Origin of the sequence: Rhizobium sophoriradicis (assembly GCF_003939025.1) — a bacterium.
In the GTDB taxonomy this organism is placed as follows: Bacteria; Pseudomonadota; Alphaproteobacteria; order Rhizobiales; family Rhizobiaceae; genus Rhizobium; species Rhizobium sophoriradicis.
The window spans coordinates 229,951-286,246 of record NZ_RQIH01000004.1 but is presented as its reverse complement, the minus strand read 5'-3'; the positions used below and the strand labels follow the sequence as shown (position 1 = coordinate 286,246).

Below are 56,296 nucleotides of genomic sequence, written 5' to 3'. Positions count from 1 at the left end.
GAGGAAATCCTAGCTGTCATCGCCAAGCACGTCGAACTCGACCACGACAAGGTGCAGGTGACGATCGACCGCAACGAATATGTCTCGACCCTCGAGATCGACGTCGAAATCCCGCTGAACGCGGCCGTACAGGCGGCTTGAAGGTAACGACGCTGGTATTGACGGCCATCTGGCGCCAGGAGATCGCTGAGGGCAGCCCCTCATCCGGCTGCCGCCACCTTCTCCCCGCCCGCCGGGAGAAGGGGACAAGTCGCGATCTCCGTCTCTCTCCAGCCTCTCGCGTGGCACGTCCCCTCGCCCCGTTTACGGGCAGAGGGCTAGGGTGAGGGGCAGTCGCCGGTACAGCCCCATACGAACCTGACAGCCGTGGGTCAAACCCGGGCATGCCGAAAAAGCGTAGGTTGAGCCGCCATGAAAAACATGGCGGCTTTTTGCGTCGATCTGTCCGGCCGAAAGGCTCAGCGACCGCCCTCGATCTTGCGGTGGCGCTGGGCAATACCGCCCTTGCCATAGGGGTAATCCAGAGGCTGCGGAGCGCTGACCTCGTTGAGCCTGGTCATCTCTTCCTTGGAAAGCTCGAGCTTCATGGCCCCGAGATTGTCGGCCAGCTGTTCCGGCGTGCGGGCGCCGAGGATGACCGAGGTGACGGCTGGCTGCGCCGCCGTCCAGGCGAGCGCTACCTGCGCCATGCTCACGCCGCGCGCCCGGGCGATCTCCTCCACAGCGCCGATGATCGCCCAGGTGCGTTCCTGGGCATTGCGCGGCGCATAGGATTCGCCGCCGCGATTGGGGTTTTCGCCGAGGCGGGTGGCGCCGGTCGGCATCTCGTCGCGCTTATATTTGCCGGTCAGCCAGCCGCCGCCGAGCGGCGACCACGGCAACAGACCCATGCCGGCATCCTGGCAGGCCGCGACGATTTCGAGCTCAATGTCGCGCACCAGCAGATTATATTGCGGCTGCAGCGTCACCGGCCGCGTATACCCCCGCGCCTTGGCGATCTCCGATGCCTTGGCGATATGCCAACCGACATAGTTGGAAAAGCCGTAATAGCCGATCTTGCCTGACGAAACCGCATCGTCGAGGAAACGCAACGTCTCTTCGATCGGCGTCAACGCGTCCCAGGCATGCATCTGGTAGAGGTCGATCTGCTCGAGGCCGAGCCGGCGCAGCGAATCGTCGAGCGCCTGGCCGAGATGCCGCCGCGACAAGCCGATATCGTTGGGGCCGTTGCCCATCGGAAACCGGCCCTTGGTGGCGACGATCGCCTGGCGGGCCTCGGTCGGGCGCGCCTTCAGCCAGCGGCCGATGATCTCTTCCGACTTGCCGGCGCTGTAGACATCGGCGGTATCGATGAAATTACCGCCCCAGGCGAAATAATCGTCGAGCAGCTTGTGCGAAGCCGCTTCGTCGGCCTCCGCGCCGAAGGTCATGGTGCCCAGGCAATAGGCGGTGACGACGGCCCCGCTGGGACCGAGCTTGCGATAATCCATTTCTTCCTCCTCATGCGGATACCCGCAGCCGACGCGAAAAAATCGTCGGGGTAGAAGCCGGGGCTTCCGCAATCTAATGACAATATCGAGCTTGAGGCGGCCGCTGCCGCCGGATGACGTCTGGCGCCCTGGGCTCATCTGGCGCAGGGGCAGGCGCAGCATAACCAATCCCGCCCGTGCCACAAGTGGGAAAACATATTCCCGCCTGCCGCGCAGTTGGGATTGGTCATGCTTTTCTCGAGAACGAGGCGGCGATCCGATCGGCTGCGGCGACACCGGTGTCGTAGGCGCCGTGCGCCGTCGAGTAACGCGAGCGCGAACAGGCTTCGCCGGCAAAAAATATCCGCTCGTCATGCGGTGCTGCGAGCACAGCACGCAGATCGGAGGCGCCGGGCTCGGCATAGGAATAGGAGCCGCCGATATGGGGTGCAGCGGCCCAGGCCGAGATAGCCGCCAGCGACAATTCCTTGCGGATATCAGCGCCGAATTGCCCCGCCAGCTCATCGGCGGCGAAGGAAAAGGCAGCCTCGCCGCCCTCTCGCTCCAGATCGTGGGCGAGGTCACCGCCAAAATAGGCTTCGACAACAGGAGCGCCGAGTGGCCGGAGCTGATAGGTGCCGGTTGCACCGCGGCTGATGGAGCCGAGCATATGGGTGTCAGGCGGCAGCGCCTCCGGATGCGCAAGTCCGAGGAAGAGCTTGTCGGCGAGGCCGAGCGGCAAACGGGCGGCGGCCTGCGTTTTTTCAGGCAAGGGCGGGTCGAAGGCGATCTTTTCGGCCGCAAGCATATTTGTCGAAACGGTCACCAGCACGGCACGGGCGCTCAGCACCCCTTGGTTCGTCTCGATGCCAATCCGGCCGGCATGGCGATGATCGATACGGCTGACCTCGACGCCGAGCCTTGCCGGAACCGGCCTGCCATAGACCGAGATCAAGGTTCCGTAGCCCTGGCGCACCCGCCAGTCGGGACCAGGGCCTGGGTCATATCGGTTGTAGTCGACGACCGAAGACCGTTCCAGTTCGGCGCCGGTGATGTAAGTGCCGATTGCCCGGATCTGGCCGTTCCATTCATTTCCGGGCTCGAGCACAGCCGCCAGATCGGCATCATCGCCTTCATGGCTGTCGAGCCGTTCGAAAAAGGCGCCGATCGCCTCCTGCGCGGCCTGGGTCTCCGCGTCGTTCTGCTGCAGCCGCCGTCCGCCGCTCCAGGGCGCCGGTGTGCGGTCGACCGTCAAGCCGACCTCCTCGGCAATATCAGTCCAGGCATTGGTCCGCGCCCCGTGCAGCCAGCCGCAGCCGAGATCGAGCGCGACGTCGGCTGCTCCCGGCAGCCGGACCGTCCAGGCCCTGCCGCCGAGGCGGTCGCCGGCTTCCAGCAGGAGAATCGAAAGATCCAGACGGATGGCCTGCAAGCGCCGAGCGGCGGCAATGCCGGCAGCGCCACCGCCGATGATGACGACGTCTACGTCGGCGCCTTTGCCATTGTCACCGGACATGTCTTCTCCTTTGGATCCTCGCGCTCAGCTAAACTTTCATCCCGATAAAAGACAAGGGCTGGGGATAGCGCCCCGCGCGATGGATTAAACCGCGTCCACGTGACATACAGGTCCGATGAGCGTGCAGAGAGATTCGCAACTCGACATGTTTTCCAGGCCGTCGCCGGTGGTCACCAAGGCGCGCGCTCCGTCGCGCCGGCCACCGTCGCAGCCGGCCGCCCGTTCCGATGAAGACATGGCGCGCGCACTTGAAGAGAGCGGCAACTATCGCATCCTCAGGAAACTGACCGCCCGGCCGATTGCCTCGGTCAGGCGGCCGGAATTTTCGCGGCTCGGCGTCGTTCTCGACACGGAGACGACGGGCCTCAACCATCGCAGCGACGAGATCATCGAGATCGGCGCCGTCGCCTTTACCTTCGACGACGACGGCACCGTCGGCGATATCGTCGGCATCTATGGCGGCCTGCAGCAGCCGTCGCGGCCGATCCCGCCCGAGGTCACCCGGCTGACGGGGATCACTGATGCGATGGTCGAAGGACAAGTGATCGACATCAGGTCGCTCAGCGATCTGATCGAACCCGCCGATCTGATCATCGCCCACAATGCCGGTTTCGACCGGCCGTTCTGCGAGGCCTTCTCGCCGCTCTTCACCGGCAAGGCCTGGGCATGTTCGGTGTCTGAAATCGACTGGAGCGCGCGCGGCTTCGAGGGCACCAAGCTCGGTTACCTCGTCGGCCAGGCTGGTTATTTCCATGAGGGCCATCGCGCGGTGGACGATTGCCACGCGCTCCTGGAAATCCTCGACCGACAGCAAGGTGAGGGTGAAAGCCCCTTTGCCGAACTCTACCGGACGAGCCAGCGCTCGCGCATTCGTATCTTCGCCGAACACAGCCCGTTCGAAATGAAGGACCATCTGAAGGCGAGGGGCTATCGCTGGTCTGACGGAAGTGACGGCCGTCCGAAGTCCTGGTGGATCGAAGTCGGCGAAGACGATCTCGGCGACGAGCTTTCCTATCTGCGCTCGGAAATCTACAGATGGAGAGAGGCGGATCCGCCGACGGTGCGGCTGACTGCCTTCGACCGCTACAGATCCTGAGCCCCATCTGACGCGACAACCCATGCAGGCGTTGCATAGGTGCAGTGTTGCATTGGCGCTGCAACAACCGCCGGTCCCATATTATATACGGCTCATCGAAGCGAACGAAGCGCCAAGGACTGGCAGCTAGGCTTCGAAAGCCCACGGAAAGGGGATCATCATGAACGTAGCACGCTCTTTCAACAATTGGCGCAAGTACCGTCAGACGGTCGCTGAACTGGGCCGTATGACCACGCGCGAACTGGACGACCTCGGCATCGGCCGCGGCGAAATCCGCACTATCGCTCGTGCAGCCATCGGCCGATAACGGCCTGACAGACGACCAACTTCGAGCCTTGCCCAGCGCCTGCTTCTCCCGAGCGGGCGCTTAGCTTTTGCGGTGCCTGTAGCCATGAGCATTTCGCATAATGCATGGCTGCATTGCAAAGAAATGCCTATCAACTGGGCACAAAATAAGTATGATTATTTCCATCGAAGCGATGCATCTCCTCCCGCATCCCTTCGATATGCAGGCGCCCGTCCTCCTCCCAGGGTCGCCTGCGGGAACGACAGCACTCCTCCTCCCAGCTGTCGTTCGGTTCTTTTCGAAAAGCCTGCCGCACCTCCTCCCGCGGCAGGCTTTTTCGTTTTGGCCACCGAACCGGCCAAGCAATTTCTCCTGTCTGTTCTCACCTGTGCTTGAATGCTCTTGTGGCCCGCCTCTGCTCGGCCAAGCGCGGACAAAGCTGTTGACACCGAACTTGTCGTACAACTATGTAACCAGACGGATACCACCGCAGCGGAAAACCGTCTGATATGACCAGCTTTCCGCAATGGCGGTGCCGCCTGACGACAATGAAGCTGAAGGAAAATTGACATGCAGATCGACGTGAGGCACGCCTCCCACCCCGAGGCCGTGCGCGGTTACGACACCGAAACGCTGCGGCGTCACTTTCTGGTGGAAACCATCTTCGAAGGCGGCGAGATCCGGCTGACCTATTCGCATTACGACCGCATGGTCATCGGCGGAGCGACGCCGCTCGCCGATGGACTGGCGCTGACGGCGCCGACGGCGATCGGACAGGAAACCTTCCTTGCCGAGCGTGAGCTCGGCGCGCTCAACATCGGCGGCGCCGGCCGCATCATCGTCGACGGCACCAGCTACGACCTTGCCAAATATGATTGCCTCTATGCCGGCAAGGGCGCCAAGGACATCCGGTTCGAGAGCGCGGATGCCGCCAACCCGGCCAAGTTCTATCTGGTCTCGACGCCGGCCCATCAGACGCATCCGACCGTGCTGCTCACCCGCGAAAAGGCCCGTCACCTGACGCCGGGCGAAGCCGCGACGGCCAACAAGCGGTCGATCTACCAGTTCATCCACCCGGAGGTTTGCCAGTCCTGCCAGCTCACCCTCGGCTTCACCATGATCGAGCCGGGCAGCGTCTGGAACACCATGCCGGCCCATACGCATGACCGGCGCATGGAGGCCTATCTCTATTTCGATCTCGAAGCCGAGCAGCGCGTCTTCCACTTCATGGGCGAGCCGCAGCAGACCCGGCATATGCTCGTCGCCAACGAGCAGGCGGTCATCTCGCCGCCCTGGTCGATCCATTCCGGCGCCGGCACCAAGAACTACAGCTTCATCTGGGCGATGGCCGGCGACAATAAGAGCTTCACCGACATGGACCATATCGCCATTGCGGATCTGAGGTGAGCGCCGTGGCCAATCCCTTCGATCTTTCCGGCAAGACGGCCGTGGTCACCGGCGCCAATACCGGGATCGGCCAGGCCATCGCGGCGGCGCTCGCCGCGGCCGGCGCCTCGATCGTCGCCGTCGGGCGCTCCTCGATGGACGAAACCGAGGCATTGGTGAAGGAAGCGGGCAGCCGCTTCCACGTCATCAAGGCCGATCTCGGCACGATCGAACCGGTCAAGGGGGTCGTCACTGAAGCCATCCAGACCTTCGGCGGCCTCGACATCCTCGTCAACAATGCCGGCATCATCCGCCGCGCCGATGCGCTCGATTTCACCGAAGAAGACTGGGACGCGGTGATCGACGTCAACCTGAAGACGGCCTTCTTCCTGTCGCAGGCGGCCGGCCGCCACATGATCGACAAGGGCAGGGGCAAGATCATCAACATCGCCTCGCTGCTGTCCTTCCAGGGCGGCATCCGCATCCCCTCCTATACCGCCTCGAAAAGCGGCCTTGCCGGCCTGACCAAGCTGCTTGCCTGCGAATGGGCCGGCAAGGGCGTCAACGTCAACGCCATCGCGCCGGGTTACTTCGTCACCAACAATACGACGGCGCTGCGCGAGGATCCGGATCGCAATGCCGCCATCCTCGCCCGCATTCCGGCCGGGCGCTGGGGGAAGCCCGATGAACTCGGCGGTGCGGCCGTCTTCCTGGCATCGTCGGCATCCGACTATGTGCATGGGACGGTGCTGCCCGTCGATGGCGGCTGGCTGGCGCGGTGATCCGCGCCACCCAGTGACCGGGTGCTGCTGTGGCGCACGTCCTTTTGCCTTTCCAGCCGCCATGCGTTAGCAAAAGCAAATGATCGACGGCAGGATCGAGCCAGGATGACGGACAAGGACAACGCGCTCTTCACGACCATTCGCCAGCCGAACCTGCGCAGCGGCCTTGCCGATACGCTGATGGCGCAGATCGAATCCGGCGACCTGAAACCAGGCCAGCGCCTGCCGACCGAACAGGCGATCATGGCGGCGACCGGCGTCAGCCGGACAATCGTGCGCGAGGCGCTCGCCACGCTGCGCGCCAAAGGCCTGATCACCACGCATCAGGGCCTCGGCGCTTTCGTTTCGAACGATCCCAACCCGCGATCCTTCTCGATCATCCCCAACGACCTGCAGTCGATCGACGAGGTTCTGCGGGTGCTGGAACTGCGCATGGGGGTCGAATATGAAGCCGCCGGTCTTGCCGCGCTACGGCGCACGCCGGAGGACGTCGAACGCATGCAGGACCGCCTCGATGCCCTCGACAAGGCGCTGGAAAAGGGCGGATACGGCGCGCAGGAGGATTACGCCTTCCACCGGTCGATCCTGGTCGCGACGCAGAATTCCTACTACAGCCGCCTCTTCGACACGTTCGGCGATATTATGGTGCCGCGCCAATGGGCGCGCCTCGACAAGATGACGGCTTTCGAGCGCAAGCGCCACGCCGCCCGCATGCGCCGGGAACACCACGCCATCTTCGCGGCGATCCGCGACGGCAACGAAGCGGCCGCGCGCCGCGCGATCCGCAGCCACTTGTCGAAGAGTGCGGCGCGCTTCGAAGAGCTGCGCGACGCGACCAACTTATCCTGAATTCACATCTGCGGCTTCGGCTTCATCAACCGCCGCCAGGCGGCATGATCCGTCCTCAGATCGAGGGTGGCGTGCGCCGCCGGCAGAAGCGGTTTGCGCCGGCGCCGGCCGAAGCGCCGTTTGAAACCGAGGATATTTTCGACGAAGCTCCTGGTGTAGAGGCCCGGCCCGCTCGAATAGATGCGCCATCCGCCGTCGACGGCGATCTTGCCGGCCTTGACGCGCGCCCAATCATCCGCCGCCTGATAGCGGTCAGGGAAGGCCGCGTCGCTGCTGCTGAAATAGGTATTGCGCTGGCGCAGCGATGCTTGCGGCAAGGCCTTCGTGACGGCGATCGGATTGACGACGGCGATCGCCTCCCAGAGCGCGTCGGCCGCAGCGTCCAGGGCAAGCGTTTCGCAATAACGCAGATGCGCATGCACATACATCAGCCCGATCTCGCGGCCGAAGAAAGAGGAAGATTCGGCCCGGCGGAACAGCGTTTCAGGCCCGCCGGCGTAGGTCGCGGGCTTTTCCATCAGCCGCACGCCGTCGGGGAAAAGCAGATGCTCCTCGATCAGCTGCATGTGATGGCGCCTCTGTGCCGGCGTGAACAGCTTGCCGAGCATCGCCTGCGTCATCGCGATCAGCGAGAAGGAGAGGCCGGTGCGCGTGTCGCTCGGATGCAGCAGCAATTCGACGCTGTCATGGGCGGGATCGAAGATGCCGTAGCCGGCAACGACGCCGTCCCGCACGAGATGGCGATTGAAATCCCGGCGCATCGCCGTTGCGATCTTGCTCAGCGCCTTGGCCTTGCCCTTGTGACCGAGGCGGCGGCGGATCGCGGAATAGCGGACGATCTGCTCGTAGAGCAGGGCGACGGTCCAGCTGCTGACCATCCAGTCGCGCAGATGCGGATCGGCCGGCTGCAGCGAATCGTTCCAATCGCCCTCGCCATAACGGATCAGATGGGTTCCGGGGATGAAGCGTTCGCGGACGGTATCGAGCAGCTTTTCGACATGGACGGCGATGGTGTCGGCTTCCGGCGCCTTCTGCATGGTCTTTTCATCGCGCCAGGACACCTTCTCATCGAGAATGGCGAGATCGCCGGTCGCTTCGATATAGTCGCAGAGCGCCTTCAACGGCCAGACGATGATGTCGCCGTGACAGTCGCCCGCCCGGATGTTGGCGTAGGGCTCCAGCATGAACCATTGCGGCCAGTCGCCTTTTTCAAGGTACTGTTCGCTGAAGACGGTTTTCAGCACTTGCCTGGCTTCGCGGTCATGCTCATAGGCGAGCAGGAATTCGATCGGCCCCTGGCAGGCGTCGCGCGTGCCCCAGGCCGCACCCGTATATTGCTCCAGCCCATGCGGCACGCTCAGATGCACGATGGCGTCATGCGCCAGCCAGGGCAGGAGGGTCGCCTGGGCGGCAAGATCGGGCGACGCGCTGTCGATCCGCATGCCGCGCACGGCCTTGCGCCAGAATGTCGATGCCGGCGCGAGCATGGCTTCCTCGCTGATCCCGGCCTCATAACGCTGCGCCAGCCGCTCGGCGTCTTCAGCATCGGTCATCGAGCCGACGACGGCGAAGGAGAGGGCCTGCGTCGGCCGGGAGCGTAGCGCCACGAAAGCGCCGTTGCGTGCAAGGCCATCGGCATAGAGCAGCTCGTCGCCGCCGATCTCCTCGATGGCGTCGGGCGTCGAACTTACCAGCCAATAGACGGCATCGGGGTAACGCTCGCCCCAGAGCCAGGCCGGGTCGGGCCGGAAGGAGATGCGTTTGCGCGCGGGATCGAAATCAATCTGCCCGCCCGCGTCATATTCGCGCTCGCCGAGCACAACATGACCGAAGACCAGGAAACGGCACGGCTTGCCCTCGACGGAGAGGCTCCATTGCATCGCCGCATCCTCGCCGGAGGCGACGGCCGTCACGATGATCGTCTGCTCCGGGCATTGATAGATCCAGCGGCAGTCGCTCAAACCCATCTCGAAGGCCGACGGCACCGCCAGAAGCTGCCAGCCGGCGCCGAGATCGGCCATGATGCGCAGTCCGCTGGCGCGCGTCAGATTGTAGGGATCACGCGAGACTGAAAAGAGCTTGTGGAAGGACGTGTTGCCGATCGTCAGCTGCGCGGCGAATATCCCCTGCATCCAGCAGGTGGCGGCGAGCGTGGCATCGTCAAGCAGTATGTTCTGGCCGCTTCGGACGATCGCGCCGTGGCGGCGCGCGATGACAAGTTCCTTGTCCCGCAGCACGACATGGCGGTTAAGAGCACCGTCCGGCACGAAAAACGAAAGCAGTTTTCCGTGGCCGCGCTCTTCCAGGCTTCGCTCGGGATAGAGCCGGGTGATGGCCTTTTTGTCGAGTGTCTCGACTTCCAGCAAGGGAGCGTCCTGGAGCAGGCTGCGAACCGGTGCCGCCGCCTCCAGATGAGCGGCCGTCTCGTCCGGCAGCGCGATGCCGTCGAGCCGCGAAAGGTCGGCGTCGCTCGATGCATCGGGATGATCGGCGGCGAACAGGGCAAAGAAACTCGCCGTCGCGCCATCCGGTGTGACCGACAGCGATCTCGATTGAACGGCGGGGCAGGCGGTCTCCTGCTGCCGCCGTTCGCTGGGCAGCCGGGTGCCGAAAGGGCCGACCAGCAGGTCCTCGAGCCGATCTTTTGCCTGCACGAGCTGGATCGCATCGGTGGCATAGGCGACAGCCCCGTCGAGGCAGCCTTGCGCCAGCCACGGATTGCGGCCGCCGGATTGTTTGAGATTTTGCCGGTTCATCACCACGAAGCCAATGGCCGGGTGATCAGCAATGTGATGATCGACATATTGCGAGGCATAGGACTCGCTGTTCATCAGAAAGCCGCGATCGCCGAGGCCGACATCCTGGATCAGCACCACATCCGCCGGCAGAGTTCCCTCTTTCAGATGCCGGATCGAGGCGCGCCAGAACCATGCCGTTTCGGAGGGGTGAAGCGCGAGGCGGACGTCGTAGGCAATATCGCCTGTCTTGCCGCTCCAGGAGAAGCTCGTCGCATCATAGGCGAAACTGCCATCGGCACGGGGGCCGACGATCTCGACGACATCGGGGCGGGCACCGCCGACGCGCAGGTAAAGGCGGCCAATGCCGCCTGACAGCGGCGAGCCCTGGATCTGGTTGATCTGCACCGCCCCCTTCTCGTCGGCATAGTCGATGGCAAACAGCGTCCCGTTCGGCAGCGCCGATATCGACAGCCCGGAACCGTTGCTGATCGCAAAGAGGCCAAGCTCTTCGCGTCGTGGCATTTGCAAGCTGCGCGTCCGGTTGGGGGCCATGGAGATCTCGTCGATGAGTGCCAGAGGGGAATCAGAGGATGGCGCAAAAAGAGTGAGAGAAATCTTACCGGTGATCGGCAGATCGACAAGGGATCGTGAAATGGCGGCTCCATGCCGAAATGCGACCGAGCCTGGCCGGAAGGCCAGGCTCGGGGTTCGATCAGCGAATGTGGTCCGGGCGTTCTATGCGCCGGGCCCCCTTTGCATCGACCAGGATTAGCCGCGGAACAGCGACATGATGTTCTGGGACGACGAATTCGCAATCGACAGCGACTGGATCGCCAGCTGCTGCTGTGTCTGCAAGGCCGACAGCTTGCTCGATTCCTCCTCCATGTCGGCATCGACCAGGCGGCCGACGCCGGAGTCGATCGAATCCGAAAGCGCACTGACGAAGTCTTCCTGCAGTTCGATGCGCGTCGAGATCGAACCCAATTGCGCACCGGCCGAGGTCATCGCCGACAGCGCCGATTCGATGGTCGACAGCGCCGACTGGATCTGACCGGTGGTAAAGTCGGTAATGTCGAGCGAGTAGACGGAATCGCCGTTTGCATCCGCCGTTCCGAGAATACCCGAGGAGGTTTCGATCGACCCGCTGCTCATGCCGAACAGCACATTGCCGGCGGAGCTGGTGTCCAATGCATATTCCGTCATCTTGACGGACACGGCGCCGGAGCCGTCGCGAACGAAGGACGAGACAACGCTTTTCGTGCCGCTCTCGCCGGCGACCCAGTTCTCGCCCGAGAAGGATGCCGACTGGGCAATGCTCATCAGCTGCTCCTGCAGCTGGCTGATTTCTTCCTGGACCTTTGATTTGTCGACACCGTCTTCGGTCGCCGCCACCAGCTTGGCTTTGATCTCGTCGACGACGTCGATGGCGCTTTCCATTGCCGTGTAAGCGGTATCGACCTTTGCCGCACCGAGGCCAAGCGCGTCGGAGACGGCCGAAAGGGCCTTGTTATCGGAGCGCATCGTGGTGGCGATGGACCAGTAGGCAGCATTGTCGGATGCGGTGTCGACGCGATAACCGGTCGAAACGCTGTTCTGGGTCGATTCGAGGTTAGAGTTGATGCTGCGCAGCGTCTGGAGGGCAGCCATCGCGGAATTGTTCGTATTGATGCTCGTCATTGGAAATTCGCCTGGTTCGGAAGTTGGATGGGTTGCATCCCGGGAACATCCGGGCCGTGGCGAGCAGCCTCATGCTTATCGACCCGTATGGGGCGATCAATTCGCCATCGTTGGATCAATTATTGTACTTAAAGGTACCTTAATGGTTAACGCACGGCGGCCAGCCGAAATTTTTTCCCGAAATGCACCTCGGCCAAAAGGATTATCCGCGATCGGCGGCCGGCATTGGCCCTGGGGTCGGCCGCAGAAATTCCGCATCGGCGATTGACGCCCCGGCGAAAAACCGACTATCAATATTAAATCAATTTGATTGACTTCAACGCCATGCCGATCCCGGCGCTGTGCCGGAACGCTCGAAAACCTGGTTTTCCCCTCAAGGAAGAGTGATGATGTCGACACCGCGACCGAATACCCTGCGGCTTGAAACCCTCTGGAACCCGCCTGCCGACGGCAAGGAATTTTCCTACGTCCTGCGCCTCAAGAACCTCGGCAGCGAACCGCTTTCGAGTTTTTCCCTCTGCGTCAGCGGCCCGGGCCGTGTCGATCCCGCCGGGCGCGTCGAAGGCGCGACCGTTTCGCAACGGCTTTCGAATTTCACCGAATTCCAGCCGCCGGCCGGTTTCGTGCTCGGCGCCGGCGAGACCTGGACGATCTCCGTCTATGCGCTGAGCTGGCAGTTCCGACACTGGACGGACGGCGCGACTAGCGCCTATCTGGCGCTTTCGGATGGCAGCACCATCGTGCTGGGTGTCGAGCCGACGCGCTCATCGGTCAGCAATGCAGCGCTGAAGCGCGGCGCCGAGATCTATCCCGTTCCCGCCAACGCGCCCGTTCAGATTTCGGTCATCCCCTGGCCGAACCACGTCGCGGTCGCCTCGCGCCGGCCGCTGCCGGCCGGCTTTGCCCCGCTGGCGCAGAGCGGCGAAGGGGAGGCGGCGGCGCAAAGCTTCACGACGCTGGTCGACCATCTCTTCGCCGTCGAGGGCATTGTCCGAAGCGCGGCGGAAGGCGCGGTCCCGGTCATGCTGAAGGATGCCGCCGGCTTCGGCCCCGAAGCCTATCGGCTGAGCTTCGACGACGAGACCCTGACGGTCGAGGCGAGCAGCCGCACCGGCTTCCTCTATGGTCTGGTGACACTCGGCCAAATCTGGCGCGGCGCCAGGCTGCATCCCGGCGTCTTCCAGTTTCCTGGAGCCGGCGAGATCGTCGACGAGCCGGCGATGGGCTGGCGCGGCCTGCATCTCGATGTCGCCCGCCAGTTTTACGGCGCCGCCGAGGTCAAGAAGCTGCTGGCGGTGCTTGCCTGGAACAAGCTCAACCGCTTCCACTGGCACCTTTCCGACGACGAGGCCTGGCGCGTCGAGATCGACGCCTATCCCGCCCTGACCGAGATCGGCGCCTGGCGCGGCCACGGTCTTGCCGTGCCGCCGCTGCTGGGGTCGAGCCCGGCCCGAACCGGCGGCTACTACACCAAATCCGTCATCCGAGAGATCGTCGCCCATGCGAAGAGCTTCGGCATCGAGATCGTGCCCGAGATCGATATGCCCGGCCATTGCTACGCCATGCAGCAGGCGATCCCGGAGCTGCGCGATCCGGCCGAGAAAGGCAGCTACTACTCGGTCCAGGGCTTTCCCGACAATTGCATCAATCCGGCCCGCGAGCAGACCTACGAGATCGTCGAGACCATCCTTTCCGAACTGATCGAGCTCTTCCCGTTCAAGGTCATCCATCTCGGCGCCGACGAGGTGCCGCTCGGGGCGTGGTCCGGTTCGCCGGCAGCACTCGATCGCCTGCGCGCCGTCGCCGGCGACGCGGTCGCCGATGCGCATGCCAAGCGACTGAATGTCGTGACCAATACCCATGGCGCCGACGATATTCACGGTTCGGGCGCAGCGATCCTGCAGGCGGAGTTCCTGGAGCGCGTGCAGCGTTTCCTGGCAAGCAAGGGCTGCATCACCGGCGGCTGGGAAGAAGCGGCACACGGCGATGTCATCGACAAGGAGAAGAGCTATCTCTGCAGCTGGCGCAATGTCGAGGTCTCGGCCGAACTCGCCGAACGCGGCTATCAGATGGTCGTCTGCCCCGGCCAGGTCTACTACCTCGACATGGCGCTGAGGCCCGATTGGGACGAGCCGGGCGCCAGCTGGGCGGGGAATTCGGACGCGGAAAAGCTCTATAAGTTCGATCCGGTGGGCGGCTGGACGGCGGCGCAGAAACAGCAGCTGCTCGGCATCCAGGCCTGCATATGGTCGGAACCGATGACCGACCGCGCCGTCTTCGACCGCCTCGTCTTCCCGCGTATCTCGGGGCTTGCCGAAACCGGCTGGACGAAGCCGCCGGCCAAATCCTGGGAGCGCTTCAAGGCGCTCGCAGGGCTGATGCCGCTGCTTTACGGGCTGCAACAGTCGTAAGGCATGTCTCGCAAAAGTGTGCAGCGGTTTTGCGATAAAGACATGCGTAAAAGCAAAGACCTAAAGCGTGACAAGCGAATCTGAAAGATCGCGACACGCTTTAGCGCCGGCCTTCACTGCCGCTGCCGGTAGGCAGAGGGTGTGACGCCAGTGCCCAGCTTGAAGGCCCGCGTCAGGTGGCTCTGGCTGCTGAAGCCGCAGGCCGAAGCGATCTGCGCGATCGGCTCCATGCCCGATAACATCGATTTGGCGCGCTCGACACGACGGTGCGCCACCCAGCCATGCGGCGACACGCCAAAGCTTGCCCGGAACATCCGCTGAAAATGAAAGGCGCTGAGCTGGCCGATATCAGCCAGATCCTGCAAGCGGATCGTCTCGCCGAGATGGGCCTCGATATAATCCAGAGTTCGGCGCCGCACATGCGGCGCGAGCCCGCCGCTGATCGCGCGGGCACGCATGCCTCCATAGCGCGGATCGACGAAGAGGTCGTGGATCGCCTGCGTCATCGCTTCTTCGGCCAGCAGATGGCCGCCCGCCAACATCGCTTCCGTCATCTGCCGAAGCCTCCGCGCCAAGGCGGGCGCATCGGCGAAGGTCACTTCGGCAAGAGCCATGAACCGCGCATCGCGGTCAAAGGTCTCGGCAAACATCCGGCGCATCTGATCGTCGGGAACATACAGATGGACGAATTCGAAGAAGTCGGTGATCTCCCATTCGGACGAGTGCCCCTGCGGCATGATGCACAGCACACCAGGACGGCCGCGCGCGTCGGGGCCGCCATCCAGCCGACGCGTTCCGGCGCCGCCGCTCAAATAAAGACTGAACGTATGACCGTCCGGCCGCTCGTAGCGCATCCGGTCATGCGCATTGCTCCAGATGGCAGCCGATCGCCCGAAACCGAGATCGATCGACTGTGACATCCGCGCCTTGGGAGAGGCGGACAAAAACCTGAATACCGAGAGGCGGCTATCTTTCACCAATTCTTTCCCACAGCTGGCCACGCCTTCAGAACAATACGAAGAGACGCCTGATATGGCGAGAGGGAAGTCCGGGCACATCGATTTCATAGCAAGAATCTGCAAGAGACCTGCTCACGATTTGCCTATTCGTGGAGAAAACGAGGATTACTCCATGGCAAACGCCGTTCTTTTCATCGCGACCGTTCTCATATGGGGGACGACCTGGATCGCCATAGCGATGCAGGTCGGTCCGATGCCGGTCCTGGTCTCGGTCTTTTACCGATTTGCGCTGGCAGCCGTGATCCTCGTTGCCATCCTGGCCGTCATGCGGAGGCTCAAGCTCCCTGCCTTGCGCGATCAACCCTTCATCCTTGCGCAGGCGCTCTGCCTGTTCAGCCTCAATTTCATCTGTTTCTACAATGCCGCCGCCTCGATTCCCTCAGGGCTGATCTCGGTGATCTTCTCGCTCGCGACGATCTACAATGCCGTCAATGCGCGCCTCTTCTTCGGCGACCGCATTACCGGCCGCACGCTGCTCGCCGCGGCGCTCGGCGCCACCGGCCTTCTCCTGCTGTTCGGAGAGGAGGTCGTCGTCGATTTCGATATGGGCACGTTGAAAGGGATCGGGCTCGCAGCGCTCGGCACGCTGTTCTTCTCGCTCGGCAACATGGCATCGCGCCGCAACAGCGCGGCCGGCATCTCACCGCTGACCGCCAATGCCTGGGGCATGACCTATGGCACGATCGTCCTCCTCGTGCTGATTGCCGTGACGCAGACGCCGATCGTGGCGCCATCAGGCATCACCTATCTTGCCGCGCTGCTCTATCTCTCGGCGATCGGATCGGTGATCGGTTTCACCACCTACCTGATGCTGGTGTCGCGCATCGGCTCCTCACGGGCTGCCTATGCGACCGTGCTGTTCCCGATCGTCGCCCTGTCGCTGTCGACGGTCTTCGAGGGCTACCACTGGAGCGGTCTCGGCCTGATCGGCCTGGCGCTGACGCTTCTCGGCAACGTGATCATCTTTGCGCGCCCTCTCAAGAGGGCTGCCCCTCATCCGGCTGCCGCCACCTTCTCCCCGCCCGCGGGGAGAAGGGAAGATGCCGCAACCCCTCCGTCCCTCGCCAACCTCTCGCAGGGCACGTCCCCTCTCCCCGTCATAACGGGGAGAGGGCTAGGGTGAGGGGCATATCCCGTGGCCGTTGACCTACTCTCTAAGCTAACGGGAAATCGTCAAAATATCGGCCAACCTTTTTAGCCGACCGGCTTCTGCAGCACGTCGAAGCGCGGATTTGTTTCGGAAAAGATCGGCAGGGCGGCGGCGCCGAGGATGGCGGTGTCCTTGCCGGTCATGCCGATCATCACGCGGGGCACCGTCCGCTGCCGGGCGGGGTCGATCGGATCGTGCAGCGGCTCCAGCCGTTCGGCAAGCCGGCGCATCAGCGAGGTCGTCAGGCTGCCGCCGAGCACGATGGTCTGAGGATCGAAGGCAAGTTCGAGGAAATCGACGGTCTGCCGCAGCGGCTGGACGGCCTGATCGAGCCAGGCGTCCAGACCCTCGCCGCCCTTGGCGATCAGCGCATCGAGATCGTCTGAAGACATTTCCCCGGCATTGGCAATGCCCATGAATTCATAGGCAACCGACGCCGAGATATAGCGATCCAGGCAGCCGCGTTTGCCGCAGCTGCAGAGCCTGCCATGCGGCTCGACGATGACGTGACCGATCTCGCCGGCATTGTTGCGGCTGCCCTTGTAGAGATGGCCGTCGAGAAACATGCCGGCGCCGATACCGCCGCCGCCGGCCAGAAACAGGTAGACGAAGCTGGCGAGGCCGCGGGCGACGCCGTGAAGCCGCTCGCCGATCGCAGCCGCCGTCGCATCGTTCTCGACCAGCACCGGCACGTTGAGCCGCTGTTTCAGCTCGTGGCCGACGGGAAACCCCTGCCAGCCGGGCAGGCTCTGCGGGCTCAAAGAGGTGGTGCCGCCCTCGGCATAGCGGCCGGGCAGAGCGATGCCGACGCCGAGCAGCCGCTCCTGATCGAAGGCGGAGGCCTGTTTGAGATGCTCGACGATCGACTGGAGGACCGGCATCGCCCGCTGCGGATCGGGGTGTTCGATCTGGCGTTCGACGCGCGCACAGACGGCGCCGGCAAGATCGGTCAGCACGCCGCTCGCCCGCTGGCGGCCAAGTTCGAGGCCGATCGAATAGGCGCCGGCCGGATTGATGGAATAAGGAATGATCGGCTGGCCGCGCGCCAGCTTCTGCGCCTCGGCGGCGACAAGCAGATGCGACCTCTCCAGCTCCTCGACAATGTTCGACACGGTCTGCGGCGTCAGCGCCGTCATCCGGGCGATTGCCGCCCGCGACAGGGAGCCATGCGTGCGGATCAACTCGATCACCACCCGCCGATTGTGAGACTTGGCCTGCTCGAGATTCGTGCCGGAGATCGCCTTCATGTCGCCTTCAGAGGATATGCCTCACCACCCTTGTCACAAGACGGGTAGGGATGAAAGCCACATTCTTCCTTCGGCCTATTGAACCTCGGTGTCAGCAGGGGCAACGGCAGGGCGGCGCTGCAGCAGGCCGAGGAGGGCGATCCCCGACAATCCGGTGACGGCGCTGAGAACGGCCGTTCCGGAATAACCGGTAGCCCAAGTGCCGGCGGCGAAGACCAGCGCGCCGATGCCAGCACTCGCAAAGATATTGACCGAGATCAGGGCGCTGCCGAGCCCCGGCCGATCGGCAATGAGATCCTGCAGATAGGTGATCGGAATGCTGATGATCGCCGCCGCACCTATGCCGGCGATCAGGGTCAGTGCATAGAGGTGCCATGGCGCAGAGGCAAAGCCGAGCAGGCTGAGGAACAGCGCATAGATGATGGTGCCGGCGGCAAGCGCCGTCATCTGCCCGGTCTTCCGCGCGATCCGCGACCAGACGATGATGAAGATCACCTCCAGAAGCGCGACGATGCCGACCAGAATGCCGACATCGCTGAGCCGGCCATGCCCCGCGCCGGTGGCGATCAGCGGCAGAAGGGCGTCGTTCAGATGCAGCGTGCTGGTGATCAGCGCCACGCCTGCGATATGCGCCGAAATCCGCGGCGATACCACCTGCCGCAGGGCGCCGAGATAGGTGAGATGATGAACCGCCGCCATTTCCGTTCCGACCCGCTTCGGCAAAGCGAAGAGGATGATGCCCTGGCATAGAAGGCACGAGATGGCGGCGAAGAGATAGGCCGGCAGCATGCTCGACGCACCCGAGAGGACAAGGCCGGTGATGCCGGGGATCAGCACCCAGGAGAGCGAGATCATCGCGCGCACGCCTGAATTGGCCGTCACCATGTCGCTGCGGCTCATGCCCTGCATCGCCGCGCGCGCATTGGCAAACAGCAGCGAGTTCAGTGCCCCGTAGATCGGCAGCGGCAGCAGCGCGCTGACGACGAAGGTGGCCGCACTCGGAAACGCATAGACCATGCCGTAGCCGACAATGCCGAAGAGACAGGCGCCGATCATCGCCGAACGGTATTCGCCGAGCCGGTCGGCGAGATTGCCGAGCAGAACGCTGATTACCACATTCACCGCCGCCGAGGCGAAGGCGAGGAAGGAATAGAGCCCGTCGCTCAGGCCCAGTTCGCGAATGCCGACGATCGACCGATAGGGCGCCGTCATCGCCCCCGCCATGCCGAAGGTGAAAATGGCGATCATGCTGGCGCGGATCGCCGGATTGCGGAAGACGTCGGGAAAGAGGCGGCTCATCGGGTCATCAATCAAAAGGGAAATCGGCAGGCGCGGCCGCGGCGGGCAGTCTCAAAAGTCAGGTCATGCAATCATTTCGGCTCAGAAATCGGCGCGCCTGATATCAGTAATGTTCCGATTGCGAGAAGGTCCGCGCCAGTTCGGCCTGCCCTGCCGTCAGCCCGCAATCGACAGGCAGGCAGACGCCCGTAATGGCGGCGGCGAGCGGGCCGGCAAGGAAGCCTACGGCATTGGCGACATCACGGGGATCGACGACGCGCTGCAGCGGATACCAGCGGCGCGCCTGCTCGAAGACGTTGGGATTGGCGGCGGCGCGCGCCTCCCAGGCCTGGGTCTTCACCGTGCCGGGCGCCACGGCATTCGAGCGGATGCCGAACTTGCCGTATTCCACCGCCACCAGCCGGGTGAAATGCAGAAGCCCGGCCTTGGCGGCGCTATAGGCCGGATGCCCGAACACGTTCATGCCGTTGACCGAGGCGATGTTGACGACGGAGCCTTTGGAAGCCTTCAGCATCGGTTCGAAGGCGCGGAAACACAGGAAGGCGGCCTCGAGATTGAGCGCATTGTCGGCCCGCCAGATCTCCGGCGTCGTGTCGTGCAGGCTGGTGGCGCGGGCCGCACCGGCATTGTTGACGAGGGTTCGCACCACGCCGATATCAGCCGCGCGTTTTGCCAGTTCTGATATGCTCCTCTCGCTGGTCACATCGCAGCCGACGGCGACGAAGCGATCCTCCGGCCCGAGCCTCGAGGCGACGGCGGCCGCAGCCGCGGCATCGATGTCGGCGAGCAGCACGACGTCATGATCATCGGCAAGCCGGACGGCGATCGCAGCACCTATATCACCCGCCGCACCTGTAACGATCGCTGCCGATTGGGTCATCTTCCCGCACTCCCGCTCATGGTTCAATCTCCAAGCAGTTGCCGGTCGTCGCCATCGCGGTGGATGACGAGCTGCTGCTTGATGCGCCGAAGCGTGGTCGTCGCCTTCGGTTGAACGGCATAGGCGACCAGGCTCGAGAGGATGTCGACGGTGGCGATGTAGGCGATGCGCGTCGAGGTCGGACGATAGATATTGTTGCCCTCGGGAAGGTCGATCGGCACGACGATTTCCGCCGCCTTGGCAACCGGGCTTTCCGCCTGGGTCAGCGCGATCGTCTTCACCTTGGTGTCTCTGGCAAGCTCGAAGGCCCGCACCAGCTCCATATTCCGCCCCGAGAAGGACGAGCCGATCAGCACATCGCCCGGCCGGGCCGCCGCCGCCATCATCAGCTGCATGCTGTGGTCGGAACTGGCGGTGATACGAAGCCCGAGACGGAAGAGGCGGTTCTGCAGCTCGTCGGCGATCATCGACGAATTGCCGCCCGAGCCGAAGGCATAGATCATATCGGCCTTGGCGATATGGGCAACGGCCGCTTCGATCGCCGCCAGATCGAGCGAGCGGTGCAGCAGAAACAGCGCGTTCTGCGCCTTGGTGATGATATCCTGGGCGACATCGGCCGGTTCGGTGCTCTTCGATTCCGGTTTCAGATAGCGCACGCCGATATGGGCGGTGCGGGCGAGCTGCACCTTGAAATCGGAAAAGCTTTCGCAGCCGAGCCGCCGGCAGAAGCGGGTGACGGTCGGCGGCGAAACCTCGGCCCGTTCGGCGAGCTCGATGATCGAGGCATTCACAGCAAACTCGAAATCGTTGACGATGATTTCCGCGATGCGGTTTTCCGAAGGAGAAAGCCGGCTCTTATCTTCCTGCAATGTCGAAAAGATATCCAAACCGACTCCCACCGATTTTTCGCTATGCGTCCTTCTTCTTATAGGCCACGCAGTCGATCTCAACCTTGCAATCGACCATCATCGACGATTGCACACAGGCGCGTGCCGGCGGATGTTCGCCGAAATACTCCTGGTAGATCTTGTTGAAGGTCCAGAAGTCGCGCGGATCGTCGAGCCAGACGCCGACGCGCACGACATGCTCGACCCCGTAGCCGGCCTCCTCGAGAATCTCCAGCACATTGGCGATCGTCTTGTGGGTCTGGGCGATGATGTTGCCGTCGATGATTTCGCCGTCTTCCATCGCAACCTGGCCGGAAACATAGAGCCATCCATCGGCCTCGACCGCACGCGCGAATGGCAGCGTCTTGCCGCCGGCGCCCGTTTGAACCGTGCCATAGCGCTTGATGGGCATGCTGAAGTCCTTGCAAATTATTTTCTTGATACGTTGACAAATGACCATAGAAAGCAGAATTTGACCAGTGAAAAACGCGATTTATGAAAAGAATTTCAATCCGGGGCGAACATGCGCGATCCTTTTCAGAACCCTTTCCCCACCGACGCTACCCGGCACGCCATTTGGGAAATGCTCGTTTCCCGCGATATCGATGCATTTCTCGCCGCCGACTGGTCGATGGTCGAGGATGATTTCGTCGAAGAGGGCTTCATCGGCATAGACGGCCGCAAGGAGGTGAACCCCGACAACTGGCGGCTCGCCTTTCCCTCGCTCTCGGCCTACCGCGAGGAGTGGCTGAGGCAGGCGAGAGATTTCGCCGGGCAGAGCTTCGCGGAAGATCCGCGCACGGCGATTTTCACCACCACGACGCTTGAAGATATCGAGATCGAAGGCGACACGGCGCTGGTCCGCAAGAAATTCGACGGCGGCATTACCAAGGCCGACGGCACCCGCGATGTCCTGCAATGGCAGACGCTCTATTATTGCCGGCTGCACGAGGGCCGCTGGAAAATCTCAGGTTTCACCGGCTACCTGCCGAACCCGATGCGGTGAGGCGGGGCCTGCAACAGAAGGCCACTTTCTTGCGCATATTCACGGCAGCACTGGCGACCGAGACCAACACCTTCTCCCCGATCTGCGTCGATCGTCGCGCATTCGAAGCCTCGCTCTATGCCCCGCCCGGCCAGCATCCCGAAACGCCGACGCTCTGCACCGCGCCGATCACCGTCGGCCGGCGCGTGACCAGAGAAAAGGGTTGGGAGCTGATCGAGGGCACAGCCACCTGGGCCGATCCCGCAGGCCTCGTCAACCGGACGACCTATGAGGAACTGCGCGACGAAATTCTCGGCCAGCTGCGCGCGGCCATGCCTGTTGATGCCGTCGTCATGGGCCTGCACGGCGCCATGGTCGCAGCCGGACACGAGGATACGGAAGGCGACCTTCTCCAGCGCATGCGCGAGATCGTCGGGCCTGACGTCCTCATCTGCGCCGAACTCGATCCGCACAGCCATCTGACCGCCAAACGCGTCGCCGCGCTTGATTTCGCCGTCTATTTCAAGGAATTCCCGCATACTGATTTCGTCGACCGCGCCGAGGATCTCTGGCGTATCGCCGTCGACACGCTCGAAGGCCGGGTCACGCCTGTCATGTCGGTGTTCGACTGCCGGATGATCGACGTCTTCCCGACCTCGCGCGAGCCGATGCGCTCCTTCGTCGACAAGATCATGCGGATCGAGAAGGATGACCCCGAGATCCTGTCGATTTCGGTGATCCACGGCTTCATGGTCGGCGACGTTCCCGAAATGGGAACGAAGCTGCTTGTCGTCACCGACAACAGGCCGGAGAAGGGCGCCGCCCTGGCGCGCGATCTCGGACTCGAACTCTTTTCCAAACGCGGCACCTTCATGGTCCCGCAGATCGACGAAAAGGACGCGGTGTCCCGCGCCATGGCCGCGACCGCATGGCCTGTGGTGATCGCCGACGTCTGGGACAATCCGGGAGGCGGCACGGCCGGCGATGCGACCGTTGTTCTCGCCGAGCTGATGGCCCGCGGCGTCAGGAGTGCTGCTATCGGCACCATCTGGGATCCGATGGCGGTGCAGATCTGTTTTGCGGCGGGCGAGGGGGCGGAAATCCCGCTGCGCTTCGGCGCCAAATCGGCGCCTGGCACCGGCAATCCGATCGACGGCACGGTCAAGGTCGTCAGGCTGGTGAAAAATGCCGAGATGCAGTTCGGCGAGAGCCTCGCTCCCTTCGGCGACGCCGCCCATATCGTGCTCGACGGCATCGACATCATTCTCAATTCGACGCGCGCCCAGAGCTTCGATCCGAGCCTGTTTTCGGTGATGGGCATCGATCCGACGAAGCAGAAGATCCTGGTGATCAAATCCACCAATCATTTCTTCGCCTCGTTTTCGAAGATCGCCGCCGAAATCCTTTACTGCTCCGCCGGAACGCCCTATCCCAATAATCCGGCGACGACACCGTATCGGCGGGCGCCGAAGACGATATGGCCGATCGTGGCCGATCCACACGGGTTAAAACGCGGAGCCGCCTGATGCCTGATCGCAGCTTTGCCGTCGTCGCCAAGGCAGGAGACCGGATCGCCGATCTCTCGACGCCGCGCCCCGTGATCGACGAAGACCGGCTGGCTGCCAACATCGCCCGCGTTCAATCCTATATGGATGAGCACGGGCTGAACTTCCGCCCGCATATCAAGACCCACAAGATCCCGGCGCTGGCTGTCGCCCAAGTCGCCGCCGGCGCCAAGGGCATCAACTGCCAGAAGGTCACGGAGGCGGAAGTCTTCGCCGAAGCCGGCTTCAACGACATCCTCATCACCTTCAACATCCTGGGACAGCAGAAACTCGAACGCCTCGCCAGGCTGAACGAGCGCATTTCCGCCCTCAAGGTCGTCGCCGACAGCGAACAGACGGTCGACGGGTTGGCGGCCCATTTTTCCGGCCACAAGCCGCTGACCGTGCTGGTCGAATGCGACACCGGCGGCGGCCGCTGCGGCGTGCAGACATCCGACGAGGCGGCATCACTCGCCAGGCGCATCGCCGCTGCCGACGGCCTCAGCTTCGGCGGCATCGTCACCTATCCCAAACCACAATCGGCCGCCGCCGTCGAAGCCTTCATCACCGAGACGCTGGACCGCCTGCAAGCAGATGGCATAAGCTGCCCGATCGTCAGCAATGGCGGAACGCCGAGCCTGTTCGAGGCGCATCTCGTTCCCTCGGCCACCGAACACCGCGCCGGCACCTATATCTACAACGACCGCCAGATGGTGCGTATGGGCCATTGCACTGAGAACGATTGCGCCATGCACGTGCTGGCAACCGTCGTCTCCCGCCCCACCGCCGACCGCGCCGTCATCGATGCCGGCTCGAAGGCGCTGACCTCGGACCTTCAGGGCTTCAGCGATTACGGCCTGATCGTCGGCTATCCCCAGGCGCGGATCACCAGCCTCTCGGAAGAACACGGCATCATCGATCTTTCTTCCTGCACCGGCCCCCGCCCGCAGATCGGCGAAAAACTCTTCATCATCCCGAACCACACCTGCGTCGTCTCCAACCTCTTCGACACGATGGTGTTTCATCGCGGTGGCGTTGTGACCCGCGTCGAAGAGGTCGCCGCGCGCGGCCTCGTCTGGTAGGGCCGGCTCCGGCGGTGCCGAACGCCGTTGCGGTTGTTTGATTGACGGTTTAGCCGTTGCTGTTTTCACCGATTGCGAGAGAATTCGACAGCTGGCGGTAGGCGTCGATCTGCTGCTGCAGGAGGGCAATCCTCTGCTCGGCAACCTGGATGGCGTCAGCACCCGCGATGAAACGTCGTGGGAGTTCGTCCTGGGCCGAGAGCGTGATCAGGGCACGTGCGAGCTTGGCGGGATCGCCGCCTTGCTTGCCATTCTGTCCTTTATAGAAAGCAATTTGCTGGCTTCGGCGTTCGGCATAATCGTCGATCGCCGGCGCCGCATAATTGGTGGATGCCTCCGTGAGCAGCTCCGTTCGGAAAAAGCCGGGGTTGACGATCATCGTCTGGACGCCGAGCGGGCTGACTTCGGCATGCAGAGCGTCCATCCAGCCCTCAAGGGCAAACTTGGAAGCCGAGTAGGCGGAGCTAAACTCGAAGCCCATAAATCCGGCCGATGAGGAGATGGAAATCACCTTGCCAGAACGCTGCTTGCGCATGGCCGGCAGAAAGGCGCGGGTCACGTTCATGGGGCCACCAAGGCTGGTGCTGAGCTGCAACTCCATCTGTTCGGGAGACAACTCCTCAAAATACCCCGCATAAAAGCTCGCCGCGTTGTTGACCAACACGTCGATCCGTCCGAACCGCTTGAACGTCGCCTGTACAGCGGCTTCCGCATCGACCACGCTGGTCACATCGAGCTTAACGACAAGCAGGAGTTCGGAAACACCCACGGCCTTCGTCACCTTCTCTGGATCGCGCCCGGTGGCGACCACCCGGTGACCCGCCGCCAGTGCCGCCTTTGCAATGTCCAGGCCCAGACCACGGCCTGCGCCGGTGATGAACCAGACGTCGTTACGCATCTCGGTACTCCCTTTTGTTGTTTGTTATCCATCCATGGCCGCTTGTGCGGCCGACGGAAAGGCGCCTCATATCGCCTGAACGGCGGGCAAGCGCTTCGCCGATCAGGAGGAAGCCCCGGTTATCGCTGCAACCCGATTGGTGTTGGTCATGGCTATATCGTTCCTTTTACTGCTCTGTCTGGCCTGATACCGATCCGGAATGCCGGACCGCCCGACTGCAGAAGCGGCGGCGCCTGGTGCACAGCCCCCGGGATGGAACCGATAGACTTCAAGCCCACCGGCTCCTCAGCTCGTTACCGAAGGGGCGACATGCCGCTTCCGCCCTTGGAGCTCGTTCCAAGCTTGGCGCCGGTATCGATCATCGCAAGCATCGGCGGACTCAGCCGCGCGCCCTGGACCTTGATCTGAGCGAAACCATCATCGATCTCCTTGATGTCGGCAGCACTCAACTGGACCTGAAGCGCGTCCATGTTCTGATCCATCTGGTCCTGCGTCGTTGGTCCGGGGATAGGAACGATCCACGGCTGGCGGGCGAGCAGCCAAGCGAGGGCGACCTGTCCGGGCGCAGCCTGATGACGCGCGCCTACCCGCTGCAGCAGTTCGACCACGGGCCAGTTGGCGCGGCGCGCCTCTGGCGTGAAGCGGGGCAGGTTGGCCCTAAGATCGGCAGGGCCATGGACCGTCATCGGGGTCACGGTACCGGTCAGATACCCCATCCCGAGCGGGCTCCACGGCACGAAGCCGATGCCCAGTTCCTCGCAGGTGGCGAGAACCTCCATCTCCGGATCACGTGTCCAGACGGAGTATTCATTCTGCACCGCTGTGACCGGCTGTACCTTATGCGCTCGGCGAATGGTCGCCTCGCCCGCAGCCGAGAGGCCGAAGTGCCGGACCTTGCCTTCGCGGATCAGATCCTGCACGGTACCGGCCACGTCCTCGATCGGCACCCTGGGATCAACGCGATGCTGGTACTGAAGATCAATGTAGTCGGTCTTCAGCCGGCGAAGCTGTTGCTCGGTGACCCGCTTGATATGGTCGGGGCGGCTGTTGACGCCGCGAACCTGACCTTCCGGCGTGATGTCAAATCCGAACTTGGTGGCGATAACGACTTGATCACGGATCGGCGACAGTGCTTCGCCGGTGATTTCCTCGCCCAGGAACGGTCCATAGACTTCTGCGACGTCGAAGAACGTCACGCCCCGCTCGTAAGCCGCGCGGATGATCCGGACCGCTTCCTGCCTGTTGGTGGGCGGGCCGTACATGCCGGCAAAGTTCTGGCAACCCATGCCGAGGGCGGAAACTTCCAGTGAACCGAGTTTGCGGCGCTGCACGCCTGCTGGTTTTGCCCCTGTTGCAGCGGCTGCCGTCGCCGCCGATTGGGCTCTGGCGGCGGTCAGCGGCAGCATAGAGACTGCGGCAATGCCGAGGCCTGCGGCAAATAATTTCCGACGGTCCGGCATTGCGGGAGCATCGGCTTCAAGTCCGTGGTCAGTGTGCTGTTTCATGGGTCTGCACCTCCGGTAGGGTTGCAACATGCCTCGGCGCAGCGCTGAGCCGCTACGCCTCCGAGAACTGGCGGGAGATTACGCTGGTCTAAAATTTCCAAAAATGGCAGTCTGGTTGATGCGCCATTAACCAGGAGTTCATAATGGATAAGGATCAGCTCGATGGTCTGCTGGCCTTCGCCCTTGTCGCCGAGAAGCGGAATTTCTCGGCGGCAGCCGAAGCACTGAGGATCTCTCCGCCGGCCATCAGCAAGACGATCCGGCAGTTGGAGGCGCGTCTGGGCGTCACCCTGCTGACAAGAACCACGCGAGCGACGAGCCTGACGGAAGCCGGGGAGAAGTTGCTGGAACAGGCAGGGCCGGCGCTGGAAACGATCCTGGCCGCGATGAGCGACGCGGGAAATGCCGCCGACAAACCCGCAGGTCGTTTACGGTTGAATGTCCCGCAGACGGTTTACCCGAATTTCCTCAAGCCCGCGGTCGCGAGCTTCATCAAGAAATACCCCGATGTGACGGTGGAAATCTTCTTCGAAAACGCTGCCACCAACATCTTCGAGAGGGGCTTCGATGCCGGGATCCGCGTCTCCGACATCCTGGCAAAAGACGTGGTGGCCGTTAAACTCTTCGGTCCCGTTCGCTGGGTTGTTGCCGGCGCACCCTCCTACTTCGCGGAACATGGGCGCCCGGAGCATCCGAAAGAGCTGCTGGGGCATCCGTGCATCTGTGCGGGTGCCGGCAGCCGCGTCTACGACCGGTGGGAATTCGAGAGCGACGGAAAGGAGTTCGAGGTCCAGGTGAAGGGGCCGCTGATCTTGAATGATGTGCTGCAGGCAATCGACGCGGCTGTCGCGGGCCTGGGCGTGGTGTATAGTCCCGAAGAGGCGATCAGCGACAAGCTGAGGAGCGGCAAGCTCGAAGTGATCCTCGGCCGGTTCACCGGGACCAGCTCGGGAGTCTATCTCTACTATCCGCAGCGCTCCCAGGTTCATCCCAAGCTGCGGGCTTTCATTGATCACGTCAAACGTTTCGACCTTTCAAATTCCTAACGCTTGCTTGATGGATTGCGGTTCGCCGTGAATTCAGTGTACCGAGGCAATAAGCCTCGGTACACTGAACGCTCCACGCACTCCTTGCGCAGCCATGGCCGCAGTTACAGCATCTGGCCACCCGAAATATCGAAGCAGGTGCCGTTCGCCCAGCCCATGTCGTCGGAGAGGATTGCGGCGACAGCGCTGCCGATATCGTCCGGCAGACCGACGCGGCCGAGCGCGATACCCTGCGCGACGAAGGTGTTGACAGCCTCGTTATCGCGCACCGCGCCGCCGCCAAAATCGGTGGCGATCGCGCCGGGGGCGATAGCATTCACCCGGATCCTGCGCTCCCCCAGTTCGACGGCCATGAAGCGCGTCAGGACCTCGGTCGCCGCCTTCATTGCCGCATAGACGCTGTAGCCGGGCAGGGTGAATCGGACGAAGCCGGAGGAGACATTGAGGATACGGCCGCCATCCTGGATCAGCGGCAAAAGCTTCTGGGTGAGGAAGATCGGACCGCGCAGATGCGTCGTCACCAGGGCGTCGAACTGTTCTTCGGTCGTCTCCGCGAAATTGGCGAAGATGCCGACGCCGGCATTATTGACGAGATAGTCGAACTGCTGACGGCCAAAGGTGTCGCCCAGCGCCGTGACCACTGCTTCGACAAAGAGCGGAAAGCTCGACGTGTCGGTCACATCAAGCGGTATCATGACGGCCTTGCCGCCCTTTGCTTCGATTTCATTCTTCAACGCATCGGCTTCGGCCGCGCCGGTGCGGTAGGTGCCGATGATGCCGACGCCACGGTCGGCGAGGTGGAGCGCCATCGCGCGGCCGAGACCACGGCTGGCGCCGGTGATGAGAGCGATTCTGTCAGTCATGTTCTGCCTTTGAGAGAGATTGTTCGGCGAACGGCAAATTGCTCACGATGAGCGCTGCCTGCCTCCTGCAAGGTAGCGACAAGCCGTCACCCAAACCCGCCTGATCGGATCAACATCTTGCCCAATTGTCTCAACCGGCTTGCCCGATGCCAAAGGTGCTGACATAGTCCCGGAATGACCGAAGTCTTCGAACAGCATCTCGAGATCGCCTTACGCCACGCCAAGCCTGATACGCTGCTCACGCCGATCCCGCGCGTCGAGCTGCTGGTCGGCGATCGCCCGACCGGTGAGACGCCTTGCCTTTATCGGTCGATGGTCTGCTTCATTCTTCAGGGCTCCAAACGGGTCGCCTTCAACGACAGCGTTCTGAGCTACGACAGCTCGCAATATCTGATAAGCGCCCTCGATCTGCCGCTGATGGGCCAGGTGTTGGACGCCGGCCAGCATCGCCCTTATGTCGCCGTCTCATTGACACTCGATCCCGCCTTGCTGGCAGAACTGGCCGCTGCCATGCCGCCCAAGCGGGAAACCGATGGCGAGCAGCTCGGTCTGTCGATCAATCCGATGACGGTCGAGCTTCGTGATGCGCTGCTCCGGTTGCTTTCGCTGCTGGACAAGCCCGCCGACATTCCAGTTATCGCGCCGATGGTTGAGCGGGAATTGCTTTATCGTCTCCTCCAAGGCCCGCAGGGGCGCCTTCTCCGCCAGATCGCGCAGCCCGAGGGGCCGCTGACCCGCATCCGACGCGCCATTGCATGGATCAGGGACAATCACGACCAGCCATTGCGGATTGATGCCGTGTGCGAGGCGAGCGGCATGAGCCGAGCGAGCCTGCACCGGCACTTTTCGGCGATCACCGGCTTCAGCCCGCTCCAATACCAGAAGCAACTTCGCCTGCAGGAGGCCCGCCGGCTGCTGCTCGGAGGCGATTATAACGCCTCGGCCGTCGCTTTCGCGGTCGGCTATGAGAGTGCATCCCAATTCAGCCGCGAATACCTCCGGCAATTCGGCGCGCCGCCTGCCCGCAATATCCGCCAGATGCGGAAACAAATCGACGCCGCATCGGCCAACTGAGCGCGTTGAAACGGCGCCGCCGTCGAAGCCTTCATAGCTGAGACGCTGGACCGCCTGCAAGCGGATGGCATAACCTGCCGATCGTCAGCAACAGCGGAACGCCGAGCCTGTTCGAGGCGCATCTCGTCGCATCGGCCCCGAACACCGCACCGGCACCCATATCCATAACAACCGCCAGATGGTGGGTATGGGCCATTGCACCGAGGACGACTGCGCCATGTACGTGCTCGCAACCGTCGTCTACCGCCCGACCGCCGACCGCGCCGTCATCGATGCCGACTCGAAGGCCCTGACCTCGGACCTCCAGGGCTTCAGCGATTACGGCCTGATCGTCAACTATCCCTAGGCGCGGATCACCAGCCTCTCGGAAGAACACGGGGTGATCGACCTCTCAAACTGCACCGGCCCCCGGCCGCAGATCGGCGAGAAGCTCTTCATCATTCCCAACCACACCTGCGTCGTCTCCAACCGGTTCGACACGATGTTTTTCACCGCGGTGGGGTCGTGGCCCGCGTCGAGGACGTCGCGGCCCGCGGGCTGGTCTGGTAGGGGGCGGTGGTTGAGAGCGAGATAGCCCTTATCATCGAGAGCCGGAGTTATCGGTGAATTGCTTGCGATCTCGGTGTCAGTAAGAACGAAATAATTCCCGTGGACCGAAGAACACTACTAAATACCGGTTATTCCGGAGTAGATCGGCAGCCATAGCTCCATTATCTCTCTGATAAATCCACTGAGATTACCTCTACAACCTTGTTACCAGACAGCGTAGCGGAGACAGCGACGGCTTTCAATTTAACCTGTTCGATCAGCCCCAGGAAATTGACTGTCTTACCCGCTACCCTCTTTGCAAAGGCTTTCCGCAGAACTGCCCCAGTCTTCGGATGGATGACCTTTACCCGCGGATTGGCTCCATTCGCTAAAAGATAAAAGCCAGTATGGGAACCATTTTCGAACATGTACTGGTCTGCGAGCTGAGTCTGTATCTTGTCGATAAGGGTGTCACCAGTCCAATGAGCCTCGTCGGCCATTTTGATTTCTACAGAGATTAGCCCAAGCTCCGGATTCCGTGAGTGAATCCTCAGATCTGGCCGGTTCTCGACCGCGACTTCCTGCTCACGGATGACCTCGTAATGCTGCGCTCCAATTTCGCGCATTCTGCCCGATAGCCAGTTTCGAATATCGTCTTCTGTGCCTCGGCCGCTCCTGAAGAGAAAGCCCTCGTCGTCATCGAAATGATGCAACTTCTCTAGGAGCGCCGTTAGATGGCGCTTTACCAATGCTCGGAATTCCTCGATCGACGTCGGTGCCTTAGAGAATGAATTCAGGAAGGCGATCGCGACGCTGGCCGGTAGCACGTCACGACGAACGGATGTTCTGACCAGCTTGTCCCTTTGGTACAGGAACGTGTCGCGATGCTGAATCAAACCGGGGTCGACTGCGAGTGCATCGAGCGATGCCAATGCTTGATCAGATCCGAGAGCTGTCAGAGTATTCAAGAAATATGAGCGCTTTGACTTTGCTTTGTCCGCAATGTCGGGTGAATAGACATCTTCGTGTATGGGATCATTGGCCGGAGGCCAGACAACGTAAGTTGCTTTTACCAGAGTGCGCAGCACCTCGGCATCGGTGGCCAGATTGTCACGCTCTGCGTCGCGCTCCTCCGCCCTGGAAAACGTAGGCATTTCCCGCCCTATAAATCTCAAGAAAAGCGCTTTGCTCGAAGGACTCCAGTGATCACCAAACGCCGTCGTCCACGCAATCCAGGCTGAGGCCGGCTCCACGCAGAAGAGTGCGTCGAGCCATATCCACGCGTCCGACATCCTGAAGCTTAACACGGCCGCGGTGAAGTTTTGCCGCAGGAATGGTGTCAAGATCATTGAGCTTATCGTAGAAGCGCGGGCGACGAGGCTCACGGCAATCTCAAGATCGTGCCTATTTCTTGGCAACCCATAGGTACGCAAGAGTTGGAACAGCGGCGCGACAATCAGTTCACGGATATCACTGCTGGAGTAAGCGATCCTGCTGAATCCGTCTGACGCGGACTCCTTGTCGTCGCCACCCCATATGTCTTCTTCAAGAATGCCGGTCGCGACGCCCGTGAAAAGCTGGGGCTTCAGAAGGGCAAGCGGAAACAACCAGTCTGGAAAACCGTTCAAGTTAGCAAAGCCGTACCGAAAAGCTCGTTCGACAAGTTGATCAGGAAGTTGCGCTAGCGCTTCTGGGGTTTCGAGTGCGAGACCTGTTAGCCCGACCAATGCCCCGTAAGTATCGCGGTCGGCATAGGAAATGTCATTGTCCCTCCAGTAGCGCTTGAAGCCCGCAGCGAAAACTTTGGCGACCCACTCTCCGTGGCGAGCACTCATGCCGTCAATAACGCTTCCCCCGAGGTCGTTGGGGCTTTTACGAACGGCCCATATAAGCATACCCTTCTCCAGACCATTCGACAGCCGTCGCCACCGCCGCAGGAGAACGAGCGTGTTGTAGACCCTCCAAAAGCCGCTGGAGATTGTATCGATCTGTGAACGTGCCCACCGGCGTATCGTATATCGGTGACTGTGCCGGAATCGGTTCGAGAACCGCCAGAGCGGAGCTAATCTCCCATACGCTCGTTTGAGATCACGCCCCCCGTACCGGCGAGCATATCGTCTCAAGATCTGTCGTGCCTCGTCGCGCTCGGATTGAGACCAAATTTGATCCGCCAGTTGGCGCGCGCACGTAAATGGCAGCTCCCTTTCCCTGCCAGCTGGGCGATCCGCCATGAGATCGGCAAGCCTGCGAACATCTTCGGCCGTGAATATCTCGTAGCCATCACCGCTTCTTTCCAATTTTAACGGATCTATTGCCTGATGGGCAATCCAGTATTCGTTCTTCTCATTTTGCGAGAAAAGCGCTATCCGCATCGTAATCAGATCATGTTTGAGATCCGGCAGAGCTCTCAACGTGCGCGCGAGTGCCGGGAACCCGGTTTCCCGCAGGGAATAGTCCGGGTTTCTGGCGATCGAAAAGGCAAATTCCAGCGCCTCCAGAAGGAGGACTCGGGGAATTCCGGCGATGTCCTCTACTAGGAGGGTATTGATGCAATGACATATTGCTTGTCCAAGAACTTTAAAGCGGGGGATGCGTACCGGCATCATGTCGCGGTTGGAGTCGCGCCCGCCTTTGGCGAACCGGAGGAAGATCCGCAGCCAATAGTCAATCTCCTGAACGGTTAGGCGCGCAATAAACTCTTCCAGGTAGTGGGATGTTGCAGAGGAGTAATTTCTGGCTTCACGACGGAAGCGATTGGTCAGCACGATCCCATCCAAGATAGGTACGCCCGCCGGTATAGTGTAAGATAAGGCACTGGCGACAAACAGATTCCACGAAGGGGCGCTGCGCGTATCCTCATGCTCGGGTGCATCAGCCAGAAGAGCTGCATCCATCACGGCCTGGGCGAAAGTCGCGTCGTTAAGGTCAGCCAGGGCAAAGCATGCTTCCGCTCTCACCCGAAACGCTTCGCCCTGATCGCAAGCGATCGTCCCTAGCTCGGGAACCAACGTCGACATCCCGCCAAATCGGATCATCTCGATCAGCAACTCCCGAACCTCCGGGGAAGCCGCGATCGCAAGCTGCTCTCGTATGGCTGTGGCCAGGTCCGGCGTGACAAAATCACGAACATCCTGGTTTAAAAACCACTCACCCCGGTAAGTTCGATCTTCATATGCGGCGACATGTGATCGGATAGCCTGCGACTTCTCCTCCACCGTCAACGCGGTCGGATCACCCGTCTCGATCAGAAGGGTAGGGCGAAGCTCCGTCACCCGCCTTCGCGCGATCCGATCGAGCGCGGCAAGCCATCCAAAGACGTGTTCAGTGGATTGAGGAATTTCGATGTGGCCAAATCCGTAGGCCAAAAGAGGCTTCACGACATCGAGTGAACCTGCATCTCGACTGATCGCGTCACGGAAGTGACATGCTGCAAGATAGTCGCGCAACTCATTGTGGGCAAAGCGGACGCGGCCAGAAACAGAAGGCTGAAAGATGCCATAGGAGAGGAGTTGGCGCACTTCGACCACGGACCAGCGTTCTGTGTCCGTAGATAGCGCGGATAGTGCGTTGATCGCGTGCGGTGCCGACGCATCTGTTGTGAAGTCCTGAATATCGGTGAGAAGTGAAACGGCAGCAAGCTTTTCACATGCGCGTCGCCCTAGAAGGGGGTCAAGGTTTGATCGGCGCTCCTGGCCATTTTCTGTGCGCAGACGAAATCCCACGATGTCGTCATAGACTCGCAGTCTTGAACGGAAGATGCTCGTCGGCTCACGGCCAGTGTCGATGGCTTCCTGCCAAAGGTCGATCAGGAGTTGCGCGTCGAGCGGTTGGGAGACCAGATTGGCCGCCTTCGCTCTATCGATTGCCCCGACAAACTCTGCAGCATCGATGTTCCTGCTTGCGGCGATCGCCTTAACATCATCGGCTCGAAGAGGCAGCAAGCGGAAGGTCTTAACCTCGATCGGACGGCCTTCGGCGGCGGGCGGTCTAAGGCCTTTGATGACAGCTTTGATGGCTTGGAGGTCGCTGTCGCCTTGCCATTCGCTGGCTCTTGATGTGATGACGACCTTCAGTTCCTTGCCGGCTTTGCCTACGGAAGCTGAGAGCTTAGTCAATGCGTCAGCAAGTGCATTGGTGTTGCGCGCGTCCGGCAAACGGGCTTCATCCAATGCATCCAGCAAGGCGACTGCGGGGCCTCCTCGACTCTTCCACTTCGCGTACGCCGAGGCGGCCGCTTCGTCAGAATGCGAAAAGGACTGTTCCGCCGGCAGTCGAAGAAGTGCCTCGATTCGAAGCACGAAAGCAGGAGTTCCCGACGCGCGAAGCTGCTTTGCAAGCTCCAGAAGCTCCCGCGTTTTTCCGGCGCCTGCAGAGCCAAGTACGATAGCACAATCCAGCTCTGTAAGCTCGGCCCAGGAACATCCTTCATCCCGCGACTTTAGGTTTGCCATAGTCATGGCGCTGCTAAGTTCGCTCGGATGCACAGTGCTGATCTCCGCAAGGCGTCGATCAAGTTTGACGTATTTGTAATCAACCAAGGCATGCCCCTCAACCGCCGCCCTTTTTGAGCCTAGAATAGCGGTCGCCGGTTGAAAATGGCGACGTTTACACGCATCCGACTTTTGCACTATTCATTCAGCACTACGTCCTATGTCATGATCGGCAGTTTTCCCGGCACGGCAATTCGCCTAAAGTCGCAGCACACGCAGCGTCGGCCTGAGGTCTCCACGACCTGCTGCGACTAGGCACGGCCAATGAAAAAAGATGGGGACACCATCTGCCGCTGTATAATTTGCATGGTTGGCACAAAAGCGTGACAAGGCTTCTACGACTAAAACGAGGCGTGCAGCCTTACTACAGAGAATCCGCGCTCAGCAGGAGACTGTTCAACGAACTTGTATAGTGAAAACAGCCCGGACTTCGGCGGGCGGGCAACCGCAATTGCTTAGCACATCATTTCGCCCCTAGCATAACGAACCGCCTGTACAAAAACAGCCGCTTCAAGCCGCCGTCGGGTTGATCGCATTCATATCGATCTCCGTCAGTTCCACGCGCCGCTCGAAGGCAATGCCCGCCTCATCGAAGAGATGGCAATCGGCTGCATTGATGCCGGTTGCTACAGGTGCATCGGGGCGGATGCCGACGCTGCCGGGGAGCATGGCGCAGAAATTCTCGGCCTCGCCGTTGAGTGAGGCATAGGCGACCGTATTGGCGCCGAGGCGTTCGATGACGGTCGGGGTGACGGTAAAGACGATGTCGCCGCCGTTGAGCTGGATATGCTCCGGGCGAACGCCGAGCGTCATGGTCTTGCCGGCCATGCCGTCGCGCGGGGTCACCGGCAGAACGGCGGCCTGGCCGAGATAATCGACTTCGACGCCGGCGGCGCTGACGCTCTTGCAGGTAACCGGCAGGAAATTCATCTTCGGATTGCCGATGAAGCCGGCGACGAACTGGTTGGCGGGCTTGTGATAAAGCTCCAGCGGCGCGCCGGTCTGGGAGATATTGCCGGCGTCGAGCACGACGATGCGGTCGGCCATGGTCATGGCTTCGACCTGGTCGTGCGTCACATAGATCATCGTCGCCTTCAGCTGCCGGTGCAGCTTGGCAAGCTCGATGCGCATGTCGGCGCGCAGCGCCACGTCGAGAACGTCGCGGCCTGCGGCCTCATCAGCTAGGAGCCGGCCTGGTTGAGCGAAACCACCTGATCGCGGCGGAGCCGCCGCGGAGGCGGTCATAGCGATTCTACCCTCGCAGCCGCAGCCGACCTCAGTTCTGCAAGGCCCAGTCCGCGGTCTGCCAGCGCATCTGCCCGCGGTCGGCGACGACACGGCCGAGCCCTGGGAAGGGCATGTGCGTGGCGGCGATGAGGGTGCCCTCGGAAGCGGCGCGAGGAAAGAACCGGTCGCGCATCGCCTTTGCCGCGGCAGGATCCTGCTCGAACAGGAAGAACACATCGGTCGCCCCAGGATGAACGACGGGAAAGATCATGTCCGAAACCATGATGAGGCTCTGTCCGCCATCCTCGACCCGCACGCCGATATGGCCGGGTGTGTGGCCGGTCAGGTCGACGATCGAGACGCCCGGCACGATTTCTCGCTCTCCGTCGATCGCCTGAAGTCTGGGGTAGAGGCGCACGACCTCGTCGGCCATCTTGAAACTGGTCTGCAGATAATCGGGCGCGCCGTTGCGCTTGGCCGGATCGATCCAATGGGCGACGTCGCGCCGATCTATATAGAGTTCCGCATTGGGATAGTTGTTCTTGCCTCCGAGAATCAGCCCGCCCATGTGGTCCTGATGCATATGCGTCACGATCACCGCGTCAATTTGGTCTCGCTGCAAGCCGAGCGCGGCGAGCGCCTGCGGCAAACGGCCGGTTTGCCCGATCGAGCCTGCCGCACCGGCGTCGATGAGGATGCGGCGTTCGCCATCCTCGACGAGATACTGGTTGAAGAGGAACCGCACCCCGCTGGCGCGAGCGGTGAACTGCGCGACTGCCGCCTGTTCAACCTCCGCCGCGGTGCGCCCGGGAAAATAATTGTAGGGCATATCCGCATAGCCATCCGTCAACGCCGTTACCGTGAAACGACCGATGCGGATCTGCGCGAGCGGCGTAACACTGACCGGCGCTTTACCGGTATCCTGTGTCGCGGCAAGCGCAGACGAGCCTTCAATCATTCCTCCGCCGAGGAGGCTTCCCCCGAGGAGGCCGAGAGGGAGAGCGCTTGCAAAGGCACGACGCGAAAGTTTGGGCATGACGTCCTTCCTGATCATTTGGAATATGGGGAACCGGGCAGCGCCCTTGAACGAAGGTGAAGCTATGACATCCACAAACAGTAGGGTATCCTGCCATTTTGGGAACTTTCCTCCCAGATTGCGGAAGGAATTGGATGGACCGTTTTGACGCGATGACGGTGCTGCTGGCGGTGGTCGACGCCGGCAGCCTTTCTGCCGGGGCGCGGCGACTGCATGCACCGCTTGCCACCGTCAGCCGTAAGGTCGCCGATCTTGAAAGGCATCTCGGCGTGCCCTTGGTGCTGCGCACTCGCCGGGGCCTCTCGCTGACCGAGGAGGGGCGCGCCTTCGTCGCCGCCTCGCGGCGTATCCTTGATGAGCTGGATGCGGCGGAGCGGCAGGCGAGCGGCGACCATGGCGCGCTGCGTGGTGGGCTCCATGTGACCGCACCTGTTGCTTTCGGCGAACGTCATCTGCTGCCAATCGCGCTGGAATTCTTGAAGGAGCAACCCATAATCAATCTGCGCCTGACGCTGGTTGATCGGCAGATCAATCTGGCGGACGAGCAGGTTGATGTGGCTCTTAGAATTGGCCACCTGACGGACAGTGCACTGATCGCAACGCGCGTCGGCAGTGTCCGCCGGGTGATCTGCGCCAGCCCCGACTATCTCGCGCGCCGAGGCGTCCCGCGGCAGCCGGAAGAGCTTGTCGGACATGACGGTATCAGCTTCCAGGGCTTTGCGACCGCGCCGGAATGGCGCTATCGCCGGGACGGTCCAGCCTTCAGCATCGAGCCGCGCCCCAAACTCGCTGTCAACACGACGGAGGCGGCCGTTCAGGCTGCACTCGCAGGAATCGGCATTATCCGCGTCCTATCTTACCAGATTTCCGATCAGCTGCGCTCCGGCGCTCTGCAGGAATTACTGACGGAGTTCGCGCCGGAACCGCTGCCGGTGAACGTGATGCATGGGCCAGCCGATCCCCTGTCGCAGAAGGTGCGCTGCTTCCTCGACTGGATCGTGCCGCGCCTGCGCGCGCAGATGGCGTACTAGAGCACCCGTCGCGTCGACGTCGTAGAGAACTGATCGAGCGGCGCAATGCAGCCATACGACCGAAGTCCGCAGCCGGCGGCGTCCTGGCCGTGGAAGCGCCACGCGAGTCAATTCGGCCAGGCCGATCCGCCGGCGCCGAACGAGCCGTTCGGACCGCCGCCGGGTTGATCACGTCCATATCGGTCAGTTGCACGCGTCGCTGGCGATGCCCTGCAGCAGCAAATGGATTATTAAATCGAGCGGCTGTCATATGCCCAATGCATCAGAGCCTGGCGCTGACGCGGCCGGCACCAGCAATCTCCAGGCTCGCAGGCTCGGCGAAGCTGAGCGACATGACGGCGAATGGCTTTCCAACGGGCGATCTGTCGCTCGTCCTCGCCGGGCATGCGGCGACCTTGGTAATAGCGGCAGTACCACTGGAACCAGCCACGCGGATCGTCGGGGTGTATCCATCCCTTGGCCCGCCAGACGCTGAGCGGTTGGCTGGCGTCGACACCGAAGCAATTCAGCGACGGATCTTTTCGCAGCGACGACAGACGGGCCTCTGCAAACCAACTTTCCGGGAATTCGTCGCGACAATCCGTTATGTACTTGCCGCCGAACACGCCAAGCGCAAGCATCTCGGCGGGTGTCAGCTCCGGCCGGAAATCGGGATGAAACTTGCTGCCGATTGGCGCAGCGAGAGCGTATCGGTAGCCTTGCTGCATCCGATCATTCACGACGATCCACCGCACCTTCATCGGGCGCCCTCCGATAGTGGTTTCGAGCGGTTGCGCCGCCAGATCGAGAGGTTCAGTGCCGCTGCAAAACTCACCCACATAAGGTAAGGAACAAGCAACAAGGCAGCCGCCGCATTCGCCGGGTAAAACAGGATGATTGTCGCCAGAATCGCACCCCAAAGCAGCATGATCTCCGCCGCGGCTAGCCCGGGTCGGTGAAGTCCAAAAAAGAGCGGCGACCACGCAGCATTGAGCAGAAGTTGGACTGCATAGACGCCGAGCGGGAGTGCTGCGCCAGTAACGCCTGCCTCTCGCCATAGGAGCCAGCCCGACAATCCGATCGATGCATAAAGAGCCGTCCAGACCGGGGCGAACAGCCAATCCGGCGGGCGCCAATCCGGCTTGTCGAGCTGCTTGTACCAGTCGCCTGGCCGGAACATCACACCGGTAGCCGCCGCGGCAAAGCTCGCGACCTGGAAGGCGACCAGCACAAGGAGGGAATGCATGTCCATCCGCCAAAAAATGGAGGGAACCGCCCACGCTGTAAGCGGGTCCCTCCGAACATCCTATCGGTTCTGGCGAGCGGCAAACTCGCCGGAGCCCATTGCAGAAGACAGGGGTATGACCTGCCAGGCCGCCGATAGCCCCACCAGGATGTAAACAATCCGGGCGAGAGCCGAGCCAGCCCCGAAGATGGCGGCCACAAGGTCAAAGCCAAATAGCCCGACCAGACCCCAGTTCAGCCCGCCTACGACTAGGAGGGTGAGCGTGACAATGTTGATGATCTTCATGGTTGTTCTCCAGATCGAGGACGCGGTCAGCCTTCCGGCGGCATGATCACCTTGTCGATGACATGGATGACGCCGTTCGAGGCAGCAATGTCGGCAGAGGTGACGGCGGCGTCATTGACCTTGACTGTGGAGCCATCGACGTCGATGTCGATCATTTTGCCATTGACCGACTTCGCTTCATCGATACCGGCCACGTCCTTAGCCATGACCTTCCCCGCGACCACATGGTAAGTGAGTATCTCGGTGAGCTTTTGCTTGTTCTCCGGCTTCAACAGGCTTTCGACGGTACCGGCCGGCAACTTGGCGAAGGCTTCATCGGTCGGAGCAAAGACCGTGAACGGACCTGCTCCTTTGAGAGTGGTGACCAGGCCTGCCGCTTCGAGCGCGGTCGCCAACGTCTTGAATTTACCTGCCTCCACGGCAGTATTGACAACATCCTTCTCCGCGGCGACTGCGCTGAAGCTGCTGCCGAACACCATCGCTGCAGCGAACAAAAGGCTCTTCATTTTCATGTCATTCTCCTCTCGATGACGGGTGCCCATTGCACCTCACCATTTTCATTTGGAGAACATCGGTTTTATTGCCACTCAAATTTTCGTGAGGACAAATACAATTATCTTGTGGTGAAAATTGTCGCCGTGTTAGTTTCCCGAAACGAAAAGGAGTTTACGACGTGCTTTCCGACACGCTCTCCAACGAGCTTCAGCGCTACGCGATCGGCCCTCGTATCAAGGCACTGCGCCTGAGAAAGAAGCTGGGGCTGGTGCAACTGGCGGGGCATACAGGGCTCTCGCCTGCGATGCTTTCGAAGATCGAGCGCGGGCAGATGTTTCCTACGTTGCCGACGCTGCTTCGCATCGCCATGGTTTTTGGGGTCGGCCTCGATCACTTCTTCAAAGCCGACAAGGAGGAGCCGCTCATCGCGGTCGTTCGAAAGGAGCAGCGTCTCAAACTTCCAAGCCCGCCGGGCGAAAAGCGCCCTGCCTTTTTCTTCGAAAGCCTGGACTATCCCGCTGCTGACCGCCGCATGGAGGCGTTCTACGCCGAGTTCCCGATCGATTCGCCACCCTCGGAGCCGCATCAACATGGCAGTGCTGAGTTCATCTACGTGCTCAGCGGTCGGCTTGTCGTCAATGTGGACGGCAAGGAGACGGCGCTGGATGCCGGCGACGCCATCTATTTTGACTCAAGCGTTCCGCACAGTTACCGCCGGGAAGGGGAGGTAATTTCCAGCGCTCTTGTTGTGATTTCTCCTTAGGCGGCCGTTGGCTGCGTACTCCCGGAAATCCCATTCATGGGCCGCATTGGGTGGAGGATGTCTGGATCGAGGTCGGGCTAATCAACGGCCGAGATGAGAGAGCATTGCAGCCATCCTCGCGAATGTCCGCGCCAGACAGCAGCGATGATCGACGGGATGTCTCGAACAGAGCCAGCTCATGCCGCCGTCGGATTGATCACGTTCATATCGATTTCCGTCAGCTCCACACGGCGCTCAAACGCAATGCCCGTCTCGTCGAAAAGATGGCAGTCGGCGGCATTGATGCCGGTGGCAACCGGCGTGTCGGGGCGGATGCCGACGCTGCCGGGCAGCATGGCGCAGAAGTTCTCGGCCTCGCCGTTGAGCGAGGCGTAAGCCACCGTATTGGCGCCGAGGCGCTCGATCACGGTCGGGGTGACGGTGAAGACGATATCGCCGCCGTTGAGCTGGATGTGCTCCGGGCGGATGCCGAGCGTCAGGGTCTTGCCGGCCATGCCGTCGCGCGGGGTCACCGGCAGGACGGCGGTCTGGCCGAGATAATCGACTTCGACGCCGGCGGCGCTGACGCTCTTGCAGGTGACGGGCAGGAAATTCATTTTCGGGTTGCCGATGAAGCCGGCGACGAACTGGTTGGCGGGCTTGTGGTAAAGCTCCAGCGGCGCGCCGGTCTGCGAGATATTGCCGGCGTCGAGCACGACGATGCGGTCGGCCATCGTCATGGCTTCGACCTGGTCGTGCGTCACATAGATCATCGTCGCCTTCAACTGCCGGTGCAGCTTGGCCAGCTCGATGCGCATGTCGGCGCGCAGCGCCGCGTCGAGATTGGAGAGCGGCTCGTCGAACAGGAAGATCTTCGGTTCGCGCACGATGGCGCGGCCGATCGCGACGCGCTGGCGCTGGCCGCCGGAGAGCATGCCGGGCTTCTGCTGCAGCCGCTGGTCGAGATGCAGGATGCGGGCGGCGTTTTCCACCTTGGCCTTGAGCTTTGCCTCTTCCATCTTCTCGACGCGCAGCGGGAAGGCGATGTTCTCGAATACCGTCATGTGCGGATAGAGCGCGTAGGACTGGAACACCATGGCGATGCCGCGCTTGACCGGCGGCAGGTCGTTGACCCTGACGCCATTGATGACGATGTCGCCCGCGGTCGTTGCATCGAGGCCGGCGATCATCCGCAGCAGGGTGGATTTTCCGCAGCCGGACGGGCCGACGAAGACGACGAACTCGCCGTTCTTCACCTCGAGCTGCACGCCCTTCAGAACTTCGTAGTCGCCGTAGAATTTCTGAACATTGTTGAGAAGGAGCTGTCCCAAAAATCTGTCTCCGCCGGCGGCCTTCGTCGCACATTCGATAGAGGGGAGGGGCCGCGGCTTGTGCCGCGACCCCGGGGAGATTCAGGAGTGCTTACTTGAAGGCTTCGATTTCGCCGGCAGCCTTCTTCAGCGCTGCCTCCGGTTCGGCCTTGCCTGTCACCACCGACTGGATCATCTCGATCATCGAGTTCTGGAAGCCCTTATAGTCGGTGAAAAGCGGCTCGGGACCACCATAGCTGATGCCCTCGATGAGCGGCTTCCAGTAGGGATCCTTGGCGACGAATTCGTCGACCTTTGCCGAGGGGCGTAGCGGCGTGAGGCCGGCGCCGCCCTGCAATTCGTACTCCGACTGCACATCCGGCGAGGTGATGAACTTGGCGAACTCGGTCGCCTTGTCCTCGACGCCCGAACCCTTGAAGATCGCCAGGCTGTCGGTGATCAGAAGCGTGCCCGGGCCCTTGGCGTTGGGGCCGAGCGGCAGGGTGGTGATACCCCAGCTGATCTGCGTCTTCTTCAGGCGGTCTGCCGCGCCGGAGCCTGCCTGGATCATCGCGACCTTGCCGTCGAGGAAGATGGCGCGGACTTCGTTCTGCTCATAGGCCGTCGGGCCTTCTTCGGAGTAGGGGACGATGTCCTTATAGGCCTTCAGCGCGGCGAGAACCTCGGGGCTGTCGAGGGTGACCTTGCCGTCGGCATCGATCACGCTGCCATTGTTGGTGTAAACCCAATGCATGAACTGGTGCATCGTGTTGTCGAAGGTCTTGGCGACGAGGCCGAAGCCGGGAATGCCGGTTTTTTCCTTGATGGTCTTTGCCATCTCGATCTCTTCGGCCCAGGTCTTCGGCGGCTTCTCGGGGTCGAGGCCGGCCTGCTTGAAGAGGTCCTTGTTCCAGTAGAGCGCCTTGGTGGAGAAGGCGATCGGAACACCCCACTGGTTGCCCTCGAAGGTCACCGTGTCGACGATATGGGGGTAATAGGCCTTCTTCTCGTCTTCGGTCATCGGCACTGGAACGATGAGATCGTTCTGGGCGAACTCCTTCAGCGTGCGCGAGCCGACATAGGCCATGGCAACCGGGGTGCCGGCGGCGGCAAGCGTCGTTGCCTTGTCCTGGCACTGCGCCCAGCCGACGACTTCGGGCGCGATCTTCCAGCCGGCGTTCTTTTCTTCCCATTGCTTGATGTATTTGGTGTGGACCGGGTCGATCGTATCGCCGCAATAGATCCAGCTGATTTCCTTGTCGGCTGCCTGGGCAGTGACCGCGGTCAGTGCCGTCGAACCGAGCAAGGCGAGGGCCATAAGGCCTGTCTTGATTGTTATACTCACGTCGTGACTCCCGTTCTTGGTTAGCTGTTCACTCGTTTTTGCTCTTATTGTTTCACCGCACCGGCGGTCAGCCCGCCGACGAGGTAACGCTGAAGGAAGAAGATGACGACCATCGCCGGCGCGATGCCGACGAAGGAAGCCGCCATCAGTTCGTTCCAGATGACCTCCTGCTTGCCGAAGTAAGCAAAGAGCCCCACCGGCAAGGGCATGTATTCGGTCTTCGAGTTGAAGGTCAGCGCGAAGATGAATTGCTGGGCGTAAGCGCCGATGAAGGTGGTGATGGCGACGACGATAATCCCCGGCATCGCAATGGGCAGGATGACGCGGCGAAGCGTGTAGAAGTGGCTGGCGCCATCCATATAGGCCGCTTCGTTGAGTTCCTGCGGGATACGGATCATGTAGGTGCGCAGCAGCCAGATCGCCGACGGGATGAGGAAGGCGACACCCGGCACGATCATGGCGAGATAGGTGTTGAGCACGCCCATGCTGCGCATCAGCCGGAAGAGCGGGATCAGAAGCACGGCGCCGGAGAACATGTTCACCGTCAGAAAGGCGCCGAGCAGGATGCCCATGCCCTTGAATTCGAACCTGGCGAAGGCATAGGCCGCCGGAATGACCAGGCAGAGCACGATCAGCGTGACGATGATCGAGATGAAGAAGGAGTTGAAAATATAGCGCGCGAAACCCGGCACGCTGATCCACATCGTCCGGTAAGCTTCGAAGGAGCCGTTCTCCGGCCAGAAGCGGTAGGGCGAGGAGAAGAGCTGGCTAAGCGGCTTCAGCGACACCATGAAGCCTTCGAAGAAAGGCGCCAGCACGAAAAACAGGAACAGCGCGATGCCGCAATAGATCAGGATGATCTCCCACCAGCGGTAACGGTCGATCATGGCAGCACTGCTCATGCGCGCTTCTCCGGGTTGAGGTGGCGGGTGACGCGGAAATAGGCGAAGCAGAAGAGCGACAGGAAGATGCAGATCAGCACCGCGCGCGCCGCACCCTCACCGTACTTCTTCGAGCCGATCGCGGTGTGGTAGGTATCGATGATCATCGTCGTCGTTTCGCCGCTCGGGCCGCCCTGCGTCAGGATCCAGATAATGTCGAAGGAGTTGAAGGTGGCGATCAGCGACAGCATCGACATGGTGATGATGGCGGGAACCATCAGCGGCAGGGTGATACGGCGGAAGCGGTACCAGCGGCCGGCGCCGTCGGTCCAGGCGGCCTCGTAGAGATCCTTCGGAATGGATTGGATCGCCGCCAGGAAGTAGATCGTCACCAACGGCACGCCGATCCACACGTCGGTGACGATCGTCGCCCAGAAGGCGGTGCTGCCATAGGCAAGGAAGGCGACCGGGCCGTCGACGAGGCCGAAACGCTGCAACAGGCCTGAGATCATCCCGAACTGGCCATTATACATCCAGCCCCACATGAAGATGCCGATGGCCATCGGCACGATCCATGGCGGCATGGTCAAAAGCCGGAACAAAGAGCGGCCGGGTACGGCGGCATTCAGCATGCAGGCACCGAAGGTGCCGATCACCATTTTCAGGGCGACCGAGAAGAAGGTCCAGATGAAGGTGCGGAGGATGACCTCGGCAAATGTGGCGTTGAAGATCTTCTCGTAATTGACCCAGCCGACCCAATTGGTGGTCTTTCGCAGCGACGCGTCGGTGAAGGAGAGAATGAACGTATCGACGAGGGGATAGGCGACGATGGCGAGAACATAGAGAACGGCCGGAAGAAGGAGGATCCAGGCGAAGATGAAGGCGCTTCTTTGGACACTCATCTTGCCGCCTTCCTCAAGCCGCTCTTGCGTGAAGGGCCTCGTCGAATCGGTCCCAGATGGGACGCAGGTCGACGACCGTTTTCTTCATCCTCGCTTCGTCCATCGCCAGCGCCAGGATGCCGGCTTCGAGCGCGTTCAGCGTGGACACCGGCAGTTCGAGCCCGGTGCGCACGCTTTCGAGCAGATCGCTCGCCATCTGCTCGTCGGCGCCGTAATGCTGCGAGAGCTCGGTGGCGGCATATTTGTTTTCGACGATCTTGTTGCCGGTCAGCTGCTCGTGCACGTCGAGATAGCCGCGGACGAAATCGCCTTCGGCCATGCCGCGCGAGCCCATAATGGCGAAGCGGCGGAACTGGTCGGGCACGTTGAGATTGGTGTGGAAGTTCATGCCGACGCCATTTTCATATTCGACGATCGCCACCTGGTAATCGATGATGTCGGCGTCGCTGTCGAACACCTTGTCGGAGCCCATCCAGCCGCTCGGCTTGCGATGGAAAAGCTCGAGGTCGTTGATGCCCTCGCGGGCCGGGTCGTTGGCTGGAATGAAGCTCTTGCGGCCGCCGAAACTGGCGACCCGCTCCGGCCTTGCGCCGACGACACCATTATAAAGGTCGAGGTCGTGGCAGCATTTTTCCAGCATGAAACTGCCGGAATAGCGCTCGTAGCGGCGCCAGTCGCGCATGAAGAAGGCGCCGTGATAGGGCTCGATATGTTCGGAAGCCTCGATCGAGACGATCTGGCCGAGCTTGCCCTCGGCCTGGATGGTGCGCAGGTCCTTGTAAAGCGGGGAGTAACGCAGAACCAGGCCGACCATCAGCCGCTCATGGCCGAACTTCGCCATCAGGTGGGCAAGCTCGATGCTTTCGGCGATCGTCGTGACGATCGGCTTTTCGCAGAAGACCTTGAGACCGGCCTGCAGCCCCAGCCTGATATGATCGAGATGCATATGGTTGGGAGAGCCGATCATCAGCAGATCGAGCTTTTCGGAGGAGATGAGCTCTTCCGGCGAAGCATAGGCCTTGCCGGCCGAAATGCCCTTTTCCGTCAAACCGGGAAGGCCGGCGGGATCCGGATCAACATAGCCGACCATGTCGAAGCTGCTATCGATCGCTTTGAAGACATAGCCGAGATAGCCGAGCCGGAATCCGAGCCCGATGATTCCCACTTTCATGCCGATCAGGTTCCCGATTAAGTAATTTATTTTCTTTAAGTTGGGACAAAAATCCGGAGGCGTCAATAGAAAACGGGCATCGCGCCGCGAGCATGAAATTGATTTTCATAATCGGCAGCCGGCTTTCGATCAGCGCGGTCAACGGCAGGGATGCGGAGGCGCCGAATGGAACAGGTGCATCGTAGGAGCCCAGGCGCAGAAGAAAGGGCATGATTGCAACTGACGGCAATTGTGCCGGCAAGCTCACGCGAAACTCGCGAAATGTTGAAACGAGCCGAGAGCTTACCTGTGTAGGATGCTGTGAGAACCCGCGGCCAGGAGGAGCCATCATGACCCGCATGACAGCCAAGGATTTCCCACAGGAACTGCTCGAACTCTACGATTATTACGCGCACGGGAAGATCACCAAGCGCGAGTTTCTCGACCGGGCCGGCAAATTCGCCGTCGGGGGCGTGACCGCGGCCGCCATTCTGGCGTCGCTGAGCCCGAATTATGCGCTGGCGACCCAGGTCGAGGCAACCGATCCGGATATATCAGCCGAATACATCACCTATCCCTCGCCGAAAGGAAACGGCGATGTCCGCGGCTATCTCGTCCGCCCCAAAAACGCCACCGGCAAAGTCGCCGCCGTGGTGGTCGTGCACGAGAACCGGGGCCTGAACCCCTATATCGAGGATGTGGCGCGGCGGGTGGCGAAGGCCGGCTTCATTGCGCTGGCGCCCGACGGCCTCACCTCGGTCGGCGGCTACCCCGGCAATGACGAAAAGGGGCGCGAGCTTCAGCAGAAGGTTGATCCGGAAAAGCTGATGAACGACTTCTTCGCGGCGGTCGAGTTTCTGATGAAGAATGATCTCACCACCGGCAAGGTCGGCATCGTCGGCTTCTGCTACGGCGGCGGCGTCGCCAACGCCGCAGCGGTCGCCTATCCCGAGCTTGCCGCCGCCGTGCCGTTCTACGGCAGGCAGCCGCGCGCCGAGGACGTGCCGAAGATCAAGGCGCCGCTGCTTCTTCACTATGCCGGGCTGGACAAGGGCATCAACGAAGGCTGGCCGGCCTATGAAGCGGCGCTGAAATCAGCCGGAAAAACCTACGAGGCCCATATCTACCCCGACGTCAATCACGGCTTCCACAATGATAGCACGCCGCGCTACGACGAAGCGGCCGCCAAGCTCGCCTGGCAGCGGACAGTCGACTGGTTTACCAAATACCTTGCTTGAGCATGCAGCGACCTGACGCGGCGGGGAGAAGACATCCCCCGCCGGGCTGCACCAGCCCGGCAAATGTCGTGTCCGGCTATTGCGGACGCTCGACCTTGCGCCGTCCCCGGCTGACCACCATTCCGCCGATGATGAGAAGAATTCCGCCGGCATTCGCCCAGAAGGACCCAGGCACGGCGCTGATATAATCGAACGCCACCCCCGTTACCATCTGCCCGCCGATGATCAGCAGAGCCGAATTGACCGCACCGATCCGCGCAATCGCCCAGCTGCCGGCCGCCACGAAGACAACGCCGAGCGGACCGCCGAGATAGGCATACCAGGGCGCCTCGGCAGCACCGGCAGGAAGCAGGCCACCGACGAAGAGCCCAAGCCCGGTGAGGACGGCAAAGCCGACGGCGTGATTCCAGAAGGAAGCGATCAGCGGCGTCGTCGAGATGCTCAATCGTCCATTGAGCTGACGGCTGAGGCCGACGAGCACGCCGCCGAGGCAAGCAAGCAGAATGAAGAGCGTCACGCCGCACCTCGCCCGAACAAGATGATCAGTGCCGCCCCCGCAACGGCGAGGCCGAGCGCAGCAATGTCGCGTCTGTCGGGATGGCGCTTGGGCAGGCCGAACAGTCCCCAGCTGTCGGCCGCGACGCTGAACACGACCTGGCCTGCGAGCCCGAGCGCCAGGGTGCCGGACAGCCCGAGAGGCGAGTTGACCGTCATCGAAGTCAGCATGACGGTTGCCGCGCCGGAAATGCCGCCAAAATAGGCCCATATAGGCGCGCGCAGGCTCTGTTGCGGCTTTGGCCTACGCCGCCGGTGGACCAGCAGGAGAAGAATGACGGCGGCGACGATGCCGGTGCCGTGCGCGGTCCAGGAGGAAAACAGCGGATTGCCATAGCGTGCCAGCTCACCATTGAGGTGCACCATGAAGGTGAGGAGCCCGCCCGTGGCGAAAGCGCCGGCAAAATAGATCGGATGCGGAGTTCGGGCGGCGTCGATGGTCATGGGAGATCCCGTCAGCGAATCGATTACGGCGGATGTTTTCAGATTGCCACTAAGGCCATTCATCGGCATCGTCAGCAAGACGATTGCCACCACCTGCCTGTTGGCCCCCGCGGCGCACCTGTTCGATTGATGGCAGCAGGCGTTCTCACGCATCTTCCCAGCTGAGAGTAGGTGTCGTCACAGCCTTGCAGGCATGGAGGACGCGATGCTGCTTAAGGGCGAACGGACATTCGTGGTGCGGGATGCGGGAGGCTTCGTCGCGCATGTCAACATGCCGGGATGGATGCAGCCGAAACCGAGCGATCACGGCCACGGCCCTCTCGCCATGGTCGTCGAATCCATCCTTGCCCCCGGCCGCCTGATCGCCATGCATGAGCATCGCGACGACGAGATCGTCTCCTGGGTGCCCGAAGGCGTCATGCGCCACGACGACAAGGCCACCGGCCGGCTGGTCGTCGACCGCGATCATCTGATGGTGATGAATGCCGGAACCGGCTTCTGGCATTCCGAGGAGACGCTGGTCTCCGACCCGCCGCTGCGCATGCTGCAGATCCTCATCCGTCCGCGAGCGGCCGGCCTCGCGCCGAAAATTCAACACGGCCCGATCTCCGCGGCCACGGCGAATGTCTGGCGACATCTGGTGAGCCCGGAAGGGGAGGGCGCGCCGTTTTATGTCCGCAGCGCCGTCGACATCTTCGACATCCGGCTGGACGCGGGCGCACGGGCGGAATTCCCGCGCAAGCAAGGCAGGGATCTCTACTTCTACGTCTTCAGCGGCGCCGTCGTCGCCGACGGGCAGCTTTTTGCCGAAGGCGAGCAGGGCCTGCATCAATCCTATGACAGGCTCGAAGCAGAGGCGAAGAGCGCAAGCATCCTGGTCGCCTTTCTGCTCGACCCGAACGCGCCGACCGCCAGGCAGGGGACCGTCGGCGACCACAGGAAGATACCGCCTGCGATCATCATTCGCGCCTTTCTGAAATGGAGGAGATTTCGCCAGATATGGCGGCGTTCTTGATAGCGGCGCCCTTCTTCAAAATACGCGAGCAAGCCGCAAAATTTGTTCATTACCGCAAGTCGCTTCCGCTTTCGCCAATTGTGCGGTAGCCTGTAGGTTCGTTCACATCGGGCGAAGTTTTTCGCTGCGACCCAGAGACGCCGAGGGCGGACGACGTTGCGACCGTCCAGAGTTTTCGCAACAGTTCCGTCAGCCGTGATACGGCTAAAATGCGATGTGAGCGGAACAAGCATGCCTGCAATTGGGTTTCGAACCTTAGCGTTCAAAAGGAGGAGCATTATGCCCACGGTTGCTGCGACACCCATCACGCCGCCCGACCAGCACGTCGTCACCGCACGCGAGGCCATTGAACCGCTGTATGAGAAGCTCGAACTTCAAACGGAATCGCTGGTTCTCTCCGCAGCACTGGAGGCCGGATGGTCTCCTGATGAGGCAACGAAGGCACTGGCTGCGCTCAGGCTGCAGGACGCGCTTTCCACTCTGGACGAACAGTCTGACCAGTAAGTTCGTTATGGAGTGGCGGCTCCGGTCATGGCGGCAGATCTACCTGTTTCTGCTTCTGAGGTCCCCCAATATCAGGCGGGACGGAAGTATCTTTTTGCGGCCTGAGCGCGCCACCCGCTTTTGAGCGATCTCTCGCGGAAAGCTCAGGAATTGTGAAGCAACGCCCCCGATTATGCGGAAACCTCAGGTTTCCGATGTCTCAACCAGCAGATTCGAGCCGAGCGCCTGCAGGAAACTCCCAGCATCAAAAATGGCAGCCGGTGGCTTTGCACCGGTGTCGCGGATGTCGCCCGACAGGATGCGCTGGACCGCTTCGCAGATGATCGGCGCCGTGACCGCATAGATGTCCTGTCCCTGGGCGAGAAGCCGGCGACGCAGGTCGCCTTGCGTGATGATCACTTCGACGGCGAAGCGCTGCGCCGAACGCCCGGTTTCATCGATGGCCTGGGGCGGGGGCGTTGACGGATCGCGAACATCCCGCAGGGCTGTCGTGCTGAGAAAGGTGTGCAGCTCCCTGATGCGGACGTGGCGGGCGATGAGCGGTACTTCCGAAAATGGCAGCTCGACGAATGTTTGCCGGCCGAATGGCGCCGGCAAAACGGCCGCCTTCTCCGCCGGTGGCTGTTGGACGGGCCGAAGCTCTCCGCCGCTGACGGCGAGGCGCTGTGTCCTGTTCTTCTCGCCGGTTACGCGCGTGCCTTTCGTGGGCAGCCAGCTGTCGAGCGCGACCCGGATTTCGACAGTGTCTGCATCCTGCCATTCGTCCATCAGGGCTGCCACCAGCAGATCGGCAAGACCGCCGTAAAATCCCATGGCCGGGATGACGGCTACGCCTGCTTTTCCGGCCGCAGCCCCATGCCGGTCGAACGTGGCCTGAACACTCGGCTGTTCAGCAGTTATATCGAGATAGTGGATGCCGGCGCGCAACGCGGCACGCACGACCGCGTCAGCCGTCTCGATGAACGGGCCGGCGCAGTTGATCGCCGCCGCCGCTTCGGCGAGTGCCCTGTCGAGCGCCGCGTCATCCTCTATGGCTGCTTCGCGGCATTCGACGCCACGTTCCGGAAAACCCGCTTCCGCCAATCGCCCGGCAGTCCGACCGATCGCAATCGGTTTCAACCCGCGCCGCATCAGTTCGGTGACGACAAACCGGCCGGTATGGCCGTTTGCGCCGAAAACCGCGACGGCGGTCTGGGGTGTTCTGATGATGGCGGCTTGATGCATGGTCATTGTTCTCTCCTGCGCTACAGACCTGTCTGTTTCTTACAAAACATACAGGTCTGTAGCGTGTCAACCATTTTTCTGCTAGTGTGGCTGAATTGGAGATAAGCGAATGACGAAAAGCACAGCGAACGCACCTGCCCCAGCCGTGAACGAGGTCCGGGACAGAATTCTCGAGACGGCATCGGAACTCTTCTACCGGCGCGGCGTCCGCGCCGTCGGCGTCGATTTGGTGGTGGAAAAATCTGGGGTCGCCAAAACTAGTCTCTACCGCCATTTTGGCACAAAGGACGATTTGATTGCCGCCTTTCTCAAGCGCGAGGACCTGGATTTCTGGAGCACCTGGGACCGAGTAACCGAGCGGCATGCGGATGACGCTTTGGCCGAACTCGACGCCCATTTCGAATGGATCGGCGAAAGGGTCGGACGGGACAATTACCGAGGCTGCCCGCAGATCAACACCGCTGCCGAATTTCCGGAAGCCGGTCACCCCGCCCGCAAGGTCGCCGAGGCCCATATGCGCGAAATGCGGCGGCGCCTTAAGGCCATCGCCGGGAGACTGGCGGTTGCTGCGCCCGACCGGCTTGCCGGGCAACTCGCGGTGCTGATCAACGGCGCATTTGTCAGCATGCAGGTCTTCGAACCCGGCGAGGCGACGGGTTTGCTCCGCGATGCCGCTCACGCCCTGATCGCCGCCGGCCGCAATTGATTCCCCAGAGAAATGGTTTGACGCTCAGCCTCTTTAGGGACGAACAAATATTTTTCTCAAAAGGTCTGCGACGTTAACCAGTCGGCGAACACCTTTGACAGCCGCCGTTGGCTGCCGGCCTTTGGATAGGCGAGGTAATGGCCGATGTAGCGGTTGTCGCGGCTGTTGCTGAACGGGCGGACCAGACGCCCGCTGTCCAGCTCGCGCCTTGCCAGAGTGTTGGACTCCAACGCCACTCCCAGCCCGTTCGCCGCGGCGTCGACTGCCAGAAAGCTTCTATCGAAGCTCATGGCGGGCAGCGGCGGGGGGCCGAGATTGTTGAGTTCGAACCAGTCGATCCACTGAATCCTTTTCAGGTCGCTGCGGATGAGGGGAAGACGCGCCAGGTCGCGCGGGTTTTTCAGTCGTTCAGCCATCTTTGGAGAACACAGCGGAGAAATGATCTCTTCTCCAAGCGGCACGACGATCAAATCTTCTCTGTTCGATGGTTCGCCGTAAACGATGTCGACATCGAAGAGGCCGTCCACGAAACGCGCGTAGTTTGTGCTTGCCGCCACCCGGACCTCAACCCCCTCGTTCTTGCCCAGGAAGTCTGGAAGACGTGCCGAGAGCACCTGCGCTGCGTAGCTCGGCGCGCAGTGAACCCGCAGTAGGTGGGTCTTGTTGGATGAAATCATCTCAACACCGCGACGAAGCTCTTCAAAGGCGTTGGAGGCATGGGAGAGGAGCGTCTGCCCCGCCAGAGTCAAGGTGACCTTTCGCGTGCTTCGCTCGAAGAGCGAGATGCCAAGGTCACGCTCGAGCTTTGCAATGGCGTGACTTACGGCGCTGGGCGACAGGTGCAGCTCCTCGGCTGCAGCGCGGAAAGACGCCAGCCTCGCTGCGGCTTCAAAGATGCGGACCGCGGAAAGTGAGGCCATCTGTAACATCGGATTAGTGAACCAGATTCACCCACCGTTGTAAACTTCGCGTTTGTCGAACGGCGTCAACTCGATCAGTTTCGATCCCGCAAGCCAACTGACTTGTCGAAGATTTGCCAGATGCTCGGGACGCATCGGGAGGAGATCACATGCTACTGAATGGGAAGACCGCGGTCATTTCGGGCGCGGCGAGCAGGCGCGGCATCGGCCGTGCAACGGCGCAGCTTTTCGCCGAGCATGGCGCCCGCGTCGCCGTCCTCGATATCGATGCCGACGCCGCTGAGGACGCCGCCGCGGCGCTGCCGAGCGTCAAGTCCGGCAACCATGTCGGCCTGCGCTGCGACGTCGCCGACAAGGCGTCCTGCGCCGATGCCGCATCCAAGGTGATCGCTTCGTTCGGTTCGGTAAATGCGCTCATCAACAATGCCGGCATCACTCAGCCGGTCGGCACGCTCGATATCACCGAAGCCGACTGGCAGCGGATCGTGGCGGTCAACATGACCGGCGTACTCTTCCTAAGCCAAGCCTTCATCCCCTACATGCGCGACAATGGTGGCGGATCGATTGCCTGCATGTCCTCTGTCTCGGCACAGCGTGGCGGCGGCATCTTCGGCGGGCCACATTACTCCGCAGCCAAGGCAGGTGTGCTCGGCCTCGCCAAAGCGATGGCTCGCGAATTCGGTCCAGCCGGCATTCGCGTCAACTCCGTCACGCCTGGCCTCATCCAGACAGATATCACCGGTGGCAAGCTCACCGATGAGATGCGCGCCGACATCATCAAGGGCATCCCACTGAGCCGGCTCGGAGACGCCGCCGACGTCGCGAATATCTACCTGTTCCTCGCCTCGGATCTGTCGGCCTACGTAACCGGCGCGGTCATCGACGTCAACGGCGGCATGCTGATCCACTGAGGTCCATCTGGAGAGACACCGACATGAGCCAGATCGGCCACAATATCAGCCTGACAGAGCGCGCCCGGCGCATCCGCCGTCACGCACTGCGCATGGGGGAAGTGCAGGGGCAGGGTTACATCGCCCAGGCGCTCGGCGTCGCCGACGTCCTTGCCGTATCCTACTTCCACGCCACGAACTACCGGCCGGAAGATCCGGAATGGGAAGGCCGCGACAGGTTCCTGTTGTCGATCGGCCACTATGCGATCGCGCTTTACGCAGCTCTGATCGAAGCCAAGATCATTCCCGAGGACGAGTTGGAAACCTACGGCACGGATGACAGCCGGCTGCCGATGTCCGGCATGGCCGCCTACACGCCTGGCATGGAAATCACCGGCGGATCGCTCGGACACGGACTTGGGATCGCGGTCGGCATGGCCTTGGCGCTGAAGCGGAAGAAGTCCTCTTCCTTTGTTTATAATCTGTTTTCCGACGGCGAACTTGACGAGGGTTCCACTTGGGAGGCCGCGATGTCGGCTGGCTCCTACAAGCTCGACAATCTGATCGGCATCGTCGACGTCAATCAGATGCAGGCCGACGGGCCCTCGATCGGCGTCCTCAATTTCGAACCGCTCGGCCCCAAATTCGAGGCCTTCGGCTGGTTCGTCCAGCGGGTCGACGGCAACGATCTCGATGCGCTCGTAAAGGCGTTCGACGCAGCTCGTCACCACGCCGAGGCGAAGCCTCGCATCATCATCTGCGACACGAAAATGGCGAAGGGAGTGCCCTTCCTGGAGGCACGCGATCGAAACCACTTCCTGCGCGTGGAACCCCACGAATGGGCCGAGGCCCTCAGAATCATCGATGCGGGAGCGGAAGCATGAGGCGTTCGAAGTACATCCGGCCTGCGCATCTTGAAAGCGGCATCGACAAGCCCCGGCTCACGACTTCGGCGATGATCGCATCGATAGCCGGTCCCGATCAGCCGACGAGACCGGCACCCTTCGGCAACGCGCTTGCCGCCCTGGCGCGGAAGGACGAGCGTGTTGTCGGCATGTCCGCCGACCTTGCGAAATACACCGACCTTCATGTGTTCCGCGCTGCCCATCCCGACCGCTTCTACCAAATGGGCATGGCGGAACAGCTGCTGATGATGTCGGCGGCGGGCATGGCGCGCGAAGGCTTTCAGCCTTGGGTGACGACATACGCCGTCTTCGCGTCCCGGCGGGCCTACGACTTCATTTGCCTGGCGATTGCCGAGGAGATGCTTGATGTGAAGATCGTCTGCGCCCTTCCGGGCCTGACGACGGGATATGGGCCGAGCCACCAGGCGACTGAGGATCTCGCAATGTTCCGCGGCATGCCGAACCTGACGATCGTCGATCCGTGCGACGCCAGCGAGATTGAGCAGGCGGTTCCGGCGATCGCCGCTCATAAGGGGCCGGTCTACATGCGCCTGCTGCGCGGCAACGTTCCACTGGTCCTGGACGAATACGGCTACAAGTTCGAACTCGGCAAGGCCAAGCTCCTTCGGGATGGCAAGGACACGCTCATCATCTCGTCGGGCCTGATGACGATGCGCGCGCTCGAGGCTGCCGCACAGCTTCGATACGACGGCGTCGACGCTGCCGTCCTGCACGTCCCGACCATAAAGCCGCTCGATGAGGCGACGATCGTCGCCGAGTGCCGCAAAGGTGGGCGGCTGGTGGTCGTGGCGGAGAACCACACTCTCATTGGCGGCCTTGGAGAGGCAGTCGCCGGCACGCTGTTGCGTGCCGGCGTCGCACCGCCGGCCTTCCGCCAGATCGGCCTACCCGACCAGTTCCTGGAGGCGGGCGCCTTGCCAACGCTCCATGACCAATACGGCCTGTCGACCCTCAAGGTGACGGAGGCGGTCAAGGCCTGGCTCTCGACCTGACGACGTCGGCCGGTTGAGGAGACGCCGGCCGTTTAAACAAGCTTGTGATGGAGGATGAAATGAGCTTGCAGATGAACAGAAGATTTTTCCTGGCGACCGCCACTGCTGCGCTTGCGGCCCCGGCAATCGTGCTTTCAAGCCGATCCGCCAGCGCTGCCGCCACGACCCTGACGCTCGGCCATGGCGCCGCTCCCGGCAATCCCAGAACCGTGGCCGCGGATAAGTTCGCGGAACTCGTCAAAGAGAAGACCGAAGGTCGTATCCAGATCAACGTCGCAGGCGCCGAGACGCTTGGCAGCGACTCCGCGATGCTCACCAGTCTCAGGACAGGCGCGCTGGATTTCACCGCCAACAGCCAGGGCGCAACTTCGGCGATCGTACCGGAACTCAGCGCGCTCGGCCTGCCGTTCCTGTTCGAAAACACCGACAAGGCCGTCGCTGTCCTGAACGGTCCGGTGGGCGCCGAGCTCAACCGCCGCTTCGAAGCGGTCGGAGTCGTACCGCTCGACTGGTGGGACAACGGCATCCGGCACCTGACGAACTCGA

At 61.8% G+C, this 56,296-nt stretch carries 52 protein-coding genes and 2 pseudogenes (2 of these 54 running past the window's edge); 25 read left to right on the top strand and 29 right to left on the bottom strand.

What is annotated here, in order from left to right; all coding sequences use genetic code 11:
- Window positions 1–141 carry the 3' portion of a cell division topological specificity factor MinE gene (minE, locus tag EFR00_RS08315; RefSeq protein ID WP_004674690.1) on the top strand. It extends 120 nt beyond the left edge of the window, so only the last 141 of its 261 coding nucleotides appear in the window; the start codon falls outside the window, past its left edge; it ends in the stop codon at window positions 139–141.
- Window positions 142–458: 317 nt separating this feature from the next.
- On the opposite strand, the gene EFR00_RS08310 is transcribed toward minE, so the two are convergent.
- Window positions 459–1,490 carry an aldo/keto reductase gene (locus tag EFR00_RS08310; RefSeq protein ID WP_040141314.1) on the bottom strand — a complete coding sequence of 344 codons (1,032 nt, stop codon included), beginning with the start codon at window positions 1,488–1,490 and terminating at the stop codon, window positions 459–461.
- 226 nt (window positions 1,491–1,716) lie between these two features.
- Window positions 1,717–2,985: a flavin monoamine oxidase family protein gene (locus tag EFR00_RS08305; protein WP_077989577.1), complete on the bottom strand. Its 1,269-nt coding sequence runs from the start codon at window positions 2,983–2,985 to the stop codon at window positions 1,717–1,719.
- 115 nt (window positions 2,986–3,100) lie between these two features.
- Here EFR00_RS08305 and EFR00_RS08300 point away from each other — a divergent pair, with 115 nt between their 5' ends.
- The 5 genes from EFR00_RS08300 to EFR00_RS08275 all read left to right on the top strand — a co-directional run bounded on the left by EFR00_RS08300 (window position 3,101) and on the right by EFR00_RS08275 (window position 7,384).
- Window positions 3,101–4,081 carry a 3'-5' exonuclease gene (locus EFR00_RS08300; RefSeq protein ID WP_077989578.1) on the top strand — a complete coding sequence of 327 codons (981 nt, stop codon included), beginning with the start codon at window positions 3,101–3,103 and terminating at the stop codon, window positions 4,079–4,081.
- A 160-nt stretch (window positions 4,082–4,241) separates the two neighbouring features.
- Window positions 4,242–4,388, top strand: a complete 147-nt coding sequence (locus EFR00_RS08295; protein WP_009982429.1) for a DUF1127 domain-containing protein — start codon at window positions 4,242–4,244, stop codon at window positions 4,386–4,388.
- Window positions 4,389–4,937: 549 nt separating this feature from the next.
- On the top strand, window positions 4,938–5,774 hold the full coding sequence (gene kduI / locus EFR00_RS08285) for a 5-dehydro-4-deoxy-D-glucuronate isomerase (protein ID WP_077989580.1): 837 nt from the start codon (window positions 4,938–4,940) through the stop codon (window positions 5,772–5,774).
- Entirely contained in the window at window positions 5,771–6,535 is a 765-nt protein-coding gene (gene kduD / locus EFR00_RS08280) for a 2-dehydro-3-deoxy-D-gluconate 5-dehydrogenase KduD (protein ID WP_281040124.1), read from the top strand. Before kduI ends, kduD begins: the two co-directional genes overlap by 4 nt.
- Before the next feature lie 105 nt (window positions 6,536–6,640).
- The gene (locus tag EFR00_RS08275) at window positions 6,641–7,384 is read left to right on the top strand and encodes a FadR/GntR family transcriptional regulator (protein ID WP_077989581.1); all 744 of its coding nucleotides are present in this window, start codon (window positions 6,641–6,643) and stop codon (window positions 7,382–7,384) included.
- Window positions 7,385–7,386: 2 nt separating this feature from the next.
- On the opposite strand, the gene EFR00_RS08270 is transcribed toward EFR00_RS08275, so the two are convergent.
- Entirely contained in the window at window positions 7,387–10,674 is a 3,288-nt protein-coding gene (locus tag EFR00_RS08270; RefSeq protein WP_077989582.1) for a GH36-type glycosyl hydrolase domain-containing protein, read from the bottom strand.
- A gap of 216 nt (window positions 10,675–10,890) precedes the next feature.
- Window positions 10,891–11,799 (bottom strand): flagellin N-terminal helical domain-containing protein, encoded by a 909-nt coding sequence (locus EFR00_RS08265; protein WP_077989583.1) that lies wholly within the window; start codon window positions 11,797–11,799, stop codon window positions 10,891–10,893.
- Window positions 11,800–12,188: 389 nt separating this feature from the next.
- Here EFR00_RS08265 and EFR00_RS08260 point away from each other — a divergent pair, with 389 nt between their 5' ends.
- Window positions 12,189–14,210, top strand: a complete 2,022-nt coding sequence (locus EFR00_RS08260; protein ID WP_077989764.1) for a beta-N-acetylhexosaminidase — start codon at window positions 12,189–12,191, stop codon at window positions 14,208–14,210.
- A gap of 113 nt (window positions 14,211–14,323) precedes the next feature.
- Here EFR00_RS08260 and EFR00_RS08255 read toward each other — a convergent pair whose 3' ends face one another.
- Window positions 14,324–15,187 (bottom strand): helix-turn-helix domain-containing protein, encoded by an 864-nt coding sequence (locus tag EFR00_RS08255; protein ID WP_483475615.1) that lies wholly within the window; start codon window positions 15,185–15,187, stop codon window positions 14,324–14,326.
- A gap of 154 nt (window positions 15,188–15,341) precedes the next feature.
- Here EFR00_RS08255 and EFR00_RS08250 point away from each other — a divergent pair, with 154 nt between their 5' ends.
- Complete coding sequence (locus EFR00_RS08250; protein ID WP_077989584.1) at window positions 15,342–16,352, top strand: DMT family transporter; 1,011 nt, start codon at window positions 15,342–15,344, stop codon at window positions 16,350–16,352.
- A gap of 71 nt (window positions 16,353–16,423) precedes the next feature.
- Here the strand turns inward: EFR00_RS08250 and EFR00_RS08245 are convergent, their stop codons facing one another.
- The 5 genes from EFR00_RS08245 to EFR00_RS08225 all read right to left on the bottom strand — a co-directional run bounded on the left by EFR00_RS08245 (window position 16,424) and on the right by EFR00_RS08225 (window position 21,104).
- Window positions 16,424–17,626 (bottom strand): ROK family transcriptional regulator, encoded by a 1,203-nt coding sequence (locus tag EFR00_RS08245; protein ID WP_077989585.1) that lies wholly within the window; start codon window positions 17,624–17,626, stop codon window positions 16,424–16,426.
- Between the two features lie 75 nt (window positions 17,627–17,701).
- On the bottom strand, window positions 17,702–18,925 hold the full coding sequence (locus EFR00_RS08240) for an MFS transporter (RefSeq protein WP_077989586.1): 1,224 nt from the start codon (window positions 18,923–18,925) through the stop codon (window positions 17,702–17,704).
- Between the two features lie 103 nt (window positions 18,926–19,028).
- Window positions 19,029–19,805, bottom strand: a complete 777-nt coding sequence (locus EFR00_RS08235; protein ID WP_077989587.1) for an SDR family oxidoreductase — start codon at window positions 19,803–19,805, stop codon at window positions 19,029–19,031.
- 23 nt (window positions 19,806–19,828) lie between these two features.
- Complete coding sequence (locus tag EFR00_RS08230) at window positions 19,829–20,692, bottom strand: MurR/RpiR family transcriptional regulator (protein WP_077989588.1); 864 nt, start codon at window positions 20,690–20,692, stop codon at window positions 19,829–19,831.
- Between the two features lie 22 nt (window positions 20,693–20,714).
- Window positions 20,715–21,104 (bottom strand): RidA family protein, encoded by a 390-nt coding sequence (locus EFR00_RS08225; RefSeq protein ID WP_016736729.1) that lies wholly within the window; start codon window positions 21,102–21,104, stop codon window positions 20,715–20,717.
- A 111-nt stretch (window positions 21,105–21,215) separates the two neighbouring features.
- Here EFR00_RS08225 and EFR00_RS08220 point away from each other — a divergent pair, with 111 nt between their 5' ends.
- Genes EFR00_RS08220 through EFR00_RS08210 form a run of 3 tightly spaced genes read left to right on the top strand, consistent with a single transcriptional unit; the run spans window position 21,216 to window position 24,303 of the window.
- Complete coding sequence (locus EFR00_RS08220; protein WP_077989589.1) at window positions 21,216–21,698, top strand: hypothetical protein; 483 nt, start codon at window positions 21,216–21,218, stop codon at window positions 21,696–21,698.
- 29 nt (window positions 21,699–21,727) lie between these two features.
- Window positions 21,728–23,203, top strand: coding sequence for a M81 family metallopeptidase (locus EFR00_RS08215; RefSeq protein ID WP_077989766.1), 1,476 nt, complete (start codon window positions 21,728–21,730; stop codon window positions 23,201–23,203).
- Window positions 23,203–24,303, top strand: coding sequence for a D-TA family PLP-dependent enzyme (locus EFR00_RS08210; RefSeq protein ID WP_077989590.1), 1,101 nt, complete (start codon window positions 23,203–23,205; stop codon window positions 24,301–24,303). Before EFR00_RS08215 ends, EFR00_RS08210 begins: the two co-directional genes overlap by 1 nt.
- Window positions 24,304–24,352: 49 nt before the next feature.
- Here EFR00_RS08210 and EFR00_RS08205 read toward each other — a convergent pair whose 3' ends face one another.
- Both EFR00_RS08205 and EFR00_RS08200 read right to left on the bottom strand, forming a co-directional pair.
- On the bottom strand, window positions 24,353–25,201 hold the full coding sequence (locus tag EFR00_RS08205) for an SDR family oxidoreductase (RefSeq protein ID WP_077989591.1): 849 nt from the start codon (window positions 25,199–25,201) through the stop codon (window positions 24,353–24,355).
- 293 nt (window positions 25,202–25,494) lie between these two features.
- On the bottom strand, window positions 25,495–26,532 hold the full coding sequence (locus tag EFR00_RS08200) for an aldo/keto reductase (RefSeq protein ID WP_077989767.1): 1,038 nt from the start codon (window positions 26,530–26,532) through the stop codon (window positions 25,495–25,497).
- A 317-nt stretch (window positions 26,533–26,849) separates the two neighbouring features.
- Here EFR00_RS08200 and EFR00_RS08195 point away from each other — a divergent pair, with 317 nt between their 5' ends.
- Entirely contained in the window at window positions 26,850–27,752 is a 903-nt protein-coding gene (locus tag EFR00_RS08195; RefSeq protein WP_077989592.1) for a LysR family transcriptional regulator, read from the top strand.
- A 104-nt stretch (window positions 27,753–27,856) separates the two neighbouring features.
- On the opposite strand, the gene EFR00_RS08190 is transcribed toward EFR00_RS08195, so the two are convergent.
- Complete coding sequence (locus EFR00_RS08190; RefSeq protein ID WP_077989593.1) at window positions 27,857–28,615, bottom strand: SDR family NAD(P)-dependent oxidoreductase; 759 nt, start codon at window positions 28,613–28,615, stop codon at window positions 27,857–27,859.
- A 174-nt stretch (window positions 28,616–28,789) separates the two neighbouring features.
- Between EFR00_RS08190 and EFR00_RS08185 the strand changes: the two genes are divergently transcribed.
- Both EFR00_RS08185 and EFR00_RS08180 read left to right on the top strand, forming a co-directional pair.
- On the top strand, window positions 28,790–29,689 hold the full coding sequence (locus EFR00_RS08185; RefSeq protein WP_077989594.1) for an AraC family transcriptional regulator: 900 nt from the start codon (window positions 28,790–28,792) through the stop codon (window positions 29,687–29,689).
- Window positions 29,690–29,698: 9 nt separating this feature from the next.
- A pseudogene (locus EFR00_RS08180) lies at window positions 29,699–30,238 on the top strand (type III PLP-dependent enzyme domain-containing protein); the annotation flags it as partial.
- A gap of 161 nt (window positions 30,239–30,399) precedes the next feature.
- Here the strand turns inward: EFR00_RS08180 and EFR00_RS33490 are convergent.
- From EFR00_RS33490 to EFR00_RS08160, 3 genes and pseudogenes are all read right to left on the bottom strand, one after another.
- Window positions 30,400–34,755: an NACHT domain-containing protein gene (locus tag EFR00_RS33490; protein WP_225882510.1), complete on the bottom strand. Its 4,356-nt coding sequence runs from the start codon at window positions 34,753–34,755 to the stop codon at window positions 30,400–30,402.
- Between the two features lie 462 nt (window positions 34,756–35,217).
- Window positions 35,218–35,862 (bottom strand): annotated as a pseudogene (locus EFR00_RS08165) (ABC transporter ATP-binding protein); the annotation flags it as partial.
- A 121-nt stretch (window positions 35,863–35,983) separates the two neighbouring features.
- Window positions 35,984–36,970 carry an MBL fold metallo-hydrolase gene (locus EFR00_RS08160; protein WP_077989595.1) on the bottom strand — a complete coding sequence of 329 codons (987 nt, stop codon included), beginning with the start codon at window positions 36,968–36,970 and terminating at the stop codon, window positions 35,984–35,986.
- Window positions 36,971–37,104: 134 nt separating this feature from the next.
- Here EFR00_RS08160 and EFR00_RS08155 point away from each other — a divergent pair, with 134 nt between their 5' ends.
- Window positions 37,105–38,001, top strand: coding sequence for a LysR family transcriptional regulator (locus EFR00_RS08155; protein WP_077989596.1), 897 nt, complete (start codon window positions 37,105–37,107; stop codon window positions 37,999–38,001).
- A 230-nt stretch (window positions 38,002–38,231) separates the two neighbouring features.
- Here the strand turns inward: EFR00_RS08155 and EFR00_RS08150 are convergent, their stop codons facing one another.
- The 4 genes from EFR00_RS08150 to EFR00_RS08135 are packed head-to-tail and all read right to left on the bottom strand — an operon-like array spanning window position 38,232 to window position 40,023.
- Entirely contained in the window at window positions 38,232–38,741 is a 510-nt protein-coding gene (locus EFR00_RS08150) for a hypothetical protein (protein ID WP_077989597.1), read from the bottom strand.
- A complete protein-coding gene (locus EFR00_RS08145) occupies window positions 38,738–39,226 on the bottom strand; it encodes a TspO/MBR family protein (protein WP_077989598.1) in 489 nt (162 codons plus the stop codon). The genes EFR00_RS08150 and EFR00_RS08145 overlap by 4 nt, the downstream gene beginning before the upstream one ends.
- A gap of 60 nt (window positions 39,227–39,286) precedes the next feature.
- On the bottom strand, window positions 39,287–39,511 hold the full coding sequence (locus tag EFR00_RS08140; RefSeq protein ID WP_009990023.1) for a DUF378 domain-containing protein: 225 nt from the start codon (window positions 39,509–39,511) through the stop codon (window positions 39,287–39,289).
- 26 nt (window positions 39,512–39,537) lie between these two features.
- Entirely contained in the window at window positions 39,538–40,023 is a 486-nt protein-coding gene (locus EFR00_RS08135; RefSeq protein WP_009990021.1) for a fasciclin domain-containing protein, read from the bottom strand.
- Window positions 40,024–40,184: 161 nt separating this feature from the next.
- Between EFR00_RS08135 and EFR00_RS08130 the strand changes: the two genes are divergently transcribed.
- Window positions 40,185–40,769 carry a helix-turn-helix domain-containing protein gene (locus EFR00_RS08130; RefSeq protein ID WP_077989599.1) on the top strand — a complete coding sequence of 195 codons (585 nt, stop codon included), beginning with the start codon at window positions 40,185–40,187 and terminating at the stop codon, window positions 40,767–40,769.
- Window positions 40,770–40,945: 176 nt separating this feature from the next.
- Here EFR00_RS08130 and EFR00_RS08125 read toward each other — a convergent pair whose 3' ends face one another.
- The 5 genes from EFR00_RS08125 to EFR00_RS08105 all read right to left on the bottom strand — a co-directional run bounded on the left by EFR00_RS08125 (window position 40,946) and on the right by EFR00_RS08105 (window position 46,357).
- Window positions 40,946–42,079 (bottom strand): ABC transporter ATP-binding protein, encoded by a 1,134-nt coding sequence (locus EFR00_RS08125; RefSeq protein ID WP_077989600.1) that lies wholly within the window; start codon window positions 42,077–42,079, stop codon window positions 40,946–40,948.
- Window positions 42,080–42,170: 91 nt separating this feature from the next.
- Window positions 42,171–43,376, bottom strand: a complete 1,206-nt coding sequence (locus EFR00_RS08120) for an ABC transporter substrate-binding protein (protein ID WP_077989601.1) — start codon at window positions 43,374–43,376, stop codon at window positions 42,171–42,173.
- A 71-nt stretch (window positions 43,377–43,447) separates the two neighbouring features.
- Window positions 43,448–44,305: a carbohydrate ABC transporter permease gene (locus tag EFR00_RS08115; protein ID WP_077989602.1), complete on the bottom strand. Its 858-nt coding sequence runs from the start codon at window positions 44,303–44,305 to the stop codon at window positions 43,448–43,450.
- A complete protein-coding gene (locus EFR00_RS08110; protein ID WP_040111556.1) occupies window positions 44,302–45,186 on the bottom strand; it encodes a carbohydrate ABC transporter permease in 885 nt (294 codons plus the stop codon). The genes EFR00_RS08115 and EFR00_RS08110 overlap by 4 nt, the downstream gene beginning before the upstream one ends.
- Window positions 45,187–45,199: 13 nt before the next feature.
- Complete coding sequence (locus tag EFR00_RS08105; protein ID WP_077989603.1) at window positions 45,200–46,357, bottom strand: Gfo/Idh/MocA family protein; 1,158 nt, start codon at window positions 46,355–46,357, stop codon at window positions 45,200–45,202.
- A gap of 329 nt (window positions 46,358–46,686) precedes the next feature.
- On the opposite strand from EFR00_RS08105, the gene yghX reads away from it, so the two are divergent.
- On the top strand, window positions 46,687–47,574 hold the full coding sequence (gene yghX / locus EFR00_RS08100; RefSeq protein WP_077989604.1) for a YghX family hydrolase: 888 nt from the start codon (window positions 46,687–46,689) through the stop codon (window positions 47,572–47,574).
- A gap of 76 nt (window positions 47,575–47,650) precedes the next feature.
- On the opposite strand, the gene EFR00_RS08095 is transcribed toward yghX, so the two are convergent.
- Together EFR00_RS08095 and EFR00_RS08090 are read right to left on the bottom strand one after the other, a co-directional pair.
- A complete protein-coding gene (locus EFR00_RS08095; RefSeq protein ID WP_077989605.1) occupies window positions 47,651–48,091 on the bottom strand; it encodes a DMT family transporter in 441 nt (146 codons plus the stop codon).
- Complete coding sequence (locus EFR00_RS08090) at window positions 48,088–48,573, bottom strand: DMT family transporter (RefSeq protein WP_077989769.1); 486 nt, start codon at window positions 48,571–48,573, stop codon at window positions 48,088–48,090. The genes EFR00_RS08095 and EFR00_RS08090 overlap by 4 nt, the downstream gene beginning before the upstream one ends.
- Here EFR00_RS08090 and EFR00_RS33875 point away from each other — a divergent pair.
- From EFR00_RS33875 to EFR00_RS08080, 3 genes are all read left to right on the top strand, one after another.
- Window positions 48,572–48,703 (top strand): hypothetical protein, encoded by a 132-nt coding sequence (locus tag EFR00_RS33875; protein WP_280954334.1) that lies wholly within the window; start codon window positions 48,572–48,574, stop codon window positions 48,701–48,703. The genes EFR00_RS08090 and EFR00_RS33875 overlap by 2 nt on opposite strands.
- A gap of 75 nt (window positions 48,704–48,778) precedes the next feature.
- Window positions 48,779–49,588 (top strand): pirin family protein, encoded by an 810-nt coding sequence (locus tag EFR00_RS08085; RefSeq protein WP_077989606.1) that lies wholly within the window; start codon window positions 48,779–48,781, stop codon window positions 49,586–49,588.
- A gap of 279 nt (window positions 49,589–49,867) precedes the next feature.
- Entirely contained in the window at window positions 49,868–50,092 is a 225-nt protein-coding gene (locus tag EFR00_RS08080) for a hypothetical protein (RefSeq protein WP_009995706.1), read from the top strand.
- Between the two features lie 183 nt (window positions 50,093–50,275).
- Here the strand turns inward: EFR00_RS08080 and EFR00_RS08075 are convergent, their stop codons facing one another.
- Complete coding sequence (locus EFR00_RS08075) at window positions 50,276–51,322, bottom strand: saccharopine dehydrogenase family protein (RefSeq protein ID WP_077989607.1); 1,047 nt, start codon at window positions 51,320–51,322, stop codon at window positions 50,276–50,278.
- A gap of 103 nt (window positions 51,323–51,425) precedes the next feature.
- Here EFR00_RS08075 and EFR00_RS08070 point away from each other — a divergent pair, with 103 nt between their 5' ends.
- Window positions 51,426–52,022, top strand: coding sequence for a TetR/AcrR family transcriptional regulator (locus EFR00_RS08070; protein WP_040141290.1), 597 nt, complete (start codon window positions 51,426–51,428; stop codon window positions 52,020–52,022).
- 56 nt (window positions 52,023–52,078) lie between these two features.
- Here EFR00_RS08070 and EFR00_RS08065 read toward each other — a convergent pair whose 3' ends face one another.
- Complete coding sequence (locus EFR00_RS08065; protein WP_040111550.1) at window positions 52,079–52,951, bottom strand: LysR substrate-binding domain-containing protein; 873 nt, start codon at window positions 52,949–52,951, stop codon at window positions 52,079–52,081.
- A gap of 140 nt (window positions 52,952–53,091) precedes the next feature.
- Here EFR00_RS08065 and EFR00_RS08060 point away from each other — a divergent pair, with 140 nt between their 5' ends.
- The 4 genes in view from EFR00_RS08060 to EFR00_RS08045 are tightly spaced (at most 59 nt apart) and all read left to right on the top strand, a layout consistent with a single transcriptional unit that may run on beyond the window.
- On the top strand, window positions 53,092–53,853 hold the full coding sequence (locus EFR00_RS08060) for an SDR family NAD(P)-dependent oxidoreductase (RefSeq protein ID WP_077989608.1): 762 nt from the start codon (window positions 53,092–53,094) through the stop codon (window positions 53,851–53,853).
- Window positions 53,854–53,876: 23 nt separating this feature from the next.
- Window positions 53,877–54,716, top strand: a complete 840-nt coding sequence (locus EFR00_RS08055; RefSeq protein WP_077989609.1) for a transketolase — start codon at window positions 53,877–53,879, stop codon at window positions 54,714–54,716.
- Entirely contained in the window at window positions 54,713–55,750 is a 1,038-nt protein-coding gene (locus EFR00_RS08050; RefSeq protein ID WP_077989610.1) for a transketolase family protein, read from the top strand. The genes EFR00_RS08055 and EFR00_RS08050 overlap by 4 nt, the downstream gene beginning before the upstream one ends.
- Window positions 55,751–55,809: 59 nt before the next feature.
- Window positions 55,810–56,296: the start of a TRAP transporter substrate-binding protein gene (locus EFR00_RS08045; RefSeq protein ID WP_077989611.1), read on the top strand. Its footprint extends 521 nt past the window's final position; the window shows 487 of its 1,008 coding nt (coding positions 1–487); the start codon lies at window positions 55,810–55,812; the stop codon falls past the right edge of the window.

Bases quoted from the DNA above. Each gene is read 5' to 3' on its own strand.
- EFR00_RS08310 (WP_040141314.1), bottom strand. From the start codon at position 1,490: ATGGATTATCGCAAGCTCGGTCCCAGCGGGGCCGTCGTCACCGCCTAT.
- EFR00_RS08305 (WP_077989577.1), bottom strand. From the start codon at position 2,985: ATGTCCGGTGACAATGGCAAAGGCGCCGACGTAGACGTCGTCATCATC.
- EFR00_RS08300 (WP_077989578.1), top strand. From the start codon at position 3,101: ATGAGCGTGCAGAGAGATTCGCAACTCGACATGTTTTCCAGGCCGTCG.
- EFR00_RS08295 (WP_009982429.1), top strand. From the start codon at position 4,242: ATGAACGTAGCACGCTCTTTCAACAATTGGCGCAAGTACCGTCAGACG.
- kduI (WP_077989580.1), top strand. From the start codon at position 4,938: ATGCAGATCGACGTGAGGCACGCCTCCCACCCCGAGGCCGTGCGCGGT.
- EFR00_RS08275 (WP_077989581.1), top strand. From the start codon at position 6,641: ATGACGGACAAGGACAACGCGCTCTTCACGACCATTCGCCAGCCGAAC.
- EFR00_RS08270 (WP_077989582.1), bottom strand. From the start codon at position 10,674: ATGGCCCCCAACCGGACGCGCAGCTTGCAAATGCCACGACGCGAAGAG.
- EFR00_RS08265 (WP_077989583.1), bottom strand. From the start codon at position 11,799: ATGACGAGCATCAATACGAACAATTCCGCGATGGCTGCCCTCCAGACG.
- EFR00_RS08260 (WP_077989764.1), top strand. From the start codon at position 12,189: ATGTCGACACCGCGACCGAATACCCTGCGGCTTGAAACCCTCTGGAAC.
- EFR00_RS08250 (WP_077989584.1), top strand. From the start codon at position 15,342: ATGGCAAACGCCGTTCTTTTCATCGCGACCGTTCTCATATGGGGGACG.
- EFR00_RS08245 (WP_077989585.1), bottom strand. From the start codon at position 17,626: ATGAAGGCGATCTCCGGCACGAATCTCGAGCAGGCCAAGTCTCACAAT.
- EFR00_RS08240 (WP_077989586.1), bottom strand. From the start codon at position 18,925: ATGAGCCGCCTCTTTCCCGACGTCTTCCGCAATCCGGCGATCCGCGCC.
- EFR00_RS08235 (WP_077989587.1), bottom strand. From the start codon at position 19,805: ATGACCCAATCGGCAGCGATCGTTACAGGTGCGGCGGGTGATATAGGT.
- EFR00_RS08225 (WP_016736729.1), bottom strand. From the start codon at position 21,104: ATGCCCATCAAGCGCTATGGCACGGTTCAAACGGGCGCCGGCGGCAAG.
- EFR00_RS08220 (WP_077989589.1), top strand. From the start codon at position 21,216: ATGCGCGATCCTTTTCAGAACCCTTTCCCCACCGACGCTACCCGGCAC.
- EFR00_RS08210 (WP_077989590.1), top strand. From the start codon at position 23,203: ATGCCTGATCGCAGCTTTGCCGTCGTCGCCAAGGCAGGAGACCGGATC.
- EFR00_RS08205 (WP_077989591.1), bottom strand. From the start codon at position 25,201: ATGCGTAACGACGTCTGGTTCATCACCGGCGCAGGCCGTGGTCTGGGC.
- EFR00_RS08195 (WP_077989592.1), top strand. From the start codon at position 26,850: ATGGATAAGGATCAGCTCGATGGTCTGCTGGCCTTCGCCCTTGTCGCC.
- EFR00_RS08190 (WP_077989593.1), bottom strand. From the start codon at position 28,615: ATGACTGACAGAATCGCTCTCATCACCGGCGCCAGCCGTGGTCTCGGC.
- EFR00_RS08185 (WP_077989594.1), top strand. From the start codon at position 28,790: ATGACCGAAGTCTTCGAACAGCATCTCGAGATCGCCTTACGCCACGCC.
- EFR00_RS08160 (WP_077989595.1), bottom strand. From the start codon at position 36,970: ATGCCCAAACTTTCGCGTCGTGCCTTTGCAAGCGCTCTCCCTCTCGGC.
- EFR00_RS08155 (WP_077989596.1), top strand. From the start codon at position 37,105: ATGGACCGTTTTGACGCGATGACGGTGCTGCTGGCGGTGGTCGACGCC.
- EFR00_RS08150 (WP_077989597.1), bottom strand. From the start codon at position 38,741: ATGAAGGTGCGGTGGATCGTCGTGAATGATCGGATGCAGCAAGGCTAC.
- EFR00_RS08145 (WP_077989598.1), bottom strand. From the start codon at position 39,226: ATGCATTCCCTCCTTGTGCTGGTCGCCTTCCAGGTCGCGAGCTTTGCC.
- EFR00_RS08140 (WP_009990023.1), bottom strand. From the start codon at position 39,511: ATGAAGATCATCAACATTGTCACGCTCACCCTCCTAGTCGTAGGCGGG.
- EFR00_RS08135 (WP_009990021.1), bottom strand. From the start codon at position 40,023: ATGAAAATGAAGAGCCTTTTGTTCGCTGCAGCGATGGTGTTCGGCAGC.
- EFR00_RS08120 (WP_077989601.1), bottom strand. From the start codon at position 43,376: ATGGCCCTCGCCTTGCTCGGTTCGACGGCACTGACCGCGGTCACTGCC.
- EFR00_RS08115 (WP_077989602.1), bottom strand. From the start codon at position 44,305: ATGAGCAGTGCTGCCATGATCGACCGTTACCGCTGGTGGGAGATCATC.
- EFR00_RS08110 (WP_040111556.1), bottom strand. From the start codon at position 45,186: ATGAGTGTCCAAAGAAGCGCCTTCATCTTCGCCTGGATCCTCCTTCTT.
- EFR00_RS08105 (WP_077989603.1), bottom strand. From the start codon at position 46,357: ATGAAAGTGGGAATCATCGGGCTCGGATTCCGGCTCGGCTATCTCGGC.
- yghX (WP_077989604.1), top strand. From the start codon at position 46,687: ATGACCCGCATGACAGCCAAGGATTTCCCACAGGAACTGCTCGAACTC.
- EFR00_RS33875 (WP_280954334.1), top strand. From the start codon at position 48,572: ATGGGAGATCCCGTCAGCGAATCGATTACGGCGGATGTTTTCAGATTG.
- EFR00_RS08090 (WP_077989769.1), bottom strand. From the start codon at position 48,573: ATGACCATCGACGCCGCCCGAACTCCGCATCCGATCTATTTTGCCGGC.
- EFR00_RS08085 (WP_077989606.1), top strand. From the start codon at position 48,779: ATGCTGCTTAAGGGCGAACGGACATTCGTGGTGCGGGATGCGGGAGGC.
- EFR00_RS08080 (WP_009995706.1), top strand. From the start codon at position 49,868: ATGCCCACGGTTGCTGCGACACCCATCACGCCGCCCGACCAGCACGTC.
- EFR00_RS08075 (WP_077989607.1), bottom strand. From the start codon at position 51,322: ATGACCATGCATCAAGCCGCCATCATCAGAACACCCCAGACCGCCGTC.
- EFR00_RS08070 (WP_040141290.1), top strand. From the start codon at position 51,426: ATGACGAAAAGCACAGCGAACGCACCTGCCCCAGCCGTGAACGAGGTC.
- EFR00_RS08065 (WP_040111550.1), bottom strand. From the start codon at position 52,951: ATGTTACAGATGGCCTCACTTTCCGCGGTCCGCATCTTTGAAGCCGCA.
- EFR00_RS08060 (WP_077989608.1), top strand. From the start codon at position 53,092: ATGCTACTGAATGGGAAGACCGCGGTCATTTCGGGCGCGGCGAGCAGG.
- EFR00_RS08055 (WP_077989609.1), top strand. From the start codon at position 53,877: ATGAGCCAGATCGGCCACAATATCAGCCTGACAGAGCGCGCCCGGCGC.
- EFR00_RS08050 (WP_077989610.1), top strand. From the start codon at position 54,713: ATGAGGCGTTCGAAGTACATCCGGCCTGCGCATCTTGAAAGCGGCATC.